The organism is Roseateles sp. GW821-FHT02E12, assembly GCF_059421665.1.
Genome location: NZ_JBWKVK010000001.1, coordinates 166,382 through 224,052, shown reverse-complemented (window position 1 = coordinate 224,052; position 57,671 = coordinate 166,382). Strand labels below are relative to the sequence as shown.

Sequence of the window (57,671 nt, the reverse complement as noted above, 5' to 3'; positions counted from 1 at the left end):
GCAGGCCGTGGGCGCGTCGGCGGCGAGGGCCTGGGGCTGGCCGAGGCGAGTGAGCCACACCTGGATCTGTGCCCGCCGCCATGAGCCCAGCCGCGCGGGTGCGTGGGCCAGCGCGGCTTCGGCCAGCGCGCGCGCCCGCCCCGCCGGGCCCGACAGCGCCGCGATTTCCACCTGCTGCACGTCCACCGACATGAACCAGGGCCACACCGCCAAGCGCCGCCGGCCGCTGGCCAGCTCCTGCCAATAGGCCAGGGCCGCCGGTTCCGCTCGGCGGGCCGCCTGCAGCGCGAGCAGGTGGCCGACCTGTTCGCGTTGCAGCTCGTTCAGGTCGGGGCGGGCCTGGAGCTGGCGCAGCCGCGCCTCGCCGGCCGGCCAGTCGCCGCGGGCTATGTCGCCGCAGGCTTGGCGCACGCGCAGCGGCACGGCAAACAGGTCCAGGTCGCGCGCCTCGCAGAAGGCCAGCCCGGCCGCGCACAGCTGCTCCAGCGCCTCGTAGCGCGACGCGACCAGCGCCGCCGAGGCCAGATTGGTCCAGGTGCGCGCCGCCAGTTCCTCCTGCCCGCCGGCCAGGGCCTGTTCGAGCGCCGCCTGCAGTTCGGCCAGGCCCAGCGCCTCGTCCGGCCCGCCCAGCCGCGCCGAGGCCAGCGTGATCCGCGCGCTCAAGGCCCCCGCCGGGTCGCCGAGGCGGCCGAACAAGGCCAGGGCCTGGGCGGCACCCGCCTGCGCCGCGCCGGTGTCGTCATCCAGCAGCTGCAACTGGGCCCGGTTGGCCAGCGTGTGGGCCAGGGCCGGGCTGTCGGGGGCGTACTCGTTCAGCAATGCGAGCGCGGCCTCGGCATGGGCCAGGCCGGTGCCGGCGCGGCCGCGTGTCCATTCGATGCGCGCCAGCAGGCTGAGGTGCTCGGCGCGTGCCAGCGGCCGCTGGCTGGCCAGGCCCAGTGCCTGGGCCGCGGCCTGCGCGGCTTCCTCGACCTGGCCGGTCAGCAGGCATTCCAGGGCCTGGGCGCGGGCCAGCGCTTCGACCTGTGCGGCCGGCAGCAGCGCGGCACGGCGCAGGGCCAGGCCGAACAGGGCTGCGGCCTGGCGGTGCGCGCCGGTGGCGGCCGCCAGCTCGGCGGCGCGCGGCGCCAGGCGGGCCACGGCATGGTCCAGGCCGGCGTGCTCGGCGTGATGCACCAGTCGCGCCGGTGGCGCGCCGCGCTCGCTCAGGGCATCGAACACGGCGGCATGCAGGGCGGCGGCGCGCGGCCCCAGCGCCTCCAGCACGGTCAGCCGGGTCAGCTCGTGGGCGAAGCGCAGGCAGTCGCTGTCGGCCTGCAGCAGGTCGCTGGTCACGACTTCAGCCAGTGCCTCGGGTTCCAGGCCGCAGACATGGGCCAGCACGGCGGTCTCCATCGGCGACGGCGAGACGCTGGCGACGTTGAGCAGCTCGCGGGCCGGCGGCGACAGGCGCGCCACCCGTGCCAGCAGCGCGTCGCGCACCGAGACCGGCAGGCCCTCGGCCAGTGGCGCGGCCAGCAGTTCAGTCACGAAGAAGGGGTTGCCGCCGCAGGCCTCGTACAGGCCGGCTGCCGGGCGGCCGGCGCGCGCCGCCAGCGTGGCCACCGCCGTACGGCTCAGCGGTGCCAGGCTGAGGCTGCGCGCGCCCTGGCCGGCCAGGCCTGCGAGCGCCGCGCGCAGCGGGTGGGCCGCCCCCAGTTCAGCACCCCGCCAGCTCAGGCACAGCAGCACCCGCGTGCCGGCAATGCGCCGCGCCAGGAAGCGCAGCAGGTCGAGGGTGGCGCCGTCGGCCCAGTGCAGGTCCTCAAACACCCAGACCCGCGGCCGGCGCGTCTGGCGCGCCACGTCCAGCAGGGCGGCGAACAGCGTCGCGGCCGGCGCACCGCGCCGCACCAGCGTCGCGATCTCGCCCGGCAAGCGCGGCAGCATGTCCAGCAGCGGCCCCAGCGGCAGCGGCGTGATCAGCGGCTCGCAGGCGCCCCAGGCCCAGTCGAAGGCGCTGCCGTCGGCACGCTCCGCGGCCCGCAGCAGCCGCGTCTTGCCCATGCCGGCATCGCCGTCGAGCAGCACGCAGCGGCCCTGGCCTTGTGTCGGGTCGGCCAGCGCGAGCAGGTCGGCGCGCAGGCCGGCGAGGGCGGCATCGCGTTCCAGCAGCGGCGCTTCGGGCAGTGGCATGGCGCCAAGCTTGCGCTGATTCGGCGGGTACGCGCTTCCTAAAGATGTAGGGTCAGCCGGGCTTCCAAGCCACCACCTTCGCGGGGCCGCAGTTCCAGCGTCGCGCCCAGCGCCTGGGCGAGGCGCTGGGCAATCGCCAGGCCCAGGCCCGTGCCGCCGCTGGCGCGGTTGCGCGATGCCTCCAGGCGCACAAAGGGCTGCAGCGCTGCCTCCAGCTGATGGGCAGGGATGCCCGGGCCGCGGTCCAGCACGGCGATGCGCAGCACACCGTCGCCGAGCGTGACGGCCACCTGCGCCGCACCCGCGAACTTGACCGCGTTGTCGATCAGGTTGCCGACGACGCGGCGCAGCGCTCGCGGCCGCGTCGTGATGGGTGCCAGGGAGGAGGGTGCTTCGAGGCTGACTTGCTGGCCCGCGTCCTGCGCGTCGCAGACCAGGCCATCCAGCAGCGCGATCAAGTCCACCGGCTGCGGCGTCTCCTCGGCCGCATGCGCGCTGGCCGCGTAATGCAGGCCTTCGGCGACGAGGTCGCGCATCGCGTCGATGTCGGCCAGCAGCTTGTCGCGCGCCTCACCCTCGGGCAGCAGCTCGCTGCGCAGGCGCATGCGCGTCAGCGGCGTCTGCAGGTCATGGGTGACGGCGGCGAGGATCTCCGAGCGTTCGCGCAGGTGCGCCCCGATGCGAGCCTGCATGGTGTTGAAGGCGCGAGCGGCGGATGCGACTTCGCGCGGGCCGCCCTCTGCCAGTGGCGTGGCGGCCGGGTCCTGGCCCAGGCGCTCGGCCGCATCGGCCAGGCGGCGCAGCGGCCGCGTGGCCAAGCGCACCGCGGCCGCGCCGCAAAGCGCCAGCACGGCGATCTGCGCGGCCAGCAGAGCCAGCGTCGTTCCGGACGGCCGGAGTGAGGGTGGCTGGGCGTGCAGGGTCAGCGGCGCGCCGTCGGCCAGCTGCAGCGTGAAGACCAGCTCGCCGTCGGGCCGCGCACCCGAGGCGGTGACGGGGGTGGGGGCCATCGCCCGGGCCAGGGCTGCGGCCGTCTCCGAAGCCTGCAGGTCAGCAGGTGCAGCACCGAGCTCATAGCGGTAGTTGGGTCTCGCCAGCCGCTCCAGCCAGGCGCCGCGTTCGGCCTCGGGCAGGCGCTCCAGCACGGCGACGGCCGTCGCCACGTCGCGGCCCAGGTAGGCGCTCATCATGCGGCCCATGGTCTCGCCGCGCTCGGCCAGCCAGGCCAGGCTGGCCAGGCCGTAGGCCAGCAGCAGGCCGACGAACAGCAAGCCGGCGATGCGGCTGGCCAGGCTCATTCCAAGGCCTCGACCGCCGCGCAGAATACATAGCCCTCGTTGCGCACCGTCTTCAGCAGGCGCGCCTCCTTGGCGTCATCGCGCAAGCGGCGGCGCAGGCGGCTGACGAGCAGGTCGATTGAGCGGTCGAAGGGGTCCGCGTCACGCCCCTGAGTGAGGTTGAGCAGCTGGTCGCGGCTGAGCACGCGCTGAGGGTGGTCCAGCAGCGTGCGCAGCAGGCGGTATTCGCCGCCGGTCAGCGGCACCAGGGTGCCGGCGGCATCCAGCAGATGGCGGGCCGTGGTGTCCAGCACCCAGTCGTTGAAGGCCAGACGTCGGGCCTGGCGTTGCGGGTTGAGCCGCGGCGGCAATTGGCGGGTGCGGCGCAGCACGGCGCGGATGCGGGCCAGCAGCTCGCGGGTCGCAAACGGCTTGGCGAGGTAGTCGTCGGCGCCCATCTCCAGGCCGAGCACACGGTCGGCCTCGTCGCCGCGCGCCGTCAGCATCAGCACCGGCAGGGGCTCGACCTCGCGTGCGCGGAGGTCACGGCACAGCCCCAGCCCGTCCTCGCCGGGCAGCATCAGGTCCAGCACGACGAGGTCGATGGCCTCGGCCGCCAGCACGGCGCGCATCTCGCGGCCCTGGGTCGCCATGCTGATTCGGTAACCGGCGGCGCGCAGATAGTCGGCCAGCAGGGCGAGCAACTGGCGGTCGTCGTCGACAAGCAGCAGATGGTCGGGGCGCGGGTCCATGGCGGCCACGATAGCGGACGGGGCCTGCTGTTTTGTATCGCTCTTTGTCTGCGCGGCCGGCGCGTGTCTGCGGGCGACACATCGACATCGCGGCGATACCCCGGACGTCTGCAATGGCGCCTCCTTCACTCCTGACGAGGTGCCTCATGCGCAGTCTCTTCCTGATCCTCCTACTCGCGGCCGGCGTGGCCCGAGCCGACGCCGACCCGCGCGGCCTGTGGCTGACGGCCAGCGGCAATCTGGAGGTGCGCGTCGCGCCCTGCGGCGCGGCCCTGTGCGGCAAGGTGGCGCGCGTCATCGCCAACCAATCCATGAGCCGGCCCGGCGAGGCGATGGCGGCGGATGCCCAACCGGCCCAGGAAGGCATGGACATCCTCAGCGACTTCCTGCCTGCCGAGCGTGAGACGACGGCCGATGGCCGCAGCGTCGTCACCGCATGGCGCGGTCGTATCTTCAACCGCGAGAGCGGCAAGCACTACGACTGCCTGATGTCCCTCGGCCCGGCCGGTGAGTTGAAGCTGCATGCCTATGTCGGCCTGCCGCTGTTCGGCAAGACCCAGGCCTGGCAGCGCGTGCCGGGGTCTTCGCAATGAGCGCCGTCCTGCCCTTGGCGGCCGCTTTCGGCGCCGGCCTGGCGACCGTGGCCAGCCCCTGTGTGCTGCCGCTGTTGCCGGCCCTGCTCGGCAGCAGTTGGGGTCCCCGAGACCCATGGCGGCCGCTGCTGATCGTCATCGGCTTTATTGCCAGCTTCAGCGCGCTGGCCCTGGCCTTTGGTGCGTCGGCCAGCGTGCTGGGTCTGTCGGCCGGCGCCTTGCGCGACGTTGCGGCCGTGCTGCTGCTGGGTTTTGGCCTGCTGCTGGTGTGGCCGGCGGGCTGGGAGCGGCTGTCGCGCCCTCTCGGGCGCGTGGCCGACTGGGCCCAGCGCTTCGGCCAAGGTGGCGGGCGCCTGGGGGCGCTGGCGCTGGGCGCGAGCCTGGGCGCGCTGTGGACGCCCTGCGCCGGCCCGGCCCTGGCCAGCATCCTGGCCTTGGTGGCGAGCGCGGCGGACTCGCAGCAGGCTGCCGGCCTGCTCATCGCCTATGCCGCTGGCGCCGGCGGGCCGATGCTGGCCGTGGCCTATGGCGGCCAGCGTGTCGCCCAGGGTCTGCGGGCCTGGTCGGGCCGGCTGCGCCAGGGGCTGGGGCTGCTCGTCATGACGATGGCGGCGGCCAGCCTCGCCGATGTCAGTTCGGCCTGGGTTGCCGGGCTGACCGGGGCGGCCGAGCCGGGCCAGGGTCAGGTCGTTGGCAAACCGGCACCCGAGCTTGTCAGCACGGGTGCCTGGATCAACAGCCCGCCGCTGACGCTGCAGTCGCTGCGCGGCAAGCCCGTGCTGGTCGACTTCTGGACCTGGGACTGCGTGAACTGCCTGCGCAGCGTGCCGGTCATCGAGCGCCTGCACCGGCGCTATGCGGCACGCGGCCTCGTCGTCGTCGGCGTGCACACGCCGGAGTTCGCGCATGAGCGGCCGCTGCCGGGCCTGCAGGCCGCCGTGCAGCGCCAGGGCCTGCATTACCCGGTCGTGCAGGACAACGATTACCGCGTCTGGAAGGCCTTTGAAAACCGCTACTGGCCGGCCGCCTGGCTCATCGATGGCGAGGGCCGTGTCGTTTATCGCCACGAAGGGGAAGGGGGCGAGGCGGAACTTGCCGCGGCCATAGAGGGGGTGCTGGGAGGGGCCGCAGCACCCCAGCGGGCCGCGTTTGCTACAGAACCGGCCCGCGAGTAGGCGTGGTGCGACGCTGGGGCTCATGCCCCAGCAAGCGCCGCAACACCCGCGCGGGCCGGTTATGTCGCAAACCCTTCGGGGCGTGGCTTTGCCGGCGCAGGGCGGCGTTGCTAACCTTGCCCAGGCACGAGCCTGGGCGGCGGTCCGCGCCTTGCCCTGCATCCGGCAAAGACCTCGCCGCGGCCCACTGGGGTGTTGCAGCCCCTCCCTGATAATCACCGTCTATGAGATTGCGCTTCACCAAGATGCACGGCGCGGGCAATGACTTCGTCGTCATCGATGCGACGAAGCAGCCCTTCGCGTTGACGCCCGACCAGATGCGCCTGCTCGGCGACCGCCGCTTTGGTGTCGGCTGCGACCAGATCCTCGTCATCGAGCCCAGCCAGGACGCCGGCGCGGACTTCCGTTACCGCATCTTCAACAACACCGGTAATGAGGTGGAGCACTGCGGCAACGGCTCGCGTTGCTTCGTGCGCTTCGTTGTCGATGCCGGGCTGACCGACAAGCGTGACATCCAGGTCGACACGATGAACCGCCGCCTGCGGCTGCAGCTGCAGGACGACGGCCGCGTGACCGTGGACATGGGCGCACCGGTGTTCGAGCATGCGGCCCTGCCCTTCGACGCGACGGGCCTGCAACCACGCCTCGTGAACGGCTTTGAGCTGTGGCCCGTTGAGGGTGTGGAACTCGCCGTGCTGTCCATGGGCAACCCCCACGCGGTGCAGCGCGTCGACGATGTCGAGACGGCGCCGGTGCTGACGCTCGGGCCGCTGATCGAGCGGCACGCGCGTTTCCCCAAGCGCGTCAATGCCGGCTTCATGCAGATTCTGGGCCGCGACCGCATCGCGCTGCGCGTCTACGAGCGCGACGCCGGCGAGACGCTGGCCTGCGGCACCGGCGCCTGTGCGGCCGTCGTCGCGGGCATCCGCGCCGGCTGGCTGGACGAGGCCGTCGAAGTGCAGACCCGCGGCGGCCTGCTGCGTATTGAATGGGCGGGTGGCCAGAACCCGGTGTTGATGACCGGCCCCGCTGTGAAAGTTTTTGACGGAGAGATCACGCTGTGAGTTCCAACCCGGCCGCTGACGCGGTGCAAGGCATCACCGAAACCGACATCGCCAACTACCTGGCGGCCACCCCCGGTTTCTTCGAGCGCCACGCGGCGCTGCTCGCCAGCGTGCAGCTGCAGCACCCGCATGGCGCTCGCGCCGTGTCGCTGCAGGAGCGACAAGCCGAAATGCTTCGCGACAAGATCAAGGGGCTGGAGCTGCGCGTCATCGAGATGATCCGCAACGGCCAGGACAACGTCGCCATCGCCGACCGCCTGCACCGCTGGACGCTGGCCGTCATGCGCGCCGCCGGCACGCCCGCCGAGCTGCCGCACGTGCTGTTGGCCGAGCTGCGTCACCATTTCATGATTCCGCAGGCCGGCCTGCGCCTGTGGGGCGTGGCCGCCGAGCACGAGGCCTCGGAGTTCTCCGCCTCGGTGAGCGCCGACGTGAAGAGCTTCGCCTCCAGCCTGAGCCAGCCCTACTGCGGCGTGAACTCGGGCTTCGAGGCGGCACGCTGGCTGGGCCTCTCCGAGAGCGGCGGCACGGCGACCTCGCTGGCGCTGATCCCGCTGTGCCAGCCCAAGGCCAACGACGGCAAGCCCTTCGGCCTGCTCGTGCTGGGCTCGCCCGACCCGACGCGCTACACCGCCGAGATGGGCACGGACTTCCTGACCCGCGTTGGTGAGATAGCCAGCGCCGGGCTGGCGGGTTTGCTCGCTGCATGATCGAGTTGGTGCAGGACTTTCAGGAGTATTTGCAGCACGCCCGCGTGCAGCAACGCCTGAGTCCGCGCACGCTGCGCATCTACACGGACGGCCTGGAGCGCCTGCAGGCGATGCTGGCTGAAGCCTCTGTGGATGCGCGGTCCTTGAGCATCGCGCAGGCGCGTCGCCTCGCCGCCCTGCTGCACCGGGAGGGCCTGGCGCCCAAGTCCATCGCGTTGATGCTGTCGGTCTGGCGCAGCGCCTACCGCTGGCTGGGCCTGCAGGGCCGTGTCACGCTGAATCCCTTCGACGGCCTGCGCGCGCCGAAAGCGCCCAAGCCGCTGCCCAAGGCGCTGGGCGTGGACGACGCGGTGCAGCTCGCCGCCTATGCGCCCGAGACCGCAGCCGACCCGGTGCTGGAAGCGCGCGACCGCGCCATGGTCGAGCTGCTGTACGGCGCCGGCCTGCGCGCGGCCGAATTGATCGGCCTGGACGTGCAGGCCAGCGGCCAGGCCGAAGGTTGGGTGGATCTGCAGTCTGCCGAGGTGCATGTGCTGGGCAAGGGCGGCAAGCGCCGCAGCACGCCGCTCGGCAAGGCGGCCGCCGAGGCCTTGCAGGCCTGGCTCGCCGTGCGCCCGCAGCGGGCGGCGGCCGGCGAGGCGGCGCTCTTCGTCGGTGCGCGTGGCCACCGCGTTTCGGGCTCCACGCTGCGAGCCATGCTCAGCGCCCGCGCCATCGCGGCCGGCAGCCCGGCCCATGTCCACCCGCACATGCTGCGCCACAGCTTCGCTTCGCACCTGCTGCAGTCCAGCGGCGACCTGCGCGCGGTGCAGGAGCTGCTGGGCCATGCCCACATCACGACGACCCAGGTCTACACCCAGCTGGACCACCAGCACCTGGCGCGCATCTATGACGCGGCCCATCCGCGAGCCAAGAAATGAGATTTCGCCTCGCCGCGCTGACGGCCCTGTTGTCGACGACGGCTTGGGCCACCCCTGACGAGTCGCCCTTCGCGCGTGTCGAGACCGTGCGCCCGGCCGCCGTCGAGGGCAACTGGACCAAGATGAAGATGCCCGACGGCGGCCGCACGGCCTTCGCATCGATCAGCTACATGATGGCGCTGGACGACGACTGGGGCTTCGGCCCCGGCGTCTATGGCGCGGCCAAGGGCAACTACGGCGGCATCTTCACCGTAGGCTTCACGGGCCAGCGGCGCTGGCGGCTCTCCGGCGATACGCATCTGGCCGCCAGCCTCTACGTGGGTGCCGGCGGCGGCCTGTCCAGCCAGCAGCTGCGCTTCGGCGGCGGCCTGATGCTGCGGCCCGAGCTGTCGCTGCGCACCGAGATCGGCGCCTGGTACACCGGCGTCGGCATCTCGCAGATCCGCTTCCCAAGCGGCAACGTGAAGAGCGGCGTGGGCCTGAGCTTTTCCTTCGGCCGCTCGATGGGCTTCCCCAGCTTCTCGCCGGACGATGCCGGCCGCGAGGGGCGTGCGACGCGACGCACGGGCCTGGGCTTCGACGAGATCGCCTTGACGGGCGGCTTCGAGAAGCCCCGGCCCGCCAGCCGTGACCGCAGCGGCAACCCGCTGACGCGCCGCATCGGCAAGGCCGGTGCCGAACTCAGGCAATACATCGTCGACGGCAGCTGGTGGGGCATCGAGGCCGCGGGCGCGGCCCAGGGCGGCGCCGACGGCTACATGGAAGTGCTGGGCAACATCGGCCAGGACTGGTCCATCTTCGGCACGCCGCGGCTGCGCATCGGCGGCCAGCTCGGCGCGGGCCTGGGCGGCGGCGGCAACCTGGACACCGGCAGCGGCCTGCTGCTGCGCGCGGGGCCGACGCTGCGCTGGATCACGCCCTGGGGCCCGAGCCTGCGTCTGGACGCCGGCTTCACCTACGCTTCCAGCGGCGCCTACAGCGCGCCCTACGTTCGTGCCGTGCTGGCGATGCCGCTGGACCGCGTGCCGGTCGCCTTTGGCGAGGACAGCGGCGGCATCGTGCGCGTGCAGCAACTCGGCGCCAGCGTCATGCACCTGCCGCGCGTGCGCTTCAAGGATGGCCGGCGCGAGGCGGTCTCGCACCTGGCCGTCAGCATGTCGCGCGAATTCACGCCGCGCATCTATGGCACTGCGCTGGCCGGCAGCGCAGCGGCGGGCAGCGCGGGGGCCTATTCCTTCGGCCTGTTCGGCCTGGGCGTGCAGAGCGACCCGTTGTGGCGCGGCATGCGTGTGGGCGCCGAGTGGCTGGTTGGCGCGGCCGGCGGTGGTGGCGTGCTGGTTGGCGGCGGCGCCGTGACCCAGGCCGAGCTGTGGGCGCAATGGCCCGTCAGCGAGCGGCTGCGCCTGCGTGCCGGCCTGGGCGAGTTCCGCACCCTGCGCGGCAGCAGCCAGTCCACGCCGCTGACCCACCTGTCCCTCAGCTACGCCTTCGGGACCTTGCAGCGATGAGAAACGACCCCCACGCGTCCACAGTTCGTGTGGCCACTGCCCCCCGAGAGGGCGCTCTTCATCTTGGGGCGGTCCGGCGATGAAGAAGATCACCCTCCGGCAGGGCAAGGAGCGCTCACTCGTCAAGCGCCACCCGTGGGTGTTCGAGAGTTCCGTCGCCCGTGGTGGCGCCGACTCGGGCGAGACGGTGCGCGTGGAGTCGGTCGACGGGCAGTTCCTCGCCTGGGCAGCCTTCAGCCCGCAGTCGCAGATCCGCTTGCGTGCCTGGAGCTTCGACGAGACCGAGCGCATCGACGCGGCCTTCTTCCAGCGGCGCATCGCAAAAGCCATCGCGATGCGCGCGCGGCTCGCGATCGCGTCGGATGCGGTGCGCCTCATCCACGGCGAGGCCGACGGCCTGCCCGGGCTCATCGTCGACCGCTATGTCGACACACTGGTGGCCCAGTTCGGCAGCGTCGGCCCCGAGCGCTGGAAGGGCGTGATCGCCGACGCGCTGCTGGCCGCGACCGGCCTCACGCGGTTGTACGAGCGCTCCGACGCCCAGTCGCGCGAGTGGGAAGGCCTGCCCGCGCAGACCGGCTGGCTGCGTGGTGAAGGCGAGACGGCCATCACCATCCGTGAGCACGACTGGCAGCTCACGCTGGACGTCGCCGAGGGCCACAAGACCGGCTACTACCTCGACCAGCGCGACAGCCGCCGCCGCTTTGCCGACGCGGTGAAGCAGTACGGCGTCAAGAGCGTGCTGAACTGCTTCAGCTACACGGGCGGCTTCTCGGTCGCGGCGTTGGCGGGCGGCGCGAACGAGGTCATCAGTGTGGATTCCTCCGGCCCGGCGCTGGAGCGTGCCAAGGCCCACGTCGCGCTGAACGGCTTCGACGCCAGCCGCCATGAGGCCTGGGATGCCGACGTCAACGCAACGCTGCGACGCTGCCTGGCCGAAGGCCGCCGCTTCGACGCCATCGTGCTCGACCCGCCGAAGTTCGCACCCACGGCCGCCCATGCCGAGCGCGCCGCCCGCGCCTACAAGGACATCAACCGCCTGGCCTTCATGCTGTTGAACGAGGGCGGGCTGCTCTACACCTTCTCCTGCTCGGGCGGCATCGCGCCCGACCTGTTCCACAAGATCGTCGCCGGCGCGGGCCTGGATGCCGGCGTGGACGGCTACATCGTCGAGCGCCTGTCGGCCGCCGCGGATCATCCGCAGACGGTGTGCTTCCCGGAAGGGGACTATCTGAAGGGCCTCGGCATCCTGCGGCGCTGAGCCGCTAGCGCGGGAACCGGCGCTTGCCACTCAGGGGAATCCTGCCCCGCGAAGCTGGGGGCGTCGAGCTCTGGCGCCAGGACAAGTTCATGCCAGCATCGCGCTCTCGCGGCCGAGGGAGGCTGCGTCCTAACGTCATAAAGCCGAGCACCCGATGAAGTCCATCCTCAAATTCAGCGCGCTGACAGCCGCACTCTGCGTGGCCCAGGCCGCGATGGCCGATGCCTCCAATTTCGTCGGAGCCGACATCGGCTCCCTGACGCCGACGACCGGCAACACCAGCGCCCCGTCGAACTGGCGTTTTGCCCCTGGCCAGTTGTTCAACGGCGTCGCAGCCCTTGACGGCGTGGCGTTGCTCGAATTCACCGCCGCCGATGGCGGTACCTATGCCTGCTCGGGTTCGCTGCTGCAAGGCGGCGCCTACGTGCTGACGGCCGGCCATTGCGGCGACGACTTCGTCGGCAACATGACGGTGATGTTCGGCTTCTACAACGGCACGGCGACCGTCACGCGCACGGTGTCGCAAGGCAACGCGACGTTGCACCCGCTGTGGCAAGGCTTCGACAACTCCGCCGACGCTGGCACCGACCTGGCCATCCTGAAGCTCAGCGCGCCGGTCACGACCATCCAGGGCTACAAGCTCAGCTCGACGAACGATATCGGCAAGAACTACCTGATGGCCGGTTATGGCACGTCGGGCACCGCCACGGCCAACGGCTCGCCGAGCTGGAACGACGGCAACTACGGCCACTTCGGCTTCAACACCTTCGACGTCACCAGCAAGGGCTTCAACCAGGCCATGGGTACGGCGGTGTCCGGCTGGGGCTACGACGCCAGCTACTACACCGGCACGACCTATATGTCGGACTTCGACAGCGGCACGGCTGCCAACAACACGCTGGGCCGCATTGCGGGTGTTACGGGCAATGCCTGGACGAGCGGCCTGGGCCAGGGTCTCAATGAGGCCCTGATCGCCGGTGGCGACTCCGGTGGTGGTGACTTCGTGTGGGATGCGGCTTCGGGCCAATGGCTGCTGAGTGGTGTCCATTCGTGGGGCTGGCAAGGCAACGAGACGGACGGCACGGGTGCCTGCGATTTCGTTGGCATTTCCAACTGCGACAACAAGAAGGGCAACTCCAGCAGCTACGGCGACCTGTCCGGTTCCACGGCCGTGTTCGACCAGACGACCTGGATCAACTCCGTGGTCAACCCCGCCGTGCCGGTGCCCGAGCCCGAGACTTACGCCCTGATGCTGGTTGGCCTGGGCCTCGTGGTCGGCGTGGCACGCCGCCGCCGCGCCTGAAACGTTCGCGCGCTGAATGAAAAAGCGGCCCGCGGGCCGCTTTTTATTTGTTCCGCGCAGACCTCAGCTGGGCTTGCGGCGGCGAACCAGGCCGATGGCGGCCAGGCCGCCGAGCAGCAGCGCGTACTGACCGGGCTCGGGCACGGCCGCGGCCAAGTCCCAGCCGATGGCGTCGAAGGCCATCAGGTCGCTCGTGGTGGCGTCGTACGACTGGCCGTTGCCGACGAAGGGGCGCATCAGCGTGACGACGTTGGTGCCGAAATGGCTGGCCTGCTGGCCGTTGCCGTGGTCGACGCCGGTGGAGAAGGGCTGGATGGAGGTCAGCCCGCCATTCACCGAGAAGTATGGCGAGCCGCCCAGCGTCACGTCCAGCTTGCCAGCGGCCGAGTAGCGGAACAGGTCCAGCGGGTAGTACCACCAGTCGCCTTCGAACTCGTTGGCTGCGCCGGACAGGCCGCACTGTGCTGCATGGCTCACGCAGTAGTCGACGTCGTCCACGCCGGACACGAAGCCCAGCGCATGACCGATCTCGTGCTCGGCGACGGTGATGAAGTCGATCTTGTTGGCCGGCACCTGGCCGTTGACCCGCGCGAAGGCAAAGTCACCCGCGTAAGCGTTGGCGAAGGTGATGCTCGCGTCCGGGTTGCCGGCGTTGGTGCCCGGATCTAGGCCCAGGGCCTTGTAGTTCGCGGTGTTGATGCCGAGCACCCGATTGTTCGTCGAGCCGTCGTTGTCCAAGCGAGTGCTCAGGTCGCCTTGCGTGGCATAGAAGCTCAGTGCGGAGCCGGTTTGCAGGTTGGCGACGGCGCTGGTGTCAGTGGCGGTCTTCGCATCGCTGACAAGGCGGCTGCGCAGCGTGCTGTAGTTGATCGTCGTGACGCTGGAACCCGTCGAACCCAGGATGCCCGCGCCGAGGTCGTTGAAGGCGATGTCGACGTAGACGGTGACGTTGTCGGTGAGCTTGCCCGACCAGTAGTTGGCGGCGGTCTGGAAGGCGGACAGCTGCAAAGCACTCATCGGCGTCGAGCTGACGTCGTTGAGCACGATGCTCAAAGCCTGGACGGACGGAGCCGTGCCGGCGAGGCCGAGGGCCAGGGTAAGCGCGGCGGGGCGCAGGGACTTGCGGGAAAACATGAAGGGCTCCGGTCTTGGGGGCAAGGAGCCCGGATTCTGTCGAGGTCAGGCCTGGTTCTTGCCCCCTGGAGTCGAGGGGGGTGGACTTTGAGTTAGGGGGGGGAGCCCGATGCGCGTGTCGAACTTGGCCCGCTTCACGCTGAAGAAAGCCTTGATGTTGCGCACGTTGGCGTCCTGGGTCAGCAGGCGTTGGGTGAGGGCGTGATAGGCCGGCATGTCGGCCACCTGCACAACGAGGACGAAGTCCGGCCCGGGCGAGACGCGCCAGCACTGCTGCACGGCGGTGTCCTGCACGGCACGTGCCTCGAAGGCGTCCAGGTGCTCGGCGCCCTGGCGGTCCAGCGTGATCTCCAACAGGGCGGAGAGCCCGGCGCCGAGCTTGTCGGCTGACAAGATGGCCACGCGGCGCTCGATGACGCCCGCGTCCACCAGGCGCTTCACGCGCCGCAGGCAGGTGGCGGGCGACACGGCGACGCGGGCGGCCAGATCCTGGTTGCTCAGCGAGGCGTCGGTCTGCAAGGCGTCCAGCAGGCGCAGGTCGATAGCGTCAAATTCTTCATTCATGATTGAAATTCGAAAGAAAATTTCAACATGAATGATCGTGGAAATTTTCATTCATCGGCCGGTGAATTTTGCACGCATCTGCCGCGAAGGCTTGCCTAGGATGCGCCCATTCCTCAAACGGAGAGCTCATTCATGTGCGGCATCGTCGGCGCGGTCAGTCAGCGCAACATCGTTCCCATCCTCGTCGAAGGCCTGAAGCGCCTCGAATACCGTGGCTATGACTCCTGCGGCGTCGCCGTGCATCAGGACGGTGCCCTGCGCCGTGCCCGCAGCACCTCCCGCGTGGCCGAGTTGCAGCACCAGGCCGACCAGGATGGCATCTCGGCCGGCACCGGCATCGCCCACACGCGCTGGGCCACGCATGGCGCACCGGCCGTTCACAACGCCCACCCGCATTTCTCGCCGGGCCCGAATGCATCCGCCGACAGCATCGGCCGCATCGCCCTGGTCCACAACGGCATCATCGAGAACCACGATGAACTGCGCGCCGAGCTGAAGGCCCGGGGCTATGTGTTCACCAGCCAGACCGACACCGAGGTCATCGCCCACCTGGTCGACCACCTCTACAGCGGCGACCTGCTCGACGCCGTGCAGCAGGCCTTGCCGCGCCTGAAGGGCGCCTACGCGGTGGCCGTGTTCTGCCGCGACGAACCGCACCGCGTCGTCGCTGCTCGCGAGGGCTCGCCGCTGGTGCTGGGCGTGGGCGAGCAGGAGAACTTCGTCGCCTCCGACGCGATGGCCCTGGCTGGCGTGACCGACCAGATCGTCTACCTGGAAGAGGGCGACGTCGTCGACCTGCAACTGGGCCGCTACTGGCTGAGCCAGCTCGACACCAAGACCGGCCGCTACCAGGCCGTCGAGCGCGAGGTCAAGACCGTGCACGCCCACAGCGGCGCTGCCGAACTGGGCCCCTACCGCCACTACATGCAGAAGGAAATCTTCGAGCAGCCCACGGCCATCGCCAACACGCTCGAAGCCATCACCGCCATCAGCCCCGAGCTGTTCGGTGACGGCGCCTACCGCATCTTCAAGGAGGTGGACAACGTCCTCATCCTGGCCTGCGGCACCAGCTACTACTCGGGTTCCACGGCCAAGTACTGGCTCGAAAGCATCGCCAAGATCCCGACGAGCGTCGAGATCGCCAGCGAGTACCGCTACCGCGACAGCGTGCCCAACCCGCGCACGCTGGTGGTGACGATCAGCCAGAGCGGCGAGACGGCCGACACCATTGCCGCGCTCAAGCATGCCCGCAGCCTGGGCATGAAGCACACGCTGACCATCTGCAACGTGTCCACCAGCGCCATGGTGCGCGAGTGCGAGCTGGCCTACATCACGCGTGCCGGCGTCGAGATCGGCGTGGCCTCCACCAAGGCCTTCACGACCCAACTGGTCGGCCTTTTCCTGCTGACGCTGGCCCTCGCCCAGACCCGCGGCCAGCTCAGCGAAGCCGACGAGGCCGAGCACCTGAAGGCGCTGCGCCATCTGCCCGTGGCCGTGCAAGCCGTGCTGGCGCTGGAGCCCCAGGTCATCGCGTGGAGCGAGGAGTTCGCCCGCAAGGAGAACGCGCTGTTCCTCGGCCGTGGCCTGCACTACCCGATCGCGCTGGAAGGCGCGCTCAAGCTCAAGGAAATCAGCTACATCCATGCCGAGGCCTATCCGGCCGGCGAGCTCAAGCACGGCCCGCTCGCGCTGGTGACGGCCGAGATGCCCGTCGTGACGGTGGCGCCCAACGACGCGCTGCTGGAGAAGCTCAAGAGCAACATGCAGGAAGTCCGCGCACGCGGTGGCCAGCTCTACGTGTTTGCCGACGGCGACACGGCCATCGAGAGCGAAGCCGGCCTGCACGTCATCCGCATGCCGGAACACTACGGCGCGCTGAGCCCCATCCTGCACGTGGTACCGCTGCAGCTGCTGGCGTATCACACGGCCTGCGCGCGGGGCACGGACGTGGACAAACCCCGCAATTTGGCGAAGTCGGTCACCGTCGAATGACGGGGAGCGGCTGCGGCAAATTGATGATTCCGACAAATAAAGTCCGTCGGGCGTTTCCCATATGGTGGGAGTCCGGGCGGCTTGCTTTGTTGAGTAGAGGCAAGTCGAAGCCAAGACCTTCGGCGCTACCAAGTGGTCATCGCCCCGTCGGTCGCTGCCCGCCATGCTGCCTCATGATCTGACAAGCCTGCGCCACGACCTTATTGGTCCGTCATGGTCACAGCTGGGTCTGGAAGCCATCAAGATCAAGACTGGATCTGCGCCTTCGTCTGCGATAGCTTCTTTCCGCTTGTTGGCCTGTCTGCCTAGGCCGTTTGCATGTCCGATGAGGCTGGCGGCCGCTGTGCCGCGCTGCTTGTGAGATCCATAGGGAATGCAGCAGACCAGGACCGGCGGCTGTGCAGGTCCTAGGATCTAGCCGTGAACGAAGAAGAGCGCACGTACCAACGCATCGGCGAATTCGTCGTCTGCTTCCAATGGATAGAGAACAAGCTGCGCGAGATCGGCTGGTTCATCCTGGATCCCGAGCGAGCACAGTGGCCGCCCACCGCCCACCGCGCTACGCAACCTGACGAACGAGAAGCTCGTCGATCGCGTGCACGCCCTCTTCGTGGATGCGCTTCCCAAGTGCAAGCTCCCGGGTGAGCTGGAGACTGACTTCAAGGACTCCTTTGCGTGGGCCGCCACGGCGATGCACAAGCTGCGCCGAAGCCGAAATCGCATCCTTCACTCCGCCTTCGTTGAGCTTAAGGCCGGCGGCGAGGTCCAAGGCATGCTGCGATCGGACCCCAAGCTTGAGGTCGACGAGGACGGCTCAGGTGCTGCGCCGCGAACTGGACGATCCCGCGCATCTCGCCAGCCCGAGAGCGCAGCTGATGCGCGAGGCGTGTTCGACCCCGGAGCGCATGCTGCTGCTGGCATGCACTGGCGCCGCCATAGCGCTGTCGTTGTTCGGCTACAAGGAGCCAGAGGGCGATGGGTATCCGCTGACCGCCGTGCGCTGCATCGTCGGCCTCGGGGTTCTGAACAAGATGTTCGTGAGCAATCGGGAGGACTCGCCGCTTGAGCTATCCCCACCCCAGATAGAGAGAAAGCGGCATGGCGATAGTCACGAGCACCACAAATATACCGAGATCAGAGATCAGGAAGGTCCAAATGCTTCGCATGACCGGATCCTGACCGCCTCCCAATGTTTTGGCAAAGGGCAGCTTTCGCTGCAGTGGCGACCGTCAACCGGGCAGTCGTACTTCGGCTTTGGGCACCAAGCGGCCCGCCACGTCGGGGTGGTGCCTAAGCCGAAGTTCTAAATCAACGTGGGCCTACCTGCCGCAATTCTTAAACGACGAGCTTGGTGTCTTACTCGAGTGCGGCAGCGGTCGCTGCTAATCCCCTGCGCCTACTGCTGACGGCACAGCCCCAGCTGTCGACGCCGGTGTTGCAAGTGGTGCGCCGATGGCGCGATTGGCCACGGTCATGAGGATCGGCAAGCCCAGGCCCGAGGCGTTGTACACCGCCTCGGCCATGAACAGCAGCCCTTGGCTGGCGGTGGCGGTGTAGGTGCGCGCGCCGGTGGCCGAGCTGCCGACGGCCACGCTCATCGCGGCGAACTCGCTCTCGACGTTGATGAACTCGCAAGGCGCCAGAGTGCCGTCCTTCACCAGCTCGCCCAGGCCCTCGACGACGTGGGTCTGCGGCGAGATGGGGTAGGCGCAGATGACCTCGGGCCGGCACAGGGCCACGGCGCGGGCGACTGCCTGCGACCCTTCGATCTGCTCAAGCATCGGCCACCTCCTGCATCTGGCGCTGTACGACCCCGAAGGCTTCGCTGGCAGCGGCCATGTTGGCGGCGGCCACCTTGCCGCTGAACTTGTTCTGGATGGCGTGGCGCACCGCGTCCAGGCTGACGAGGCCCGACAGCGCCGCAAAGCCGCCGAGCAGGACGGCGTTGGGCAGCGGCCGGCCCAGTTGCTTGGGGGCGATCTCGGTCGCCGGCACCGTTATCAGCCGCTCGTGCCTGTAGCGCGTGGCGATGTCGGCCAGCCCCAGCTCGTCGAAGCTGCGCCGGCTGTTGATTAGGACGAAGCCGTCGGGCACCAGCCCTTGGAACACGTCGACCTGGTGCAGCAGCGTCGGGTCCTGCACGATCAGCACGTCGGGCGCCAGGATGGGTTCGCGAAGGCGGATCTCGAAGTCGTCGATGCGGCAGGAGGCCACCACCGGCGCACCGGTGCGCTCGGAGCCGAAGCTTGGGAAGGCCTGAGCGTGCCGGCCCTGCTCGAACGCGGAGATCGACAGCATTTCGGCTGCCGTCACCACGCCCTGGCCGCCGCGGCGGTGAATCCGGACCGCAGCATCGCGAGCCGCCTCCTGCAGGATTGAGTGCTGGCGATTGTTCGAGCCCGGCCATGTCGGGACTTGCGCAGCGTCAAACTTCGGCTGCATTCAGGCCCGCGCCGGGCGCCAGGGAATTCAGCGCTTGAAGACTTCGTTGATCTCGACCGTGAGGCCCTGGGCATCATTGGCCACCGTCGCGGTCTGGCCGACCAAATCCCCTGGCGCCGGCATGGCCTGGCCGGTCTTGCTGATGCGGGCGCCGATCACCACCTGCGGGTGCAGGCTCAGCCGCGTGCTCGGCGCCATCGCGCTGCCGTCGTCGAGGGTGAAGGCCAAGGGCAGGTCCTTCACCTGCAGGCGCAGGATGGCCAGCGGCATGCGCGGGCCCGTGGCGGCGCGGGCGAAGACGAACACGGTGTCGTCCGGCTCAGCGAGCTTTGCGAGACTGGGCGAGAGGCTCAGGCGCCCCTGCACGCGGGCGGCGGGGACGGCGGGGGCGGCGGCGCTGGTGGAAGGCACGGCGGCCGCCGCGACCTCACCGGCCGGCGTCCCCGCCCGCTCGCGGGCTTCACGGATGCTGACTTCGAGCTCTGGCATGAAGGCGCTGTCGGCCGGCGACAGCTGGGCGAGCCGTTCCCAGGCGCGCACGGCGCCGGCAAAGTCCTTGCGCTCGAAGGCCGCCGTGCCTGCCAGCGCCAGAGCCTTGGGCTGGTTGGGGTCCAGCGCCAGCGCCCGCTCGATCACCTTGGTGGGTTCGCCCTGCAGGCTGCGATCGTTGCGCACGGCCAGGGTGTCAGCGTAGTCGGCCAGCAGACGCGCATCGGCGGGCTGCAGCGCCATGGCGCGTTCGAAGGCCGGCACGGCCTCGGCATGGCGGCCAAGACGCGCGTAGGAGCGCGCCAGCATGGCCCAGCCTTCGGGGTTGTCGGGCTTGTCCACCAGCTTCTGTGCCAGCTTCGCGACGGCGGCGCTGAAGTCCTGCTCGTCGCTGCTGTGCGGCTCCGTGGCGGCCTGCGCCGCGGCCGGCGACGGCGCTACGGCGCTGATCGCCCCCGGCGAGCCGGTCCACGCATAGCCGGCCCCGGCCAGCGCCACCACGGCCACGGTCAGCAGCGCGACCAGGCTGGCGGCAGGCCGCTCGGATGCGGGCGTGGCTGCTGCCGCCGGTTCTGCCAACACCGCCTGCACCAGCTGCTGCTCCAGCGGCGCCTTGGCCGCGGCATAGGCGCGCGCATTGAGCTTGCCGCTCTGGTGCTTGCTCTGTAGCAGGGCGAGCTGGCTGCGCAGCCCCTGGATGCTGTTGTTCATCGTGGCTGGCCCTGGGCGGCGGGGTGAGGGGGATCGGTTAGGTCACCATCGGCATCGAACAGCTCTGGCGCCATGTGGCTGCGCCGGCGCAGCACCAGCACCAGCGCACCCACGCCGCCCACAAGCAGCAACGGCGGGCCGAACCACAGCAGCGCAGTTACGCCCTTGACGGGCGGCCGGTAGAGCACGAAGTCGCCGTAGCGGGCGGTCATGTAGTCGACGATCTCGCGCTCGTTCTTGCCCTGGCGCAGCATCTCGCGCACCTGGTCGCGCAGGTCGATGGCCAGCGCCGCGTTGGAGTCCGCAATCGTCTGGTTCTGGCAGACCAGGCAGCGCAGCTCGGCGGCCAGGGCCAGGGTGCGGCGTTCCAGCTCAGGTTCCGCGCTGGTCAGTGGTGCCTCGCGGGCCGGGGCGGTCGTACATGCCAAAGCCATGGCCAGCACGCACAGCAGGCTGGTGACGCTACGCATTCAATGCCTTCAGCAGCGGCTCAATGCGCTCGCGCAGCAAGTCGGCGGTGACCGGCCCGATGTGCTTGAAGCGCACCACGCCCTGCTTGTCGATGATGAAGGTCTCCGGCACGCCATAGACGCCGAAATCGATGCCGACCCGGCCCGCCGTGTCGGACAGCGAGGCCGTGTAGGGGTTGCCCCAGCGGCCCAGCCAGCGCAATGCCTCGGGCCGCGTGTCCTTGTAGTTCAGGCCGTAGATCGGCACCAGGCCGCGCCGCGCGAACTCGACCAGCACGGGATGCTCCTGCCGGCAGGCCAAGCACCACGAGGCCCAGACGTTGAGCATCCAGACCTTGCCGTTCAGGTCGTTCAGCCCGATGTTCTGCGCCGGCTCGTCCAGGCGCGGCAGCGCGAAGGCGGGCGCCGGTTTGCCGATCAGCGGGGACGGGACTTCGTGCGGGTCCAGGCTGAGCCCGACGCCGAGGAAGCCCAGCAGCACGACGAAGATGAGCAGCGGGGAGAGCAAGGTCCAGCGCTTCATGCAGCGGCTCCGTGCACGGCTGCCGGCACCGCCTGCTCCCGGCGCGCCCGCAGGTAGCGCCGGTCGCTGGCAGCCAGCGCGCCGCCCAGGGCCATCAACAGGCAGCCGCCCCAGATCCAGCTGACGAATGGCTTGAAGTAGATGCGCACGACCCATGCCTGGCCGTCCATCGCCTGGCCGAGCGCGACGTACAGATCGCGCGTCAGGCCGGTGTCGATGGCGGCTTCGGTCATCGGGTTCTGCTGCACGCGGTACAGGCGTTTTTCCGGGCGCAGCACGGCCACTTCGCGGCCGTCGCGGCTGATCTCGATCAGGCCCTGCGCCGCCTGGTAGTTCGGCCCGGTCACCTCACGGGCGCCGCGGAAGGTGAACGTGTAGCCGCCCACCCCGGTGGCGTCGGCGATGTCCATCTTCACGTCGCGCTCGACCTCGTAGGTCTTGACCATCGTCACGCCGAAGATGAACGCCGCCACGCCCAGGTGCGCCATCGACATGCCCACCAGAGCGCGCGGCCATTGGCGCAGCCGGCGCAACACCGAGCCTGCCGCGGCACCAGGGCGCAGGCGCTCCCAGGCCTCGGTCAGCACGGCCGCGACGATCCAGTAGGCCATTGCCAGGCCGGCGCTGGACTGCCAGCCGATGCGACCCTGCAGCCAGCCCGTCAGCAGCGCCGCGACCACCGCCGAGCCGGCGGCCCAGCGCAGCCGGTGCGCCAGGTCGGGCACCTCGGCCTGCTTCCAGCGGGCCAGCGGACCGACACCCATCAACACGACCAGCGGCGCCATCAGCGGCGCGAACACGGTTTCAAAGTAGGGCGGGCCGACGGAGATCTTGCCGAGGCCGAGCGCGTCCAACAGCAGCGGGTAGAGCGTGCCTAGCAGCACGGCTGCGCAGGCCACCAGCAGCAGCACGCTGTTGGCCAGCAGCAAGCTCTCGCGCGAGACCGGCGCAAAGCGCGAGCCCAGGCCCACGCGGGCAGCGCACCAGGCGAACAGGCCCAGCGACGCGCCGATCACGACCGCCAGGAAGGCCAGGATGAACAGGCCCCGGCGCGGATCGGTGGCAAAGGCATGCACCGACGACAGCACGCCCGAGCGCACGAGGAAGGTGCCCAACAGCGACAACGAAAACGCCAGGATGGCCAGCAGCAGCGTCCAGTTCTTGAACGCGCCGCGCTTCTCGGTGACGGCTAGTGAATGGATCAGCGCCGTGCCCACCAGCCAGGGCATGAAGGACGCGTTCTCGACCGGGTCCCAGAACCACCACCCCCCCCAGCCCAGCTCGTAGTAGGCCCAGGCGCCGCCCAGTGCAATGCCCAGCGTCAGGAAGCACCAGGCCGCCGTCGTCCACGGCCGCGTCCAGCGCGCCCAGGCCGCGTCGAGCTGGCCGCTGATCAGCGCCGACATCGCGAACGCGAAGGCCACCGAGAAGCCCACGTAGCCCATGTAGAGCATGGGCGGGTGAAAGATCATGCCCGGGTCCTGCAGCAGGGGATTGAGGTCGCGGCCGTCGGCCGCTGCGGGCAGCAGGCGGTCGAAGGGGTTAGACGTCACCAGCGTGAACAGCAGGAAGCCGACCGCGAGCAGGCCCATCACCGCCAGGATGCGCGCGAGCACCGGCATCGGCAGCCCGCGGCTGAACACTGCCACCGCCAGGCTCCAGCCGCACAGCATCAGCAGCCATAGCAGCATCGAGCCCTCATGCCCGCCCCAGACCGCGGCCATGCGGAACTGCAGCGGCAGGGCGCTGTTGGAGTTGGAGGCGACGAACAGCACCGAAAAATCATTTTGCACGAATAGCGCCATCAGGCAGGCGAAGGCGCTGGCGACCAGCATGAAGAGCACGGCTGCCGCGGGCCGCGCGAGGGCCATCCAGTCCCGTCGGCCCCAGGCAGCACCGGCCATCGGCAGCGTGCCCTGCACGAGCGCCGTGCCCAGCGCCAGCCAGAGCATGAAATGCCCGAGCTCTGCGATCATGGCTTGGTGCCTCCGGCCACGGTGCTGGCGAGCTTGGCGTCGCCAGCCTGGGCGCGCTTGAGGGCCTCGGCGGCTTCGGGCGGCATGTAGTTTTCGTCGTGCTTGGCCAGCACCTCGCTGGCCACGAACACGCCGCCCTGCAGCTGGCCCTGCGCCACCACGCCTTTGCCCTCCTTGAACAGGTCGGGCAGGATGCCTTCGAAGCGCACCGGCACGGTCTTGGCCGTGTCGGTGATGACGAAGTGCACCTGGGTGCCGTCAACCTTCACCGAGCCGGACTCGACCATGCCGCCGACGCGGAAGGTGCGCGCGCTCGGCGCCTCGTGGCCGGCGACCTGGCTGGGCGAATAGAAGAACACGAGGTTGCTCTGGAAGGCGTTCAGCACCAGGGCCACGATGACGGCCACTGCCGTGAGCACGCCGCCAATGATGGCCAGGCGCTGTTGACGGGGCTTCATGCCAGGTCCTCCGCGGCGTCGCTCCGGCGCGCCGCATCCTGCATTGCGGCACGGTGGCGCAGCCGCGCCTGCAGCGGCTCCAGCACCATCACCAGCAAAGCCACGGCATAGGAGCCCCAGACGTACAGACCGTAGCCGCCCATGGCGAAGAAGTCTTCAGGGTTGTTCCATGGCATGAGCGGCCCCTCCGGGTTGGTCGTTGCGGGCGGCGAGTTCGCGTACCCAACCGGTGTGGGACTCGCGTTCCAGCACGATCGCCCGCACGCGCGTGAAGACCACCGCGAAGGCATAGGCCCAGCAGGCCAGCGTCATCAGCAGCATCGCGGTGAGCATGGTGCTGGCCATCTTGGGCGCGGCCGTCATGCTGATGCTGGCGCCCTGGTGAAGCGTGTTCCACCACTTCACCGAAAAATAGATGATCGGCACATTGACGCTGCCTACCAGCGCGAGCAGCGCGCCGGCCTGGTCCGCCCGGCGGTTGTCGTCGATGGCACTGATCAGCGCCAAGAAACCGAGGTAGAGGAACAGCAGGATCAGCTCGGTGGTCATGCGGGCGTCCCAGACCCACCAGGCGCCCCAGGTCGGCTTGCCCCAGAAGGCGCCGGTCCACAGTGCAAGGAAGGTAAACATCGCGCCTGTCGGCGCGATTGCCCGCGCCAGCATCGAGGCCATGCGGGCATTGAAGGCCCAGCCGATGCCGGCCCAGAAGGCCATCACGAGGTAAAGCAGCATTGACATCCATGCTGCGGGCACGTGGATGAAGACAATGCGGTAGGCCTCGCCCTGGGTGGCGTCGGTCGGTGCGATGAAGAAGCCCATGTACAGGCCCGCTGTGGCCAGCAGCACGGCGGCAGCCCAGCAGGCGGGCAGCAGCCAGCCAGTCAGCGCGTAGAAGCGCGCGGGGGCGGCAAAGGTGAACAGACGCAGTCCGGGGGCGCTCATGCGCAGGCCCTCATTGCGTGGAGATGCGCAGTGCCGCGACGGTGGCCGGCGGCGCACCGAGCAGCGTGGCGAGCAGCAGCGCGCCCAGCAGCGAGTAATGGCCGCTGGCCGACTGGCCTGCCTCGACCGCGCTGACCGCCCCGGCGCCAAAGATCAGCGCAGGCACCGCCAGCGGCAGCACGATCAGGATCAGCAGCATGCCGGCGCTGCGCAGCCCGAGCGACAAGGCCGCACCGAGCGCGCCCAGCAGGCTCAGGACGGGGGTGCCCAGGAGCAGGCCAAGGACGAGTGCCGCCAGGGCCGGCCCGGACATGCCGAAGGCCAGCCCGGCCAACGGGGCGGCGGCGATCAGCGGCAGGCCGGTCAACAGCCAGTGTGCAGCGCACTTGGCGGCGACGACGGCGATGAGCGGCTGAGGCGCGAGCAGCATCTGTTCGAGCGAGCCATCGGCCAGGTCGCCCGCGAACAGCGACACGACCGAGAGCATGGCCGCCAGCAGTGCGCAGACCCAGACGATGCCGGGCGCGATGTCGCGCAACGCGGCTGGTTCCGGGCCGACGCCGAGCGGGAACAGGCTCAGCGCGACGACGAAGAAGGCCAACGGCAGCAGTGCGTCGATACGTCTGCGCGACGCCAGCCGCAGGTCGCGCAGCAGCACGCTCAGGAACACGTCGGCCAGCGAGGCGACAGGCGGCAGGGCAGGATCGGTCATGCATGGTCGTCGAGGTCGAGGACCGCCGCCGGCCGGGACAGCGCGGGGGGCTGGTGACTCGTCAGCACCACGCAGCCGCCCTGCGCCGCGTAGTCGCCGATCAGCTGGTCGAGGGCGGTCACGCCTTCAGCGTCGAGGGCATCGAAGGGCTCGTCCAGTAGCCACAACCGTGCGGAGCCCGACAACGCCAGCCGCGCCAGTGCCGCACGACGCCGCTGGCCCTGGCTGAGCGAGCGCACCAACGCATGCCGGCGGTTGAACATGCCCATGCGCCGCAGCGCTTCGCCCAGTGGCGCCTCACCGGTCGGCAGCCCGTGCAGGCGGGCGAGGAAGCCTAGGGCTTCGGCCACGCTCAGTTCGTCCTTCAACGCGTTCTGATGGCCGATGAAGGCCAGCTGGCGCCGCCATGTCTGTCCGATCTCGCGCAGCGTCGAGCCGTTCAGTCGAATCTCGCCCGCCGAAGGCGCGGAAAGCCCTGCGATCACCCGAAGAAGGCTGGTCTTGCCACGGCCGTTGCGCCCGCGCAGCCAGGTGACGCTGCCCGGAGCAAGAGTCAAATTAAAGGCGCTGAGCAGCGTGCGCTCGCAGCGCTGCACGGTCAGGCCGGTCACTCGCAGCGTCGACACGCCCGCCGGCTGGACAGCTGTCGGCAGTCGGCGGGAGTTCGGCTCGGACGAATCGCTGGGCATGTGTGGCGAGAAGGCAGAGAGCGGCGGCGTTGCGGGAGGCGCTGGCAATGATGGTAAGCGCCCGATTGACCTCGCTCTGCAATGAACATGCTGATCGGGTCGACAGCCGGCACGCTAGCGGAATCGACTTAGGAGAACGATCAAAGGTTGCGTTTGGACTCATCAGTTTTAGGGATGCGCAGGTCGGCGCACCACCAGCACACTCCGACGCGCTAATGCCCTGTTTGCAGAGAAGCGCGCAGGCGAGCGCTGGAGGCGTCATGGCAAACGAGAGTCAGCGAGACCCCAGGAATGCATGGCGCTGGGCGCCGAGTGCGCAAGGGGCGGATGGCGTATTCCCATTGCTCAAGCGATCCGTAGGAAGGGACGGCGGAAACTACCAGGGTCCACCGCCGCATTGCACCATTTCTGCCGGAAAGGCAGAGTATTCGGCTGTTCGGATGGGGACAAGCCTCTTCATATCCGCAAGGGGGACGTTGTCCAACGGAAATGAGATCGCTGATCTCAGGCCATCTCCGCTACGGATTTACCCACCGCAGTTCGAGTTTGTTGTATACGGCCCGGAGATGTCGCTGCCTTACCTCCGAGAATTCAACTTCGTAGAGATGTTTGGCTACCCGTCAACGCCATCGATGGTCGTGATCAGCGACAGCCGAGGGCCGAACATTTGTCAGATCACCGATGATCCATACCCTTGGGGTGTGACCAATGCCGAGGAAGCCGTGGGGCTCGGGAACACGTTGCAAGAGGCGATTGATAGTGGGGCTGCGCAGCTTCCACCTCCTGGCGCCGGCGCGGTGGCACATCGTGCAATCGACTCTGGAAATTCCTCATTGCATCCGGTGTTGCTGCGTACTATGCAAAAGCCTCGGTATGACGATTGTGTCAGTAGACCGTAGGGCAAAACAATCCGATCTTCGAATATATTTTACCGCACTTGTTAGACATATGCGTCGTCTGGAAAATCAACGTTAGCGACTCTAAGGAGATTACTATGACTGGATCCTGTGGCTCTTGGTCCGCATGGCACGACCGCATACCAGGCTCGCCGGCGACCCTGCACGTCAAGGGAAACTGCACTTTTCCTACGTCCGGCTACACGACAGAGTTGCGCCCGCTGAATCCACAGGGGGTCAATCCATCAATTTACTTGCTTGAACTGATTGTGACGCCGCCGACGGGGCCAGTTCTTCAGGTCGTGAGCCAGAGCGAAGTTCATTATCGGGAAGAGACTGACTGGCACTACGACTCAGTGCAGATCATGCCTTCTGGCCAGGTCGTACCAGTGCAACAGGTCAGTTAATTTCACCAACGCGTCCTGCAGCGGGACCAATGCGTCCGTCGAAGTGGAAGCAGTTCGCTCACTAATCGTGCTCGTCGGGCTGCCTTCGATGCGGTTCTGAACTGATGTACGACACATACAGCCATGTCTTGCCAATTCGTTTTTGGAGTCAATACGTGAGCATTCTCTGGCTTCGTTCCCCCTCGCGCCGCTTGATGATGAAGACTTTTGCATCAATTGGCCTGATCGGACTCGCTGTCTTTGGCAGCCCTGTAAGCGTATTTGCAGCTGGCTCGGGTGCCAATCTTCAAGTCTGCAGAGTTGATGGCCTTCGAGAGATCAATCGGGATGGGGACCAGGTCGCCCTGGCGGTTGGCACGACGTCTTGGAACGCAGGCACGGTTCCCTTGGACTGGAAGCCTGCACCTGACGCCCGCCACCCGTTTATCGCACAGGCCCTCTATCGGTTCTCAAACGGTCGTCTGGAACAGATTGGGATCGCCGGAGTCAAGCACGGATTCTATGTAGCTGCAGCACCCGGCTGTGGCGGACAGCAGTGTCAGGGGCCTAGTGGTCAAGTTTTGCATCCGAACTGCTCGGATACGTACGGCGTATCAAACAACTCCAACCAAAATCGGATGGGTCCGCGCTACGAGGTCAATCCATGGACCGGCACTTGGGACCCATCTACCGCTCATACCACCGTTTCACATACGCATTCGCCCTTGGATCATCTGTTGCGCGTCAGAAACGCGGACCTGCGCAACTCAGTTGGTTCGGACGTTCGCTTCTACATCGAGGCCTACTATGTTCATTATCAGAACGCCGATCCCAACACGGCCGTGGCTTGGCAGCGGGTTGAAGCCATTGACCAAGGCGGAGTGGAGTGGTCATTCAATCATGTGCAAGGTCTGGGCTCATCGGGTCCAGGGTTCGTTCTACGCAGTGCGTGGCCTGGCGCACACGTCTCTGAACTTGCTCAGACTTTGCCCGTAGATCGCGGCGTCTCGGCCGATGGCAGAGCCTTGGTGGCGGCGCGTGTTTCTTCCACTCCAGACGGCAAGTGGCGCTACGAGTATGCGCTACTTAACGTCGACATGGATCGTCAGATCGGCTCTTTTGCCATCTCCGTTCCAACGAGTGCGCAAGTAAGCGACGTGTTCTTTTCCGCTCCCATACAACCCAACGAAACACGCAATTCCCCTGGAGGCGCCTCGACAGACGACTCGCCCTGGGCGTCCCAGCGTTCAGGGGAGCTTCTGACCTGGCGCACGGGAAAGAATCCCCTTCGCTGGGGAGTTATGTACAACTTCGGCTTCACTAGTGATCGTGCTCCGGTTGATGGTGGTGTCGCGGTCGGCCTCTTTAAGTCAGGGACGCCTGCCTCGGTGCAAGGTCAGACCAAGGTTCCGAGCCGTCTCGAAGCAACGGCCGTCGTGCCGCGGACACCCAGTACTCCCTTCGTCAGCAAGCGAGAAATGATGGCCGCAGGGCCCTCCATCGCCTTGAGTGCATCTGGGCCTTTTCCGTTGGCCGTACCTCAGGCCCCACAGCCGTTGGCAAACTTATCAATAAACGACCATGGTGACGAGTGCGTGGCAGCTATTGGGCCCATTCCGCCATTCAGTTGCCTTGATGGCGCAATCATACCGATCACAGTGGATGGTCGAGAGTTAAATGCCGGCGAGTACACCGCCGGAATGGCATGTGATCGCCCAGTCCAGCTTGGTTTGGGCGACGATGGCCAGTGTGTCCCATTTGCACGATTGGGAGCGCTTCCTGGAGTGAACGCCGCTGGCGCTGCGGATGCCGATGTGAAGTGGACTTTTATCTGCCGGCGCTACAAATTGCGCAGCAATCCTATCTACCCCAAGTTCGAGGATGTGGCCATTATCGGGCACAGGGCATCAACTGGAGCGACATGCTTCTTCCAGACGCTTTCGGGCTCACTTGGGCTGCCCGACGGCATCGATGCGACGCGGGTTCCTCCGCCGGCTGAACGGCAAGCCCAGACCCCCCCTGGCAAGATTCCAGCAAAGGACTTTTGGCTATCGCCATCGATAACTTCGAGTATTGGATGCTATCAGTGCCACGATAGCGACCCTTGGATTCACACGCCTTATGTGGATCAGGTCAAGGGCCGGCCGGGCGATCCGTCAAAACCGGTCGTACCTGACGCAGCCCGTGCCAGCGACCCGATGCGATACAAGTTCGTGGGGTCGCAGCACTTTTCCAACTGGCCCTCGCCGCAGCACTTCGAACCCTTAAACAATGAATGTGTATCTTGCCATCGAATAGGAGTTGAACGAAGAAGTCTTTCTTTCATTGACTACTCAATCGGCTTGATGACCACACATGTGACGCCATCATTCATCGGCTATCCGGCTTCGCATTGGATGCCGCCGTCTAGCGAAATCGGACCGATGCCCCTAGCGCAATGGAACGCTACGTTCCAGGCAAGTGCCGATCAGATCCGATCGTGCAAATTGAATCCGGCACAGCCAGCGTGCCGTAAGCGGCTTACCAACCCACCTTGATCCTGGCAGCGCCGCATACTTATTGGCATCAGCAAGCTCGGTGAAGTCGCATATTTCAAGCTTGAGTCTGAACTATGCTTAGTCGTGTCTTCACGGGTATTCTGCTGTGCGGCATGCCTTGGCATTCAGCTATTGCGCAAGTTGTTTCGTCGGGGCCGGTCCCAGGTCTTTTGAGTGCTGCAGTTCGTCAGGTGGACCCGCGTGTGGCGGCAGAGAGCGCGAAGCAATCTATCCTGCTAGAGCTGAGAAGTGCCGGTGGCGGCGCGGCAAACCGGGCGCTGGTTCTGCAGTCTTTGCCTGCATCCAAAGTCCTGGAGCGGCTGGCGGTGTTTCCCGCGGTCGGCCCGTCCACAATCGCGGCGCCAAAGCCTGGAGCACCTACACCAAGCCCGTCCGTCAACAACTCTGAAGGTGGCGGCGCCACCACTGAACACGCCGGAGTGGCGCTATTGCTTGCGCGTAAGGCGGGACAAGACAAGTTTGTGGCTCAATGCAGCGGCACGCTGATCCGACAGAACGTCGTGCTAACGGCTGCGCACTGTGTGTGCTTTGCGTTTGAGAAGGCCGACAACTACCCGACTGGCAGCGAGTGCGCGAAGGGAACTGAGACACGGGCGCCGGCCTCGTTGACTGACAAGGACAACTGGCGCGTCTTTTTTCAACACGTTGGCATGAAAAAAGTGAGTCGCGTGGTGGTCAACGAGGACTACCGGTTCGACGGCACCGCCGTCCGCGATGATCTGGCGCTTCTGGTGCTGGAAGAACCGGTTGTTGAGATCATCCCGCCTGCACTTCCTCCAGGGGCTTCACAGGCCCTGCCCTGGTCAGTAGGACGCATCATCGGCTACGGGTTCAGTTCGGCTGACGAGTCGGAGACAGCGGTCCTGAGGATGCTTGTTCAGCCGGGCATCAAATCTCACGGACGGGTTAACTACACTAGCTGCCAAGACCAAACATATCTGGATCCGGCCGGCAGTCTTTGTTCGCTATTCTCCGACACAGCAAACGGATCTCCCGCAACGGTCTGCGGAGGCGATTCCGGTGGCCCGCTCTGGCATTCCGATACGGACGGCTCGACAATCGGCGTCACGTCCGGTAGGAGCCATTCAGACTGCCAGGTAAAGGAGACCGTCGGGTTTCAGATGGCGACCTCTTATCAAGTTCACCGAGAGTGGATCGAGAAGCATCTCTCCTCAGCCCCTAGCTCGGCCAGCGTGAAGGGCAAGTGGCCCGCATTTGGAGGCAACTTGCGAGACGTGCTGGACCGTCGCAACTCAGTACCGTTCGACGAGAGTGGCATTTACGAATCAGAAGCCTGGATCCGTTCGAAAGTGGCCACACCGATTCTGGCCACGATCAACTCTTCAGGCGCGGTCGCTGAGTTGAGCGTGCGTGATCGCAAGGGAAAAGTCCTGTGTCGCGGCGCGGCAGGGGCCACGCGCAAGCTTCCCAACGTCGACTTTTGCTGGGCCAAAGTGCCGGCCGGTGCTGAGTTCCGCATCGTCGCAAGGGGGACGAAGGACCAGTTTCTCCAGTACGTCGTTTCGATGCATGCATCGTTGCCGAAATGAAGTTGCAGGACCGCCGGAACTTGCGTCCGATCCACCACCAGGAGTCGAGCGTCCATGAAGACCAAGTCTCACGTAGCTGTCCTCGCCGCGGCCTGTTTTCTCACTGCCTGCGCCCAGCTCAACTCCGCTTCCAGCTTCACGCGCGCAGATGCGCTCGGGGAGCTGGCCGATCAAGGCCGCCTTGGGCCCGGCAATCGGTGAGGCGGTGAAGAAGAAGTTCGGTGACTAGGACTGACGCGCGAACCTGAATTCGCTCAAGTTCAACACCAAGGATGCGGTCATGACTGTGACAAGAAGGGTTGTACTTCAGTCTTCCACATGCGGCATTGCTGCCGCGCTAGCCAGTTCCAGCGTGTGGCCGCAGGCGGAGACACCCAAGCGAATCTCCATAGCTGCTTTCTCCGCTAACCCGGTGAAGGTCGAGCAGTTGCGGACCTTGTTTCGCAAGATGCGCGAGAAGCGCGCGTCTGATCCCGCCAGTTATTTTTTTCAGGGCGCTGTTCATTGGCTGCCCGATCTCAGCAGCGGCTCCGTCGCTCTCAGGCCTGATCTGAAGGTACTTGCGCAGATGTACAACAGCGATCCGGCGGCCAGTCAGATGCTTGGGTACTGGGAACAGTGCACGCACCTGGGCGTCAAGAGCGCAGCGGACTTCCTGCTTTGGCATAGGGCGTTTCTTTACTACTTCGAACAGCATGCGAAGGCGACTTTGGGTGATCCAAAGTTCACTCTTCCCTATTGGGACTACAACGACCAGGAGCAAAGCCGCCAATTGCCTTCGATCTTTGTCAGCGCCAAAGTCAACGGCGCGGACAACCACCTCTATCCGCTTGGTGGCCTCAAACGAAGGCTCGATTCTTCGACAAAGACTCTTTCGAAAGACGACGTCAGTACAACCAACGTGATGCTAAACGACTACTACTTTAGTGAGCCCGGAATCGAAGGCATGGGCGATGACATCGGGGAGGGAACGGCGATTGATGACCTGCCACATGGGAGAGTCCACGGAAGCATCGGCGGCTGGATGGGAGACGTCACCACTGCGGCTTTTGACCCTGTATTCTGGATACACCACTGCAACGTCGATCGCCTATTCAATCAGTGGATGGCTAGAAAGCGCCTCTGGTCGAGGTCGATGACACCCCGAGCGATCGAGGCTTGGCTAGACGGTCGACCTTACACATTCTTTGGCGCAAGCGGTAGTCTTGAAACGAAGCCTCGTGGCTTCTTCCTAGACCAGCGAAATCTTGGCTACGCGTACGATTCGGACCCACCTGTGATCTATCCACCCGAACCCCCTGGGCCACATCCAAGCGCGGCAGTCGCTGGCGCCGTTGATGCGATGGGACTCGACAAGAGCATCAAAGGATTCGTCCTGAAGCCCGCCGGTGGTTTGTCCGAGGCATTCAGCATCTCGGCATCGAGCGGAGGCGCTGCGAGGGTACCCTTGGCCTTGCCCTCTCCGTCAACGGGCGCTGTCCCCGGTCCGGTACCGCTTGCTGTTCAGAACCAGGCCAGCAGCAAGTTCAATCGGACCTACGTCTTGCTCAGCGACATTAGGAAGGCGGGCGAACTTGGGGGTAACTACGGTGTATTCGTCGGTCCCCTGGCTGAGAGCGCAAAGGACGCTTCTAGTCCGTCGTACGTGGGCCGATTCAGTTCTTTCGAGGCACCAGCGGTTGGGCAGGCGCGCCCGGGCTATCGGCGACGCTTCGACATAACGGGCATTGTGTCCAGACTCGCGGGCGGGTCAAAAGACCTCATAGTTCGGGTAGTGCCGATGCAGAACACCGACAGTATCGGCACGGACGCGCCAGGAAGACTTGTGATGAAGATTGACGTTCAGTCCGGAATAGCATCCCAGGCGCCGGTAAGGTAACGCTCCTCGCAATGGCCGGGCCTATCCGAATTTCTGTGTGTGAGGCTCTTTCGGGTGGGATCCGGAGATCTGCGCCGACTAAAAGGGGCCTGTCGAATGGCCCCAGGCCAGGCGTGTGACGCCAGCGACGGCTGCCCCGCCGAAACCGGTCGTTGACGCCGCCACGGGCATTCCGCGGCAATGACCGCGATGCGCGTAACACCGTGAGCCCGGCAGCCGGAGCTAACAAACCGAGATCGCTGCGGTGCCGCCCTTCGGCGTCGCCGCCGACCTTCCGCTTTGGGCACATTGCTGCCGTACGGATGCCGGCCGCTACCGTCGGCCCTTCGCTGCCAAGCAGTCGGCCATACGGCTAGCACAAGGTCACGTCTTCTTAGCCCTGTTGTCGTCGTATCCGCGCCCGGCCCGGCCTCGACGGACTTTATTTGTAGGTGCTCTCGAAGGAGCGCAGATTTCAGGTTTTCCGACGGACTTTCCAGCTCGTCTTTGACGTAGAAGAATCAAGGACTTAGCGGCATCAGTCTCGACGGACTTTATTTGTTGGAGTCATTGAGCCGCAGCGCGGCGTTGATGGCGTAGCCGTCAAGCGAGGTTTGGGGCGAAGCCCACAAGCCGAGAAACTTGGCCAAGTCAGTCACCGTGGAGTGAAATAATGGTTGCGCTATCATTTTGCGATCCGCCACTGACGAGATCGCAAGCTGATGAGCGCAATCCTGAACATCCGCCGCCGGCCCGTCCTGTGGCTGGCGGCTACCGCCCTGGCGCTTGCGGGCTGCGGCTCAGCCCCGCGGAGTGCGCCGGGCGACGCATGGACTGCGGCTTGGGGCAGCGCCATGCTCGCTCAGCCCTTGCCACAGGCCAGCGCCAACCCGGTGCCGCAACCCTGGCGGCAGCCGATGCGCGATGTCAGCCTGCGCCAGATCGTGCGTGTCGGCGTCAAGGGCCAGGCGCTGCGCGTGCGGGTGAGCAATCTCTTTGGCGACGAGCCGCTGCTCATCAGCGCGGCCAGCGTGGCCTTGGTGCAGACACTTGACCCTCAACCAGCGCTGAACGCGGCCACGCTGAGGCCTCTGCGCTTTGCCGATCGGCGCGACATTGCGGTGCCGGCACACGCCGAGGTCTGGAGCGATCCCGTCGAGCTGGCACTGCCGGCGTTGCCGGTGGTCGATGTCGCCGTGCAACTGCATGTGCAGGCCGGGCCTAGCCAGGCCAGCGTGCACCCCGGTTCGCGCATCCGCAGTTGGGCGGTGGCTGGCAACCGGGTCGGCGTGGCGGACTGGCCCGAGGCCGTGGCGCAGGAAGGTTGGTGGCATCTGAGCGCCATCGACGTGCGTGCTGCTCTGCCGCTGTCGGTGCTGGTCGCCACGGGCGACTCCATCACCGATGGCTATGGCGTGCCCTCGGGCAGCTACCAGCGCTGGACGGATGCGCTGTCGCTCCGCCTCGCAGTCGAGAAGCGGGAGGCGTCCGTCGTCAACACCGGAATCGGGGGCGGCCGCCTGCTGCGCGATGGCCTCGGCCCCAACCTCGTGTCGCGCTTCGACCGCGACGTGCTGGATCGCAGCGGCGCGACCCATGCCGTCGTGCTGATCGGCGTCAACGACCTGGGCGCGAGCCACCGCGGCCGACCGACGACACCGGAGTCGCGCGCCAGCCTGCTGGCCGAGTTGAAGACGGGCTTCACGGACCTCGCCCGGCGCGCTCGGGCACGCGGCGTCTGCCTGATCGTCTCGACGGTCATGCCCTATTCCGGCAGCGGCTACTACGCGCCGCAGGCCGAGAACGAAGCCGACCGGCAGACGCTGAATGCCTGGCTGCGCGAGCCGGGCCGCTTTGATGCGCTGGTGGATTTCGACGCACTGATGCGTGATCCGGCACGGCCGGCCTACCTGCGCGCCGAGGTCGACAACGACGGCCTGCACCCGTCGCTGGCCGGCTATCGCGTGATGGCCGAGGCCTTCCCGGTCGAGGTACTCGACCGGAAGTGCGTCAGCGCCCCTTGAGCTGCCGCCAGGCCGCGAAGTCCGCGGCCACGTCGGCATCGGTCGGCGGGTACAGGCCCAGCACGCTGCGGCCGCCCAGCACCTTCTCCTGCACATAGTCCTCGAAGACGGTCATCTCGACGGCTTCGCTGGCAATCGCGTCGGCCAGGTGTGCCGGGATGACGATGACGCCCTCGGCGTCACCCACCACCACGTCGCCGGGGAAGACCGGCGCGTCACCGCAGCCGATAGGCTCGTTGATGGCGATGGCCTGGTGCAGCGTCAGATTGGTGGGGGCGCTGGGGCGCGAGTGATAGGCGGGGAAGGGGTACTTGGCGATGTCGGGGCTGTCGCGAAAACCGCCATCGGTGACGACGCCGGCCACGCCGCGCACCATCAGCCTCGCAACGAGGATGCCGCCGGCCGAGGCCGCGCGCGCGTCCTTGCGGCTGTCGATGACGAGCACCGCGCCTTCGGGGCATTCCTCAACGGCCTTGCGCTGCGGATGCGCGCGGTCCTGGAAGACGGCGATGCCGTTGATGTCCTCGCGCGCCGGGATGTAGCGCAGCGTGTAGGCCGGGCCCACCATGTTCGGCAGGCCGGGGTTCAGCGGCCTGACGTCCTGGATGAACTGACCGCGCAGGCCACGCTTGAACAGCGCGGTGCACAGCGTGGCGGTGCTGACGCCCATCAGCTTCTTGCGGGTGTCTGGATTCATGATGGCGTTCTCGCTCAATAGATGACGGGCTCCGGCACCGGCGCCCCGAAGCTGGTTTCAAGGAAGTCGAAGTCGCAGCCCTCGTGGGCCTGCAGGATGTGGCGGCCGAACATCCAGCCGTAGCCGCGCTCGTAGCGGGCGGGCGGCGGCGTCCAGGCTGCGCGGCGGGCGGCCAGTTCGTCGTCGCTGACTTCGAGGTGGATGCTGCGGGCCGGCACATCCACCGTGATGCGGTCGCCCGTCTTCACCAGCGCCAGCGGCCCGCCGACAAAGGCCTCGGGGCTGCAGTGCAGCAGGCAGCCGCCGTAGCTGGTGCCGCTCATGCGCGCGTCCGAGAGGCGCAGCATGTCGGTCACGCCCGCCTTCAGTAGCTTGGTCGGGATGGGCAGCATGCCCCACTCCGGCATGCCGGCACCCTTGGGGCCGGCGTTGCGCAGCACGAGGATGTCGTCGCCGGTCACGTCCAGCGCCGGGTCGTCCACCGCAGCTTTTAGGCTCGGGTAGTCGTCGAACACCAGCGCGCGGCCGGTGTGCTGCAACAGGTGCGGCGCCACGGCGCTGGGCTTGATGACGACGCCGTCCGGCGCGAGGTTGCCGCGCAGCACCGCCAGCGCGCCTTCGGCGTAGATGGGGTTGTCCAGCGGGCGGATGACGTCGTTGTTGAAGACCTCGGCGCCTTCGATGTTCTCGGCCACGGTGTGGCCGTTGACGGTCAGGGCGCCCAGGTCCAGCTTGTCCCGCATCACATTCATCAGGGCCGGCAGGCCGCCGGCGTAGAAGAAGTCTTCCATCAGATAGGCGTCGCCGCTGGGCCGGATGTTGGCGATGACGCCGACGTGCCGGCTGGCCGCGTCGAAGTCGTCCAGCGTGACGGGCAACCCCGCGCGGCGGCTGATGGCGACGAGGTGGATGATGGCGTTGGTGCTGCAGCCCATGGCCATCGCGACGGCGATGCCGTTGGCAAAGCTGCCCGCGCTGAGCATCTTGGCCGGCGTCAGGTCCTCCCACACCATCTGCACGATGCGCCGGCCGCATTCGGCCGACATGCGGATGTGATTCGCGTCTGGCGCGGGGATGCTGCTGGCGCCCGGCAACGTGAAGCCGATCGCTTCGGCAATGCCCATCATCGTGGCCGCCGTGCCCATGGTCATGCAGGTGCCGTGGCTGCGGGCGATGCCGGCTTCCATCTCTGCCCAGGCTTGGTCAGAAAGGCGGCCGGCGCGGCGTTCGTCCCAGTACTTGAAGGCGTCGCTGCCTGACCCCAGCACCTGGCCGCGCCAGTTGCCGCGCAGCATGGGGCCGGCGGGCAGATAAATGCAGGGCAGGCCCATGCTGAGGGCGCCCATCAAGAGCCCGGGCGTCGTCTTGTCGCAGCCGCCCATCAGCACGGCGCCGTCCACCGGGTGGCTGCGCAGCAGCTCCTCGGTCTCCATCGCGAGGAAGTTGCGGTACAGCATGGAGGTCGGCTTGACCATGCTTTCGCTGAGCGAAATGGCCGGCAGCTCCATCGGCCAGCCGCCCGCCTGCAGGATGCCGCGCTTGACGTCTTCCACCCGCTGCTTGAAGTGGGTGTGGCACTGGTTGGCATCGCTCCAGGTGTTGACGATGGCGATCACCGGCTTGCCGATGAAGTCCTCGGCGCCGTAGCCCATCTGCAGCACCCGGCTGCGGTGGCCGAAGCTGCGGAAGTCGTCCTTGGCGAACCAGCGCGCGCTGCGCAGGTCTTCGACTTTCTTCATGCCTGGCCTTTCCCGGCAATCAGCCAACCCGGCGCGTCCTGCAGCGCCACCGGGCGCAGAAAGCGACTCAGCGCAGCGTAGCCCACGCTGGTGCTGAAGGCCTGCGTGGACGACGGCCAGGGGCCGCCGTGCTGCTGCGCGGCCGTCACGGCCACGCCCGTGGGCACGCCGCTGAACAGCACGCGGCCGGCGATGCGCTCAGCCGCGGCGACGAGTCGGTGGTTGTCCGCCGTGTCCTCGTCCACGCCCCACAGCGTGACGGTCAGGCTGCCTTGCACGGCGGCGAGCACGCCCAGCGTTTCGTCCATGTCCTTCACGGTGACGACCAGGCAGCTCGGGCCGAACACCTCCTCGCGCAGCACCTCGTCGGCGATGAAGCTGGCGGCATCGGTGGCGAACAGATGAGCGCCGGGCGCGTCGCCACCGGCCGGTGCGGCCACCAGCGTCTTCACGGCGGCATGGCCGTGCAGGCGCGCCACGCCCGCGTTGAAGCCGGCGCGGATGCCGGCATGCAGCATGGCGTGCGGCGTGGCTGCGGCCAGGCCCTCGGCGAGCTGGCGCACGAAGGCCTGGCCAAGGTCGTCATCGCGCACGATGACCACGCCGGGGCTGGTGCAGAACTGGCCGCAGCCCAGCGTGATGCTGCCGGCCAGCGCCGTCGCCAGCGCGGGGCCGTGGGCTTGCACCGCAGAGGGCAGGGCGACGACGGGATTGATGGAGCCCAGCTCGCCGTAGAACGGAATGGGCCGCGGCCGCGCATTCGCCTCGCGCCACAGCGCCTGGCCGCCGCGCAGGCTGCCGGTGAAGGCGACGGCCTCGATGGCCGGGTCGCGCACCAGCGCCACGCCCACGTCGATGCCTGCGCCCTGCACGAACTGCAGCACACCCTCGGGCAGCATGAGTTCTGCGAGGCAGCCGGCGGCCAGTTCGAATACCGCGCGCGACAGTTCCGGATGGCCGGGGTGGGCCTTGACGACGACCGGGCAGCCGGCGGCCAGCGCCGAGGCCGTGTCGCCACCGAGCACGCTGAAGGCGAAGGGGAAGTTGCTGGCCGAGAACATCGCCACCGGCCCGATGGGCACGGCGATGCGCGTCAGCCGAGGGCGGCCCAGCGGCGGTGCGCCGGGAATGGCGGGGTCGTCCAGCAGCGGCTGGGCCGCGCCGTTCTCGACCTGGGCCGCAAAGCCGCGCAGTTGGAAGACGGTGCGGTCCAGTTCGCCGTTCAGGCGCGCGGCGCCCAGGCGGGTCTCGCGGTCGGCCAGCGGCACCAGGGTTTCGCGCGCACCAAGCAGCGCGTCGGCCAGCGCGCGCAGCAGCGCCACGCGGTGTTGGACGGGGAGGTGGGCGTAGACCGGCGCCGCCGCGGCGGCTGCGGAGCAGGCTGCCCCGACCTGGGCCGCCGTGCTGTCGGTGAGCATCATGAGCGTCATCGTCGGTCGCGAATTCATGGCAATGGGAGCGCTATCATAAGTGCATGACGGACCCGGCCGCTCAGCGTTTTCACCAGAAACCCATGCATGGCACGTCCGCTTGGCGCCTGAATCTCGGCCGCCGCTTCGGTACCGCCTTGCTGACCTTGCTCGGGCTGCTCAGCCTGCCGGCCACGGCCCAGCGCCTCACACCGGACCGCCTGCTTGAGCAGCTGGCGCCGCGCGAGCGCATCGCGCTGGACACCGGCTGGCGCTTTCGCCGCGGCGACCCGGATGCCGCCTCGGCGGCGCTGGCATACGACCGCCGCCCCGCCGTCGCCCAGTCTGCCGACGGCAAGGTGGCCGACGCGCAGCCCGAGGTCGCGGTGCGCGTCGATGGCAACGGCGATGCGGTGCTGAAGCGCTGGATCCTGCCCAGCGCCAACGCCTTCATCGCCAACCCGGCCCGCCGCCATGCCCGCCCGGCCGGCGATCCCGGTGGCGACCTGCCCGTCATGCAGCCCGGCTTCGACGACAGCGGCTGGCGCGCGGTGACGCTGCCGCACGACTGGGCCATCGAGGGGCCGTTCCTCGAAACGGGGCCTTACGGCGGCATGGGCCGGCTGCAGACTTGGGGGCCAGCCTGGTATCGACGCACGCTCGACATCCCGGCCAGCGACCGTGGCCGTTCGGTCTTCCTCGACGTGGACGGCGCGATAGCCTATGCCAGCGTCTGGCTCAACGGGCGGCTGGTGGGCGGCTGGCCCTATTGCTACAGCGGATGGCGGTTGAACCTGACGCCGCATCTGCGGCCTGGCGGCATCAACCAGCTCGCCATCCGGCTGGACAACCCGCCGGAGTCGGCGCGCTGGTATCCCGGCGCGGGCCTGTACCGCCGCGTGTGGCTCACCAAGACCGACGCGGTGCACGTGGGCCACTGGGGCAGCGTGGTGCGCACGCCCGAGGTGTCGGCCGCGCGGGCGACAGTCCAGCTTGCGCTGACCGTCGACAACGATGGCAGCCAGCCGATGCGTGTCGACGTCGCGACCGAGTTCTTCCCCCTCGGCGCTGATGGTCACCCCGAGGGCCGCGCCGTGGCCCGTATCGCGCGCAAAGGCCTGGCGGTGCCGGCTGGCGGCCAGGCCAGCAGCGTGGGCTCGGCGGTCATCCTCAAGCCGCGCCTCTGGGGCCCGCCGCCTCAGCGGCCCCATCGCTATCTCGCACGCACGACGCTGTCACGCGGCGGCCGCGTGCTGGACCGCTACGAGACCCGCTTCGGCATCCGCTCACTGCACTTTGACGCGAACACCGGCCTGCACGTCAACGGCCAGCCCGTGCGGCTGCAGGGCGTCAACCAGCACCACGACCTCGGCGCGCTGGGCGCCGCCTTCAACGAGCGCGCCGCCGAGCGCCAGTTGGAGATCCTGCAGGCCATGGGCGTCAACGCCATCCGCCTGGCCCACAACCCGCCGGCGCCTGAGCTGCTGGAGCTGGCCGACCGCATGGGCCTGCTCGTCATCGACGAGATCTTCGACGCCTGGGAGCGCAAGAAGACGCCGCTGGACTTTCACCTGATCTTTCCGGACTGGCACGAGCCCGACCTGCGCGCCATGCTCCGGCGCGACCGCAACCACCCATCCGTCGTGATGTGGAGCATCGGCAACGAGGTGGGCGAGCAGTACACGGCCGAGGCCGGCGCCGCCGTCGCGCGCCGCCTGCACGCCATCGCCCGTGAGGAAGACCCGACCCGCCCGACGACGACGGCGATGAACTACGCCAAGGCCGACATGCCGCTGCCGGTGGAGGTGGACGTTATCGGCCTGAACTACCAGGGCGAGGGCATTCGCCAGGACGCCGAGTTCGAAGGCACCGACCGCATCCGCACGCCGCCGCAGTACCCGGCCTTCCACGCCCGCTTTCCCGGCAAGATGGTGTTCAGCAGCGAGACAGCCTCGGCCTTCAGCAGCCGCGGCGTCTACCTGTTCCCCGTCACGCCGGCCCAGAGCTCGATCACACGCGACGGCCGCGGCGGCGACTCGGCAGCACGCCAGGTCAGCGGCTACGAGCTGCATGCGGTGGACTTCGGCGCCTCGGCAGACAAAGTCTTCGCGGCACTGGACCGCCACCCCTTCGTTGCCGGCGAGTTCGTCTGGACGGGCTTCGACTACCTCGGCGAGCCCACGCCGTACTACGACGCGCGCTCGTCGTACTCCGGCATCGTCGATCTGGCCGGCTTCCCCAAGGACCGCTACTGGCTCTACCAGTCGCGTTGGCGGCCCGAGCTGCCGATGGCCCACCTGCTGCCGCACTGGACCTGGCCCGAACGCGTCGGCCAGGTCACGCCGGTACACGTGTTCACGAGTGGCGACGAGGCCGAGCTGTTCGTCAACGGCCGCTCGCAGGGCCGGCGCAAGAAGGCGCCGTTCGAGTACCGGCTGCGCTGGGACGAAGTGGTCTATGAGCCAGGCGAGCTCAAGGTCGTGACCTGGCGCGCCGGCCGGCCCTGGGCCAGCGAGACGGTGCGCACGGCCGGCGAGCCTGCGCGGCTGCACCTGGGCGCCGACCGCACCGAGTTGCGCGCCGACGGCCAGGACCTGTCCTTCATCACCGTGCGCATCGTCGACGCCGCCGGCCAGACCGTGCCCCGCGCCGCCCACCGCCTGCGCTTCAGCCTGCAGGGTCCGGGCGAGATCGTCGCCACTGACAACGGCGATGCGACGAGCTTCGAACCCTTCCCGTCCACCACGCGCCATGCCTTCAGCGGCCAGGCCCTGGTCATCGTGAAGGCGACGGGCACGCTGACGGTGCGCGCGCAAGCCGAAGGGCTGGCCGGCGGGGAACTGGTGCTGCGGGTGCGCTGAGGCGGCGAGGCCTGCACCGGCGCAGACAAGGCATCAGCGTCATCGCGCCGGGTGCTTCTGCCAGGAGGGGCCTGACAAACGATTCGGTTGAGCGGCTGATGCAGGCTGATTCCCCACGGCCGCGGCAGGTCCGATGGTTGGCAGCTACCGACCCTGAGGCGACATTCGCAGCTCTGAATTGATCGCTCCAAAGCAGTCGCTCGCGCCCCTACTTGTCAATCAGCGATGGCAACTGGATGGTCGAAGGACCGCGAGCCCACCCGGCGCTCGCAGCATCAAACGCCGGTCAATACACGCCCATGTAGTCACGCTTGCCGATGGCGATCCCGTTGTGGCGCAGGATGGCATAAGCAGTGGTGACATGAAAGAAGAACTGCGGCAAGCCGTAGTTGGCCAGATAGGTTTGACCGATCAGCCGCTTCTCCTTGGGTGTACCGGGACGCAAGATGATCTCTTTGCTTTCGCTGCCTTCGAACTGCGATGTGCTCAGGCCATCCAGAAAACTCACCGTCTGAGCCAACAGGACGTCAAGATCAGCAAAGCTCTTCTCTTGTCCCTCCTGGGTGGGGGCCTCGACACCCGCCAGGCGTGCCGATACGCCACGCGCAAAGTCGGCTGCGATCTGCACCTGCTTGGCCAACGCAAACATGTCCGGATACAGGCGTGCCTGCAGCAAGGCGTCGGGCTCAATCGAGTGGGCCGAGGCGTGCGTACTCGCCTGCGCCAGTTCGGCTTTAAGCGCCGTCAGCATTTGCTTGAAGACGGGAACGGCGAAGGTATACATCGGACTGGTCATGGTCGTTCCTTGGTAGAAGTGAAGCTGGACGGCGACGGCATTCGAGGGGCGCCCCACCGGGTCGGAAGCCCAGTTGCTGCGCCAGCGGCAAAGGGCGGGCGACGCAATTCAGTGTAAGGACGCGCCAAGAGGATCGTCAGTGCGAACGCGCGATCGGCGGCGGCTGACCGAGATCCACCGCGGACATCGGACTTCTGGCGGTCCGTCTCGTCCGGCAAATCTACGGGATCGAGATCCGGTTCGCGCGAACCCGCTGGCGACCCTAAGCGGCCTTTGCTCGCTCGGCCGGCCCTCTGCGGAACCAGAACCACCAAGTACCGAAAAGCACGCCTGCATAGATGGCCAAGGTCGCTACGAGCCCGTTTGCTTCCTCTTCAGTCCGCACATCGCCGTCTTCTTGAATAACGGTGATCGTCTTCAATGTAGGCATCACCGCGTAAGTCTGTTCGCGCCTCTCGTGGGTCACAGTGCCAGGGGATTTGCTGTAAGACCAGCCAACCAGAAGAGTCCCGCGCGTTGCGCTCGAGCCAAGGGCTTCTTGAGCCACTGGCCATGGTGACAACATGCCCACGGCCATCACGCACGGGAACGCCACAACAAGCAGTGGACATGCGTACTTCAGGATCGTGGACAGGAACTTGATCATGCGGGTGAGTTCAATGCGCTCAATCAGAGAGCGCCTCGCACGGGGTACCTTCTGATTCTGGGGCTGCTCGCCGGAAAGCTACCAGTGCTGAGTTTCAGCTTATGGCCGGGAGCAGCCCTTCGATACCGATGGGTTGATAGGCAGCAACACGCCGCGAGTAGCTGTCACTTCGCCAAAGCCAGCCGGCCCGCTTCCACCACCTGCTGGGGGTGGAGATAGGCGATCCCGCCGGTGACGATTGCCGGACGCATGCAAGGCTTAGATCGGCATCGCACCGTGGCGGGCCCTAGGCGCCGACCTTGGGCTTGGGCTTGAAGATGTGCACCGTTTCGCCGCGGGCGAGCATGTCCACCAGTTGCGCGATGCGCTTGGCACGCGTCTCGGGCTTGACGGCGGTCTGGACGCGCCAGAGCACGGCGTAGCGGTTGCTCGCGTTGACGGTGGCGAAGAAGGCCTTGGCCGGCGGGTTGGCGTCCAGCGCCGCGGCAAGGTCGTCGGGCACGGTGGACGTCTTCGCGCCGTCGTAGGCCTGGGCCCAGCGGCCGTCGGCCTTGGCGGCCTCGACCTGCGCGTGGCCCGGCGGCTGCATGCGGCCGGCCTCGATCAGCCTGGCCACTTTGTCGACGTTGATCTTGGACCAGATGCTGCGCGCGCGCCGCGGCGTGAAGCGCTGCAGGAAGTGTTGGTCGTCCAGGCTCTTCTTCTGGCCGTCGATCCAGCCCCAGCACAGGGCGATCTCCACCGCCTCGGGGTAGGTGACGCTGGGCTCGACGGCGCCGCGCTTGGCGATCTGCAGCCACAGGCCGTCGGACTTCGCGTGGTTCTTCTTCAGCCAAGCCTCGAAGGCTTTGGCATTCTTGAACAGCGTCGGGGCGGCCTCGGCCGGCGCGGCGGACTTGATGGCGGGCATGCACCCAGTGTGCCGCAGGCCCTGGCTGGCCTCCATGGCCTCGTCTGTCGTTGTTGCCAGGCCTCTTGGAGTCGACAACGTCGACGGGACCTGGCGCCACTTCAGGCTGGGAGCAGACGTTTATTGCCAGGTCAAGCGGCGCGGGGCGAAATACCAGGACACCTTTGAAGCGGTCTTTCTGTCACGAACGAAGGGCAGGCGATCCACTTGTTCCATAGCGCGTATGACTAGCGGCCTCTCGTTGTGGGGGCTCACGCAGCACTATTGAAATCAAAGGTCAGGAACTTGCGCCGCGCCGGGTCGTAGCGAGCCCAGTAGTAGCAATTTCCACCGTCATACGTGTACGCCCAATAGTCGCGAAGCTGCGATGGCGATTTTCGGGTCTCGCACATTCCATAAAGCTGGACCTGCCGTTGGTTGGTCTTTGAATCAACCGTACCTTGGTACTGCACGGTGTCGCCCGCGATGGATCTTTGCTCCTTGGTCACAGACCGCGAAACAGCATCCCGCGCGGCTGAACCAATGTCACGGCGCATGTCTTCGACAACACTCGCTGGCACGCGCCATTGCCCGTCAGCAACTTCATACCAGCGCCCAGCTGTTTGCGCACGTGCGGTCGTGGCGACGACCCCCACAAAAAGCGCGCCGACGACGAGGGAATGTGGCGGCATCTGGATCAAAGCTCGGTTGCAGGGATGTCGGTTATGGCACCGATGCAAGCATATCGGTCCCGCAACTGCCGACGGCCGCTTCCGCTGCAAAGCAGCATCCCAGCAAAGCCTGCCGAAGTCTCCGACCCGGCTCTCAGTCGACCTGGAACCCCACCCGCATCCACCGGGACAGCGGCTGCCCCGGGCGCACGATGCAGCCCTGCTCACGCCAGACCGGGTGGTTGGGTGCATCGGGAAAGAACTGCGGCTCCAGCGCGATGCCGGCGTGGCGCTCGAAGGGCAGGCCATCGCGGCCGCGCGAGTTCTGCACGAAGTTGCCGCTGCAGACCTGTAGGCCGGGGTAGTCGGTGAACAGGCGCATCGCCAGGCGCTCGTCGGTCGATACCAGTTCGGCTGCGGCCAGTTCGCCGCGGGCGGCTGCGTCGTCGAGCGCGAAGCAGTGGTCGTAGCCGCTGCCCCGCTGCTGCTGCTCGCCCTGGCCCAGGCCGTCGCCAATGCGGCGAAGCTGGCGCAGGTCGAATGGCGTGCCGTCCACCGGCGCCATTTCGCCGGTCGGGATCATGTCGGGGCGCACCGGCAGCATGTGATCTGCCATCACGCGCAGGCGATGGCCCAGCACCGGCGCCGTGCCGCCGTCGAGGTTGAAGTAGGGGTGGCTGGTGAGGCTGACGGGGCAGGGCGCCGAGGTGCGCGCGCCGAAGTGCAGCGTGACCGCCGCGCGGGATGGGTCCACGCGGTACTCCACCTCGGCGTCCACATCGCCGGGGTAGCCCTGGTCGCCGTCCGGCGAGTGCAGCGTCAGGCGCAGGTGCAGCGGGCCAACGTCGGCGACCGCCCAGCTGCGGCGGTCGAAGCCCTCTGGCCCGCCGTGCAGCTGGTTGGCGCCCTCGTTCGCAACGAGGCGGTGTTCGCGCCCATCCAGCGTGAAGGCCGAGCCACCGATGCGGTTGGCATAGCGGCCGACGACGGCGCCGAAGAAGCCGGGCTCGCGGGCATGGTCGGCCAGCGTTGCATGGCCGAGCACCACCTCGCGGCGGCTGCCATCGGGCATGGGCACGAGGCAGGACAGCCAGCGTGCGCCGTAGTTGCTGACCTGGATCTGCAAGCCGCCCGGCGTGCCCAGCGTGTGGACCACCGCAGTCATCGCGGCGCGTAGTCGAAGCTTGCGAAGTCCGCCGTGCGTGCAGAACCGCTGGTGTCGAAGGCCAGCATGCCAATGAAGGCGCCGGTAAAGGAACCATGCTCACCGCGGCCGCCTTCGTCGGAGATGACGCTGGCGTCCAGCACCGGCCCGACGGGCTGCCAGCCTTGGCCCCAGTCGGCGAGGAATTGCAGCGTGACGCCGTCAACGTCGGCCGCGAGCCGCACCGGCCCATCGGCCGGCAACACCACCGGCTCGGCCAGCGGGAACTGCAGCCGGTTGTCCGGCCAGTCGCCGGGGCAGGACAGGATGCTGAGCACGCGGCCCAGGCCGTCCTGCCAGGTCACGACCAGGGCGTGGAACTTGTGGCGGTTGTAGTAGTGCGTGAGGCCGGCGGCCTGCTGGTAGGTGTCGGGCGCGAAGTGCGTGATTGCCGTCTCGGCGCGAAAGCTTGCATCCTCCTGGCGGCGCGCCACCAGGCTCTGCTCGAACCAGCTGCCGACCGACTCGCGGCCCGTCAGCCGCAGCGCGGTGCCGGTCAGCGTGAACAGGCGCTCGGGTTCGGGCGTGCGCAGCCACTGGAACTCGGGCGGCAGGGCCGGGCAGTCGACAAAGCTGCGCCGCACGGCCTCGCGCGGCTTGGGCTCGGCGCCAGCAAACGGCGCGGGCACGTCCACTGCCGGCGCCATGCCGCCGTGCTCGAGGTAGAGCCAGTCGTCATCGCCCCACACGCAGCGCTGGATTGCTGTCTCGCGGCCGCGCGGCGAGCGCTGCGTGCCCGGCAGCGGGCGGCCGCAGAGGTGGGCGAGATAGGTGCTGCCGTCCTTCAACTCGACGACCTGGCCATGGCCGGCGCGCTGCAGCGGCGCGTCGGGCGCGTCCTTGCTGCTGACGACGTGTTGCTGCGGATGCGTCTCGTAGGGGCCGTGCAGCTCGCGCGACCGCGCCATCGTCACCGCGTGGCTGTAGCCCGTGCCGCCTTCGGCCGTGACGAGGTAGTACCAGCCCTTGCGCTTGAACAGGTGCGGCCCTTCGACGAGGCCCAGCGACGTGCCGCGGTAGATGTTGGTGACGGGGCCGACGAGCTTGGCGCTCTTGGCGTCCCATTCCTGCAGCAGGATCCCGTCGAAGGCCGGCGCCTTGGGTTGGCCGCCGATGGAGCCGGTGCGGTGGTTCCACAGCATGTTGACGAACCACTTGCGGCCATCGTCGTCATGGAAAAGCGAGGGATCGAAGCCCGACGAGTTCACGTAGACCGGGTCGCTCCACGGCCCCTCGATGCTGGGCGCCGTGACGATGTAGTTGTGCGCATCCTTGAAGTTGCCTTCGAAGCGCTTGACGTCGGTGTAGACCAGCCAGAACTGCCCGTCGGCGTACGACAGGCAGGGCGCCCAGACGCCGCAGGAGTCGGGGTTGCCGCGCAGGTCGAGCTGGCTCTTGCGGGTCAGCGGCCGAGACACCAGCGTCCAGTTCACCAGGTCGCGCGAGTGGTGGATCTGCACGCCCGGGTACCACTCGAAGGTGGAGGTCGCGATGTAGAAGTCGTCGCCGACGCGGCAGAACGAAGGGTCCGGGTTGAAGCCGGGCAGCACGGGGTTGCGGATCATGACTTCGGGGTTGGCGTGCGCGGGTGATTGCGCTGGCGTCGTCGAAAAGGTTACGCTACCATAAATCGATTGTGATGCGGTTTTCTGGAGCTTGTCTCGGTGACATGAGCGCGGCAAAAGTGGCTGCAGTACCAGGGAAAATCCTGACAAGCAGTGGCTGCCGTCCAAAGGCGACAAAACTGATTGCGTAAACATCAATGGCGAAAGAGTGCCCGTCGCAGGGTGCCGGCGCCTGGAGACAAGCGGTGAAGCGTTTCATGAAGTCGATGGCCGGGCTGCTGGCCGCGGCCTGCGTCTGCGGGCCGGCCCTGGCCTGCGACACGCCGGTGTCCGTCTGCGGGCGAGACCCCGGCCGCGGCCTGGCCTTGGTGAAGGCGGGGCAGCCGGCCGCGGTCTACGTGGATGCCGGCGCAGACTCGGCCCTGCTGCACGCGAGCCGCAACTTCGCCGCCGACCTGGAACGCGTGTCCGGCCGCCCGGCCGCGCTGCTGAACCGCATCGGCGATGCGCGGGGCGAGGTCGTCGTCATTGGCGAGCTGGGTCGCAGCCCCGTGCTGGACGATCTGCTCAAGCGGCACAAGCTGCCGCTGGGCGAACTCAAGGGCCAGTGGGAGGCCTACCGCCAGGTGGTCGTCGACCAGCCCTGGCCGGGCGTCCCGCGCGCCCTCGTCATCGTCGGCTCGGACCGCCGCGGCGCCGTCTTCGGCACCTACGACCTCTCGGCCCGCATCGGCGTCAGCCCCTGGGCCTGGTGGGCGGATGTGCCGGTCGAGAAGAAGCGCGACGTCTACCTCGCGGCCGGCGCGCGCAGTGATCAGCCGACGGTCAAGTACCGCGGCATCTTCATCAACGACGAGGCGCCGGCGCTCAGCACCTGGGCGCAGGCCAAGTTCGGCGGCACCAACGCGGCCTTCTACGAGCACGTCTTCGAACTGATCTTGCGCCTGCGCGGCAACTACCTGTGGCCGGCGATGTGGCAGCCGCGCGCCTTCGGCGCCGACGACCCGCGCAACATGGCCTTGGCGGACGAGATGGGCGTCGTCATGGGCACCTCCCACCACGAGCCCATGATGCGTGCCCACGACGAATGGACGCGCTTCAAGGGCGGCCGCTGGGACTACGCCAAGAACCCCGACAAGCTGCGCGAGTTCTGGCGCGGTGGCGCCCAGCGCATGATGGGCCGGCCCGATGGCAAGGCCTTCGACAGCCTCGTCACCATCGGCATGCGCGGTGACGGCGACGAGGCCATGAGCGAGGGCACGGCCATCGGCCTGCTCGAAGGCATCGTCAAGGACCAGCGCCAGATCCTGGCCGATGTGACGCGCCAGCCGGCCGACAAGACGCCGCAGATGTGGGCCCTCTACAAGGAGGTGCAGGACTACTACGACAAGGGCATGAAGGTGCCCGACGACGTGCTGCTGCTGTTCTGCGACGACAACTGGGGCCAGATCCGCCGCCTGCCGACGCAGGACTTGCAGCGCAAAGGCGGCTACGGCGTTTACTACCACTTCGACTACGTCGGCGGGCCGCGCAACTACAAGTGGCTCAACACCAACCAGATCGAGAAGACCTGGCAGCAGATGAGCCTCGCGCACGAGCGCGGCGCCGATGCGCTGTGGATCGTCAACGTCGGCGACATCAAGCCGATGGAGTTCCCGATCCACTTCTTCCTCGACATGGCCTGGTCGCCCAAGGCCATGACGTCGGCGGCGCTGGCTGCCTACCCGAAAGAATGGGCGGCGCAGACCTTCGGCCCGGCTCAGGCTGCCGACATCGGCGAGGCCGTCACGCGCTACAGCCAGTACGCCGCGCGGCGCAAGCCCGAGCTGATCGACCCCGACAGCTTCCGCCTCGGCAATGCCTCGCCCGACGCGTTGGACGGTGGCGACTTCGGCCGCCGAGTCGCTGATTGGGAGGCATTGGAGGCGCGAGTGGCGAAGATCAAGGCCGGCCTGCGGCCCGATCAGCTCGACGCCTACTTCCAGCTCGTCGAGCACCCGGTGCTGGCGATGGCCAACCTGTACCGCCTGCACTACGCCGCAGCCTGGAACCGCAAGCTGGCCGCGGCCGGCGATGCGCGCGCCAACGTTTTCGCCGACCGCGCCGAGGCGGCCTTCCAGCGCGACCAGGCCATTGCCGACCAGTACCACGCCATTGCCGGCGGCAAGTGGGCCGGCATGATGCTGCAGACCCATATCGGCTACACGAGCTGGCAGCAGCCGGACAAGAACATCATGCCGGCCGTGAAGCGCGTGCCCGGCAGTGCCGATGCCGCCGACGTGCAGCGCCAGTTGGAGCGCGCCTCTCCCGCGGCTTCGACGGCCATCACGATCGAAGCGACTCGCTTCAGCCGCGCCCTCAACGGCCAGGGCCTCGCGTGGACGGCCATTCCCAACCTCGGCCACGGCCTGGGCGCGGTGACGACGCTGCCGCAGGGCCGAGCGCCGACGACGCTGGCCGACGGCGTGCGGCTGGAGTACGACGTCGACACGCGCCACAGCGGCGACATGCTGCTGGAGCTGCACATGGTGCCCACGCTGGACACGCGCAACGCCGGTGGCATCCGGCTGGCCGTCGCCATCGACGACCTGCCGGCGCAGCCGCTCACGCTCAACCTGTTGCCCACCGCGGGCCCCGAGCTGAGCCGCCCGGAGAAGGACTGGGCCCAGGCCGTCAAGGACAACGGTTTCGTGCTCAACGCGCGCTTCGCCAGCCTGCTGCCCGGCCGCCATGTCATCCGCGTCTGGCGGCTGGACGACAACGCCGTGCTGCAAAAGCTGGTGCTCGCGCCGCTGCAGTCCATCACGGCTCCTCCCCGCGGTGCGGCGCAGACCGGCAAGTACCGCAACCTGCTGCGCGAGATCCGCCCGGAGATCAGCGAGGCCGATATCGACCGCAGATTGGCCGGCTACTGGACCTCTCTTTTCGAGGGCGGCGCCGAGCACCGCGTCGTCTATCCGGCCGCGGCCACGCCCGACGGCCCGGCCGCCTACGTGCTGGACGTGGGCAACGCCGACGTGCGCAGCGAAGGCATGTCCTACGGGATGATGATTGCCGTGCAGATGGGCCGCAAGGCCGAGTTCGACGCGCTGTGGAACTGGGCCGCCACGCACATGCGTTACGCCGCAGGGCCGCGCAAGGGCTACTTCCGCTGGCAATGCCTGCCCGCCGGCTGCGCCAAGGACGCCGTGCCCGCGTCCGACGGCGAGGAGTACTTCGCCACCGCGCTGCTGATGGCCGCCAGCCGCTGGGGCAACGGCCAAGGGCTCTATGACTACAACGCCCAGGCCCAGGTGCTGCTCAGCACTATGCTGCACAAGGAGACGATGAACGGCGGCATCGTCGACGGGGTTCGCTCGATGTTCTCGCCCGACCGCGGCCAGGTCGTCTTCGTGCCCATCGGCGAGGCCGCCGACTACAGCGACCCGTCCTACCACCTGCCCGCGTTCTACGAACTCTGGGCCCGCCGCGCCGCCAAGCCCGAGGACCGCAAGCGCTGGGCCGAGATCGCCGAGATCAGCCGTTCCTATTTCTCGGTTTCGGCGCATCCCAAGACCGGCCTCACGCCCGACTACGCCGAGTTCGACGGCCGCCCGCGCGTGCACGAGGGCCACGAGGACTTCCGCTACGACGCCTTCCGCACCGCCGTGAACTGGAGCGTGGACCAGGCCTGGTGGGACAAGAATCCCGACGCCGCCGGCCTGAGCCGCAAGCTGCTCGGCTTCTTCGCGGCCCAGGGCAAGGATGGCAAGCCTTACCCCCATCTCTACACGCTGGACGGTAAGCCGCTCAACGACGAGCCCTCCAAGGGCCTCACCGCCAGCAATGCCGTTGCGGCGCTGCTGGTCGACAAGCCGCTGGCGGGTCGTTTCGTCAGCGACCTGTGGGCGCTGCAGCCGCCGAGCGGCCAGTGGCGCTACTACGACGGCCTGCTGCAATTCATGGCCATGCTGCACGTCACGGGGCGCTTCAAGGCCTGGTGAGTGCGGCCCCTTGCCTATGATGCCCACCGCGCGCGCGGTGGTGCGCCAGACTCAAGGGATGCCATGAAGAACAAGACGCAAAGCAGGGCGCTGTCCGCCGCCCTGCTGCTGGCTCTGGCCGTTAGCCAAGCCCTCGCCCAGACGCCCCCCTCTGCGCCGGCCTCCGGCGCCTCGGCGCCCGCTGGCGCGGGCCGGCCCACCCCCGCCGTGCCCGACGTGAGCGAGCCCAAGCCCTTCGACAAGGTCATCACGGCCGAGGCCAAGACGCAGGAGGGCTTGTTCCGCGTCCATAACCTCAAGAACAAGCTGTATTTCGAGATCCCCAAGGCCTTGCTGGAGCAGCCGCTGCTGATGGTGGCCAACGCCACCGCCGTACCGGCGGGCCAGGAGCATGTGGGGCGCACGCTCAACCAGGACGTGCTGCGCTTCGTGCTCAAGCAAAACCGCGTCATGCTGCAGCTGGTGTCGCACGACGCGGTGAGCGCCCCGGGCAGCCCGATCGAGGACGCCGTGCGCCTGTCGCAGCGCGACGCCATCCTGGCGGTGTTTCCGGTGGAGGCCTTCGGCAAGGAAGGCGCGCCGGTGATCGAGGTCACGCGCCTGTTCAATTCCGAGGTGGGCGATTTCAGCGCCCGCGCGATGGTGCGGGGTGGCGTGGACAGCAGCCGCAGCTATGTCGAGCAGACCAAGGCCTTCCCCGGCAGCGTGCGGGTGGACGCGGTGCACACCTACACCGTCACGCCGACGCCCATGCCCACGATTCCGGGCCTGCCCGTGCTGCCGCAGATGCAGCCCGCGCGCAGCGTGTCGCTCAACCTGGCCTACAGCATCGTGCAGCTGCCCCAGCAGCCCATGATGCCGCGCCTGCTGGACGACCGCGTGGGCTTCTTCAGCGTCAGCCGTACCGATTTCGGCGCCGGCCTGCAGGAGGGCCGGCGTGAGCGCCTGATCACCCGCTGGCGGCTGGAGAAGAAGGACCCCGCCGCCGCGGTGAGCGAGCCGGTCAAGCCCATCGTCTGGTACATCGACAAGGCCACGCCCACCGCGCTGGTGCCCTATGTGAAGAAGGGCGTGGAGGCCTGGAACGAGGCCTTCGAGGCCGCGGGCTTCAAGAACGCGGTGCAGGCGCGGCCCTTCCCCACGGCCGAGGAAGACCCCGAGTTCGACCCGGAGGACGTGCGCTACAGCGTCATCCGCTGGGTGCCGTCGCCCATCGCCAACGCCTACGGCCCGCACCTGGCGGACCCGCGCAGCGGCGAGATCCTGAACGCCAACATCGTGATGTTCCACAACATCGTCCAGCTGCAGCGCGACTGGTACGTCACGCAGGTGGGCCCGCTGGACCCGCGCGCCCGCAAGCTGCCGCTGCCCGACGACCTCATGGGCGACCTGGTGGCCTTCGTCGTCACGCACGAGGTGGGCCATTCGCTGGGCTTCCCGCACAACATGAAGTCCAGCTCCCTCTACCCGGTGGACAAGCTGCGCGACCCCCAGTGGCTCAAGACCATGGGCCACGTGCCCACGCTGATGGACTACAGCCGCTTCAACTACCTCGTCCAGCCGGAGGACAAGGTCGACCCCGCGCTGCTGATTCCCAAGATCGGCCCCTACGACCTCTTCGCCACCCGCTGGGGCTACACCCCCATCCCCAGCGCCAAGACGCCCGAAGACGAGCGCCAGCAGCTCAACCTGTGGGCGCGTGAGCAGGACAGCAAGCCCTGGTTGCGCTTCAGCGCGCCCAAGGCCGAGGGCGGCGACTTCGGCGAGAACGCCGAGGCCGTGGGCGATGCGGACGCCGTGGCCGCCACCACCCTGGGCCTGCGCAACCTGCAGCGCGTGGTCAAGATGCTGCCCTCCGTTGTGCCGCAGGACGGCAAGGCCGACAAGACCCTGGAGGACCTCTACCGCGCCACCTGGACGCAGTGGCTGCGCGAGCTCGGCCACGTGGCCGCCATCGTGGGCGGCTACAGCGTGCAGAACAAGCACAACGACCAGCCCGGCGCCATCTCCACGCCCGTGCCTCGCGCCCAGCAAGTGCGCGCGGTGAAGTTCCTGACCGACCAACTGCAGGCCTCGCCGCAATGGCTGCTGGACCCGGCCGTGACGCAGCGCCTGCGCGCCTCCGAGCCCTCCGGCATGCTCAGCACCTACCAGCGCAGCCTGCTGCGCATGCTGCTGGACCCCGCCCGCACGCAGCGCCTGGTGGCCCAGGAGGCCGAGCACGGCGCCCAGGCCTACCGTGTGGACGATCTGCTGGCCGACCTGCGCCGCACCGTGTTCACCGAGCTCGCCAGCGGGGCTGCCATCGCGGCCTCGCGCCGCGGCCTGCAGCGCCACTATGTCGACACCCTGGCCGCTCGCCTCAACTTCACCGGCTTCAGCATCGCCAGCCTGATGGGCCTGGACGACGGCCAGGCCGTGGTGCGGGCCGAGCTGCGCGACCTGAAGAGCGTGATCGGTGCCAAGTCCGCCAGCGGCGACCGCACCCAGCGCGCCCACCTGCAAGGCCTGGTGGACACCATCGACAAGGCCCTCGATCCCAGGTTCGCCCCCGCCGCCAACCCGCTGGCAAGCCTGCTGCGCGTCATCGGCTACCAGGGCGCGGATGCCTGGGAGCCCGCGGATCACTCGCAGTGCTGGCCCTGGCCTGCGTTGCTGCTTGGGCAGGGCGGCGACTGAGGCGGGCCGGCGCCCCAGAACACTTACAAAATAAGGTTAGTGGATTCCAAGTGGATGGTTGCATGATGGCGCCATGCCCTCCGCACCCCTGCTCTCGCCCAAGGCGGCCAAGCCCGTCGACGAAAAGCTGACCCTCAACATCGGCTGTGTCGACCTTGGCCAGATCGACCTGCTGGTGCAGGAAGGCTTTTATGCCAACCGCAGCGACCTGATCCGCACGGCCATCCGCAACCAGCTCGCGACGCATGCGGACGTGGTGCGCCAGGTGGTCACGCGCAAGAGCATCGTGCTGGGCATCCAGCAGTTCAGCGCGGCCGACCTGGCCGAGGTTCAGGCGGCGGGGCAGAAGCTGCAGATCCGCGTGCTGGGCCTGGCCGTCATCGCGCCCGACGTCACGCCCGAGCTGGCGCTCGCCACCATCGAGTCGCTGACCGTGCTCGGCGCCCTCCATGCACCTCCCGCTGTGAAGACGGCGCTCGTCGGACGGCTGCTGTAGCACCGCGCCGACCCATGAAAGCGCCCATGCATCCGCAGTTCGGCCAATTGATGAGAGACGCCACCGCGCTCACGCGCGCCGGTGACCTCCGGGCCGCGATGGCGGCCATTGCCACCGCGCTGGGCCGCGGCACCGCGCAGGCCCCGCCCTCGCCGGCAGTTGACGACACCGTCATCGACATCGAAGCACGCGTCATTGAAGACCCGGCGCCGGTGGCCGCGCCCGAGGCCAGTACGGACTCTCAGTTCGTCTCCGGCCACTACACCCACCGTGCCGGCGCGCGCGACTACCGCCTGTTCATTCCCGCAGCGCGGGCCGACAAGCCACGCGCGCTGGTCGTCATGCTGCACGGCTGCACGCAGAACCCTGACGACTTCGCCAAGGGCACGCGCATGAACGCGCTCGGCGCCGGCTACAACGCGCTCGTGCTCTATCCGGCGCAGACGCGCCAGGCCAATGCGCAAGGCTGCTGGAACTGGTTCAAGCACAACCATCAGGGCCCCAACCGTGGCGAACCCGCCCTGCTGGCTGCGATGACGAGGCACATTGCCGAAACCCATGGCGTTGACCCGGCGCACATCTACGTCGCCGGCCTGTCGGCGGGCGGCGCGATGGCGGCGATCCTGGCCGAGACGCATCCCGACCTTTTCGCCGCGGCCGGCGTGCACTCCGGGCTGCCGGCCGGTGCGGCCCGTGACCTGCCGGGCGCCCTGGCGGCGATGCAGGGTCATGCCGGCCCAGCCTGGGCCGGCAAGGCGAAGTCCAGCGTCCGCATGATCGTCTTCCATGGCGATGCCGACGCTACGGTTCACCCGGGCAACGCCGACCGGGTGGCTGCGGCCCATGGCGGCGCGGCCGTCAGCGTCGACGAACAGCCCGGCCTCCAGCACGGCGCGCGCTCGTGCACGCGACGGCTGCACAAGGACGCGCAAGGCCGGGTCGTCACCGAGCAATGGCTGGTGCATGGCGCCGGCCACGCTTGGTCAGGTGGCGACCCCTCGGGCTCGTATGCCGACGGCCGCGGTCCCGATGCCAGCGCGGAAATGATGCGGTTCTTCTTCGAGCGCTGACTGGAGCGGTCCTCGCGGCGCCAATTCCGGCACCGGCTTGTCATTGATTCAAGGGACATCCCGTTGCGTTGAGGCCTTTGTAGCCCTAGGGGGCTGTTACTTGTGCCGGCCGGCACGCCGCGCCAGGACGCCTAAACTGAATTACTACCGCTAACCCCCACGACCATGGACAGCCAAGAGAGCCGCCGGTTTACGGCTCCTCTTCACCACCGTGTCGCGGAGGATGCCGACTCCCGACAGATTGCCACTGCGATCAGCGCGCTGTGGGCGGATATCGAGACCGCCCTGCAGCCCATCGTGGGGCGCCGTGGCGTCGCGGCCTTGTTCAAGCGCACGCTGCACCTGGCTGCCGCGAGCCACGCGTGGCTCGCGCCGCTCAAGGCGGGCGGCGATGACGCCGTCGATCTGGGCCAGCTGACCGCCCTGTTTGCCGCACAGCCGCCGGCGCAGGCGAGTGAGGCGGGCAGTGCCCTGTTCGAGATCTTTTGCGAGCTGCTCGCGACCCTGATCGGCGCTCCACTGAGTGAACGACTGCTCCAGACCGCCTGGTCGACTTCTTCAAGCGCTCCCCCGGCGCAGGACCCCACCCCATGACTTCCAAAGTGACGATCAACAGCCTGTCGACCGGCGTGCCCGGCCTGGACGACTTGCTGGGTGGCGGGTTGCCCGAGTTCTCGTTCAACCTGATCGCCGGCCAGCCCGGTTGCGGCAAGACCACGCTGGCGCACCAGATCATGTTCGCGCTGGCGACCGAGGCCAGGCCGGCGCTGTACTTCACCGTGCTGGGCGAGCCGCCGCTGAAGATGCTGCGCTACCAGCAGCAGTTCAGCTTCTTCGACCATGACGCCATCAACCGCAGCGTGCGCTTCGTCAACCTCTGCGACGAGGCGATGGCCGGTGACCTGGAGCATGTGTTGGCGCGCATCACGGAAGAAGTCGCCAAGCATGAGCCGGCGCTGGTGTTCGTCGACTCCTTCCGCTCGGTGGTGCTGGCCACGCACGGCGGCGGCAACGAGCACAACCATCTGCAGCGCTTCATGCAGCAGCTCGGCATGTTGATGACGAGCTGGCAGGCCACCACCTTCCTGATCGGCGAGTACTTCACCGACACCGACGCCAACCCGGTGTTCACCGTGGCAGACGGGCTGATCTGGATGCGCCAGAACGTGCAGCGCAATGCCATGGTGCGCAAGATGGAGATCATGAAGATGCGCGGCCAGCCCTCGCTGCCCGGTCTGCACGCCTTCCGCATCACCAACGACGGGCTGCAGATCTTCGTGCCGGCGCCCAGTGCAGCAGGCGCTGCGGCACCCCATGCCGTCGAAGACCGCGCCTCGATGGGCGTGCCCGGGCTGGACGAGATGATGAGCGGCGGCTTGCCGCGCGGCTACTCGCTGCTGCTGGCCGGGCCGTCCGGGTCGGGCAAGAGCATCATGGCCGCGGCCTTCCTGAACGCCGGGGTGCGCAACGGCGAGACCGGCGTCATCGCCGCCTTCGAGCGGCGCCCCAACCGGGCGCCCAACGCGGAGCTGGCGCGGAACATCGCGCAGGACCGCATCGGCCTGGTGGAGAGCCACGCGACCGACATCTCGATCGAAGAGGTGATGCATCTGCTGGCCCGGGAGATCGGCCGGCTGAAGGCCACCCGTGTCGTCATCGACTCGCTGTCCGGCTTCGAGCTGGCCCTCGGGCCGTCGTTCAAGGAGGATTTCCGTGAATCGCTGCTGCGCCTGGTGGCGTCGCTGACCGGGCTTGGGGTGACAGTGCTGATGACATCCGAGCTCGAGGACCGCTACACCGACCTGCGCTTCAGCCCCTACGGCACGGCCTTCATGACCGACGCGATCATCGTGC

The 57,671-nt window shown here is 67.8% G+C and carries 46 protein-coding genes and 1 pseudogene (2 of these 47 running past the window's edge); 21 read left to right on the top strand and 26 right to left on the bottom strand.

Annotated features, from left to right (window positions below; all coding sequences use genetic code 11):
* The 3 genes in view from AC07V5_RS01005 to AC07V5_RS00995 are tightly spaced (at most 38 nt apart) and all read right to left on the bottom strand, a layout consistent with a single transcriptional unit that may run on beyond the window.
* A protein-coding gene (locus tag AC07V5_RS01005; RefSeq protein WP_495113609.1) for an ATP-binding protein crosses the window boundary here: on the bottom strand, nt 1-2,175 show its 5' portion. The gene continues 420 nt to the left of window position 1, outside the view; 2,175 of the gene's 2,595 nt are visible here — the first part of the coding sequence; the start codon lies at nt 2,173-2,175; its stop codon lies beyond the left edge, outside the window.
* Nucleotides 2,176-2,213: 38 nt separating this feature from the next.
* Entirely contained in the window at nt 2,214-3,473 is a 1,260-nt protein-coding gene (locus AC07V5_RS01000; protein WP_495113608.1) for an ATP-binding protein, read from the bottom strand.
* Nucleotides 3,470-4,204 carry a response regulator gene (locus AC07V5_RS00995; protein ID WP_495113607.1) on the bottom strand — a complete coding sequence of 245 codons (735 nt, stop codon included), beginning with the start codon at nt 4,202-4,204 and terminating at the stop codon, nt 3,470-3,472. The genes AC07V5_RS01000 and AC07V5_RS00995 overlap by 4 nt, the downstream gene beginning before the upstream one ends.
* A 146-nt stretch (nt 4,205-4,350) precedes the next feature.
* Between AC07V5_RS00995 and AC07V5_RS00990 the strand changes: the two genes are divergently transcribed.
* The 8 genes from AC07V5_RS00990 (at nt 4,351) to AC07V5_RS00955 (ending at nt 12,738) form a co-directional block, all read left to right on the top strand.
* Nucleotides 4,351-4,797 (top strand): DUF2147 domain-containing protein, encoded by a 447-nt coding sequence (locus AC07V5_RS00990; protein ID WP_495113606.1) that lies wholly within the window; start codon nt 4,351-4,353, stop codon nt 4,795-4,797.
* Nucleotides 4,794-5,972, top strand: a complete 1,179-nt coding sequence (locus AC07V5_RS00985; RefSeq protein ID WP_495113605.1) for a cytochrome c biogenesis protein/redoxin — start codon at nt 4,794-4,796, stop codon at nt 5,970-5,972. Before AC07V5_RS00990 ends, AC07V5_RS00985 begins: the two co-directional genes overlap by 4 nt.
* A 224-nt stretch (nt 5,973-6,196) precedes the next feature.
* On the top strand, nt 6,197-7,036 hold the full coding sequence (dapF, locus tag AC07V5_RS00980; RefSeq protein ID WP_495113604.1) for a diaminopimelate epimerase: 840 nt from the start codon (nt 6,197-6,199) through the stop codon (nt 7,034-7,036).
* Complete coding sequence (locus AC07V5_RS00975; RefSeq protein WP_495113603.1) at nt 7,033-7,746, top strand: DUF484 family protein; 714 nt, start codon at nt 7,033-7,035, stop codon at nt 7,744-7,746. The genes dapF and AC07V5_RS00975 overlap by 4 nt, the downstream gene beginning before the upstream one ends.
* Nucleotides 7,743-8,666, top strand: coding sequence for a tyrosine-type recombinase/integrase (locus AC07V5_RS00970; protein ID WP_495113602.1), 924 nt, complete (start codon nt 7,743-7,745; stop codon nt 8,664-8,666). Before AC07V5_RS00975 ends, AC07V5_RS00970 begins: the two co-directional genes overlap by 4 nt.
* Complete coding sequence (locus AC07V5_RS00965; RefSeq protein WP_495113601.1) at nt 8,663-10,174, top strand: hypothetical protein; 1,512 nt, start codon at nt 8,663-8,665, stop codon at nt 10,172-10,174. The genes AC07V5_RS00970 and AC07V5_RS00965 overlap by 4 nt, the downstream gene beginning before the upstream one ends.
* A 79-nt stretch (nt 10,175-10,253) precedes the next feature.
* Nucleotides 10,254-11,435: a class I SAM-dependent rRNA methyltransferase gene (locus AC07V5_RS00960; RefSeq protein ID WP_495113600.1), complete on the top strand. Its 1,182-nt coding sequence runs from the start codon at nt 10,254-10,256 to the stop codon at nt 11,433-11,435.
* A 154-nt stretch (nt 11,436-11,589) separates the two neighbouring features.
* Nucleotides 11,590-12,738, top strand: a complete 1,149-nt coding sequence (locus AC07V5_RS00955) for a trypsin-like serine protease (protein WP_495113599.1) — start codon at nt 11,590-11,592, stop codon at nt 12,736-12,738.
* Between the two features lie 63 nt (nt 12,739-12,801).
* On the opposite strand, the gene AC07V5_RS00950 is transcribed toward AC07V5_RS00955, so the two are convergent.
* Complete coding sequence (locus AC07V5_RS00950; protein WP_495113598.1) at nt 12,802-13,872, bottom strand: NF038122 family metalloprotease; 1,071 nt, start codon at nt 13,870-13,872, stop codon at nt 12,802-12,804.
* A gap of 45 nt (nt 13,873-13,917) precedes the next feature.
* Nucleotides 13,918-14,436: an Lrp/AsnC family transcriptional regulator gene (locus AC07V5_RS00945; RefSeq protein ID WP_495113597.1), complete on the bottom strand. Its 519-nt coding sequence runs from the start codon at nt 14,434-14,436 to the stop codon at nt 13,918-13,920.
* 132 nt (nt 14,437-14,568) lie between these two features.
* Between AC07V5_RS00945 and glmS the strand changes: the two genes are divergently transcribed.
* Nucleotides 14,569-16,428, top strand: coding sequence for a glutamine--fructose-6-phosphate transaminase (isomerizing) (glmS, locus tag AC07V5_RS00940; protein WP_495113596.1), 1,860 nt, complete (start codon nt 14,569-14,571; stop codon nt 16,426-16,428).
* Nucleotides 16,429-16,987: 559 nt separating this feature from the next.
* On the opposite strand, the gene AC07V5_RS00935 is transcribed toward glmS, so the two are convergent.
* A complete protein-coding gene (locus AC07V5_RS00935; RefSeq protein ID WP_495113595.1) occupies nt 16,988-17,197 on the bottom strand; it encodes a hypothetical protein in 210 nt (69 codons plus the stop codon).
* Between the two features lie 49 nt (nt 17,198-17,246).
* On the opposite strand from AC07V5_RS00935, the gene AC07V5_RS00930 reads away from it, so the two are divergent.
* Nucleotides 17,247-17,735: a hypothetical protein gene (locus AC07V5_RS00930; protein ID WP_495113594.1), complete on the top strand. Its 489-nt coding sequence runs from the start codon at nt 17,247-17,249 to the stop codon at nt 17,733-17,735.
* A 132-nt stretch (nt 17,736-17,867) separates the two neighbouring features.
* Here the strand turns inward: AC07V5_RS00930 and porA are convergent.
* From porA to ccmA, 11 genes and pseudogenes are all read right to left on the bottom strand, one after another.
* A pseudogene (gene porA, locus AC07V5_RS00925) lies at nt 17,868-18,209 on the bottom strand (pyruvate ferredoxin oxidoreductase); the annotation flags it as partial.
* A complete protein-coding gene (locus tag AC07V5_RS00920; RefSeq protein ID WP_495115646.1) occupies nt 18,202-18,801 on the bottom strand; it encodes a 2-oxoacid:acceptor oxidoreductase family protein in 600 nt (199 codons plus the stop codon). The gene AC07V5_RS00920 and the pseudogene porA, both read right to left, overlap by 8 nt.
* A gap of 96 nt (nt 18,802-18,897) precedes the next feature.
* Complete coding sequence (ccmI, locus tag AC07V5_RS00915; RefSeq protein ID WP_495113593.1) at nt 18,898-20,070, bottom strand: c-type cytochrome biogenesis protein CcmI; 1,173 nt, start codon at nt 20,068-20,070, stop codon at nt 18,898-18,900.
* Nucleotides 20,067-20,540, bottom strand: coding sequence for a cytochrome c-type biogenesis protein (locus tag AC07V5_RS00910; protein ID WP_495113592.1), 474 nt, complete (start codon nt 20,538-20,540; stop codon nt 20,067-20,069). The genes ccmI and AC07V5_RS00910 overlap by 4 nt, the downstream gene beginning before the upstream one ends.
* Nucleotides 20,533-21,063, bottom strand: coding sequence for a DsbE family thiol:disulfide interchange protein (locus AC07V5_RS00905; RefSeq protein WP_495113591.1), 531 nt, complete (start codon nt 21,061-21,063; stop codon nt 20,533-20,535). The genes AC07V5_RS00910 and AC07V5_RS00905 overlap by 8 nt, the downstream gene beginning before the upstream one ends.
* Entirely contained in the window at nt 21,060-23,039 is a 1,980-nt protein-coding gene (locus AC07V5_RS00900) for a heme lyase CcmF/NrfE family subunit (protein WP_495113590.1), read from the bottom strand. Before AC07V5_RS00900 ends, AC07V5_RS00905 begins: the two co-directional genes overlap by 4 nt.
* Nucleotides 23,036-23,497 carry a cytochrome c maturation protein CcmE gene (ccmE, locus tag AC07V5_RS00895; RefSeq protein WP_495113589.1) on the bottom strand — a complete coding sequence of 154 codons (462 nt, stop codon included), beginning with the start codon at nt 23,495-23,497 and terminating at the stop codon, nt 23,036-23,038. The genes AC07V5_RS00900 and ccmE overlap by 4 nt, the downstream gene beginning before the upstream one ends.
* Complete coding sequence (ccmD, locus tag AC07V5_RS00890; RefSeq protein WP_495113588.1) at nt 23,494-23,673, bottom strand: heme exporter protein CcmD; 180 nt, start codon at nt 23,671-23,673, stop codon at nt 23,494-23,496. The genes ccmE and ccmD overlap by 4 nt, the downstream gene beginning before the upstream one ends.
* Nucleotides 23,654-24,439: a heme ABC transporter permease CcmC gene (gene ccmC, locus AC07V5_RS00885; RefSeq protein ID WP_495113587.1), complete on the bottom strand. Its 786-nt coding sequence runs from the start codon at nt 24,437-24,439 to the stop codon at nt 23,654-23,656. The genes ccmD and ccmC overlap by 20 nt, the downstream gene beginning before the upstream one ends.
* Before the next feature lie 10 nt (nt 24,440-24,449).
* Nucleotides 24,450-25,151 (bottom strand): heme exporter protein CcmB, encoded by a 702-nt coding sequence (gene ccmB / locus AC07V5_RS00880; protein ID WP_495113586.1) that lies wholly within the window; start codon nt 25,149-25,151, stop codon nt 24,450-24,452.
* Complete coding sequence (ccmA, locus tag AC07V5_RS00875; RefSeq protein ID WP_495113585.1) at nt 25,148-25,762, bottom strand: cytochrome c biogenesis heme-transporting ATPase CcmA; 615 nt, start codon at nt 25,760-25,762, stop codon at nt 25,148-25,150. Before ccmA ends, ccmB begins: the two co-directional genes overlap by 4 nt.
* 1,536 nt (nt 25,763-27,298) lie before the next feature.
* On the opposite strand from ccmA, the gene AC07V5_RS00870 reads away from it, so the two are divergent.
* The 4 genes from AC07V5_RS00870 (at nt 27,299) to AC07V5_RS00855 (ending at nt 35,112) form a co-directional block, all read left to right on the top strand.
* Nucleotides 27,299-29,659 carry a hypothetical protein gene (locus AC07V5_RS00870; RefSeq protein ID WP_495113584.1) on the top strand — a complete coding sequence of 787 codons (2,361 nt, stop codon included), beginning with the start codon at nt 27,299-27,301 and terminating at the stop codon, nt 29,657-29,659.
* 74 nt (nt 29,660-29,733) lie between these two features.
* The gene (locus AC07V5_RS00865) at nt 29,734-31,230 is read left to right on the top strand and encodes a S1 family peptidase (protein ID WP_495113583.1); all 1,497 of its coding nucleotides are present in this window, start codon (nt 29,734-29,736) and stop codon (nt 31,228-31,230) included.
* A 280-nt stretch (nt 31,231-31,510) separates the two neighbouring features.
* Nucleotides 31,511-33,109 (top strand): tyrosinase family protein, encoded by a 1,599-nt coding sequence (locus AC07V5_RS00860; RefSeq protein ID WP_495113582.1) that lies wholly within the window; start codon nt 31,511-31,513, stop codon nt 33,107-33,109.
* 701 nt (nt 33,110-33,810) lie between these two features.
* Complete coding sequence (locus AC07V5_RS00855) at nt 33,811-35,112, top strand: GDSL-type esterase/lipase family protein (protein ID WP_495113581.1); 1,302 nt, start codon at nt 33,811-33,813, stop codon at nt 35,110-35,112.
* Here the strand turns inward: AC07V5_RS00855 and AC07V5_RS00850 are convergent.
* From AC07V5_RS00850 to AC07V5_RS00840, 3 genes are read right to left on the bottom strand one after another with little or no spacing between them, the layout of a single operon-like run.
* Complete coding sequence (locus AC07V5_RS00850) at nt 35,099-35,809, bottom strand: ribonuclease activity regulator RraA (protein WP_495113580.1); 711 nt, start codon at nt 35,807-35,809, stop codon at nt 35,099-35,101. The genes AC07V5_RS00855 and AC07V5_RS00850 overlap by 14 nt on opposite strands.
* Before the next feature lie 14 nt (nt 35,810-35,823).
* On the bottom strand, nt 35,824-37,548 hold the full coding sequence (gene araD / locus AC07V5_RS00845) for an L-arabinonate dehydratase (RefSeq protein ID WP_495113579.1): 1,725 nt from the start codon (nt 37,546-37,548) through the stop codon (nt 35,824-35,826).
* Complete coding sequence (locus AC07V5_RS00840) at nt 37,545-38,969, bottom strand: aldehyde dehydrogenase (NADP(+)) (RefSeq protein ID WP_495113578.1); 1,425 nt, start codon at nt 38,967-38,969, stop codon at nt 37,545-37,547. The genes araD and AC07V5_RS00840 overlap by 4 nt, the downstream gene beginning before the upstream one ends.
* 92 nt (nt 38,970-39,061) lie before the next feature.
* On the opposite strand from AC07V5_RS00840, the gene galB reads away from it, so the two are divergent.
* On the top strand, nt 39,062-41,818 hold the full coding sequence (galB, locus tag AC07V5_RS00835) for a beta-galactosidase GalB (protein WP_495113577.1): 2,757 nt from the start codon (nt 39,062-39,064) through the stop codon (nt 41,816-41,818).
* 286 nt (nt 41,819-42,104) lie between these two features.
* On the opposite strand, the gene AC07V5_RS00830 is transcribed toward galB, so the two are convergent.
* The 6 genes from AC07V5_RS00830 to AC07V5_RS00805 all read right to left on the bottom strand — a co-directional run bounded on the left by AC07V5_RS00830 (nt 42,105) and on the right by AC07V5_RS00805 (nt 47,589).
* Nucleotides 42,105-42,614, bottom strand: a complete 510-nt coding sequence (locus tag AC07V5_RS00830; protein ID WP_495113576.1) for a DUF1993 domain-containing protein — start codon at nt 42,612-42,614, stop codon at nt 42,105-42,107.
* A gap of 262 nt (nt 42,615-42,876) precedes the next feature.
* The gene (locus tag AC07V5_RS00825; protein WP_495113575.1) at nt 42,877-43,260 is read right to left on the bottom strand and encodes a hypothetical protein; all 384 of its coding nucleotides are present in this window, start codon (nt 43,258-43,260) and stop codon (nt 42,877-42,879) included.
* Nucleotides 43,261-43,546: 286 nt separating this feature from the next.
* Entirely contained in the window at nt 43,547-44,170 is a 624-nt protein-coding gene (locus AC07V5_RS00820; protein ID WP_495113574.1) for a YdeI/OmpD-associated family protein, read from the bottom strand.
* A 251-nt stretch (nt 44,171-44,421) separates the two neighbouring features.
* A complete protein-coding gene (locus AC07V5_RS00815) occupies nt 44,422-44,850 on the bottom strand; it encodes a hypothetical protein (protein ID WP_495113573.1) in 429 nt (142 codons plus the stop codon).
* A gap of 124 nt (nt 44,851-44,974) precedes the next feature.
* Nucleotides 44,975-45,985 carry an aldose epimerase family protein gene (locus AC07V5_RS00810; protein WP_495113572.1) on the bottom strand — a complete coding sequence of 337 codons (1,011 nt, stop codon included), beginning with the start codon at nt 45,983-45,985 and terminating at the stop codon, nt 44,975-44,977.
* Entirely contained in the window at nt 45,982-47,589 is a 1,608-nt protein-coding gene (locus AC07V5_RS00805) for a glycoside hydrolase family 43 protein (protein WP_495113571.1), read from the bottom strand. Before AC07V5_RS00805 ends, AC07V5_RS00810 begins: the two co-directional genes overlap by 4 nt.
* Nucleotides 47,590-47,834: 245 nt before the next feature.
* On the opposite strand from AC07V5_RS00805, the gene AC07V5_RS00800 reads away from it, so the two are divergent.
* The 6 genes from AC07V5_RS00800 to AC07V5_RS00775 all read left to right on the top strand — a co-directional run.
* On the top strand, nt 47,835-51,572 hold the full coding sequence (locus AC07V5_RS00800; protein ID WP_495113570.1) for a glycosyl hydrolase family 8: 3,738 nt from the start codon (nt 47,835-47,837) through the stop codon (nt 51,570-51,572).
* Between the two features lie 63 nt (nt 51,573-51,635).
* Nucleotides 51,636-54,251: a zinc-dependent metalloprotease gene (locus AC07V5_RS00795; protein ID WP_495113569.1), complete on the top strand. Its 2,616-nt coding sequence runs from the start codon at nt 51,636-51,638 to the stop codon at nt 54,249-54,251.
* 73 nt (nt 54,252-54,324) lie between these two features.
* Nucleotides 54,325-54,747, top strand: coding sequence for a CopG family transcriptional regulator (locus tag AC07V5_RS00790; protein WP_495113568.1), 423 nt, complete (start codon nt 54,325-54,327; stop codon nt 54,745-54,747).
* Nucleotides 54,748-54,761: 14 nt separating this feature from the next.
* On the top strand, nt 54,762-55,817 hold the full coding sequence (locus AC07V5_RS00785) for an extracellular catalytic domain type 1 short-chain-length polyhydroxyalkanoate depolymerase (RefSeq protein ID WP_495113567.1): 1,056 nt from the start codon (nt 54,762-54,764) through the stop codon (nt 55,815-55,817).
* A gap of 165 nt (nt 55,818-55,982) precedes the next feature.
* Complete coding sequence (locus AC07V5_RS00780; RefSeq protein WP_495113566.1) at nt 55,983-56,411, top strand: hypothetical protein; 429 nt, start codon at nt 55,983-55,985, stop codon at nt 56,409-56,411.
* Nucleotides 56,408-57,671: the 5' portion of an ATPase domain-containing protein gene (locus AC07V5_RS00775; RefSeq protein ID WP_495113565.1), read on the top strand. It continues 203 nt past the right edge of the window; only the first 1,264 of its 1,467 coding nucleotides appear in the window; the start codon lies at nt 56,408-56,410; its stop codon lies off the right edge, out of view. Before AC07V5_RS00780 ends, AC07V5_RS00775 begins: the two co-directional genes overlap by 4 nt.

Bases quoted from the DNA above. Each gene is read 5' to 3' on its own strand.
- ccmB (WP_495113586.1), bottom strand. From the start codon at position 25,151: ATGACCGATCCTGCCCTGCCGCCTGTCGCCTCGCTGGCCGACGTGTTC.
- AC07V5_RS00840 (WP_495113578.1), bottom strand. From the start codon at position 38,969: ATGATGCTCACCGACAGCACGGCGGCCCAGGTCGGGGCAGCCTGCTCC.
- araD (WP_495113579.1), bottom strand. From the start codon at position 37,548: ATGAAGAAAGTCGAAGACCTGCGCAGCGCGCGCTGGTTCGCCAAGGAC.
- AC07V5_RS00905 (WP_495113591.1), bottom strand. From the start codon at position 21,063: ATGAAGCGCTGGACCTTGCTCTCCCCGCTGCTCATCTTCGTCGTGCTG.
- AC07V5_RS00780 (WP_495113566.1), top strand. From the start codon at position 55,983: ATGGACAGCCAAGAGAGCCGCCGGTTTACGGCTCCTCTTCACCACCGT.
- AC07V5_RS00805 (WP_495113571.1), bottom strand. From the start codon at position 47,589: ATGATCCGCAACCCCGTGCTGCCCGGCTTCAACCCGGACCCTTCGTTC.
- AC07V5_RS00985 (WP_495113605.1), top strand. From the start codon at position 4,794: ATGAGCGCCGTCCTGCCCTTGGCGGCCGCTTTCGGCGCCGGCCTGGCG.
- AC07V5_RS00820 (WP_495113574.1), bottom strand. From the start codon at position 44,170: ATGCCCGCCATCAAGTCCGCCGCGCCGGCCGAGGCCGCCCCGACGCTG.
- AC07V5_RS01000 (WP_495113608.1), bottom strand. From the start codon at position 3,473: ATGAGCCTGGCCAGCCGCATCGCCGGCTTGCTGTTCGTCGGCCTGCTG.
- AC07V5_RS00995 (WP_495113607.1), bottom strand. From the start codon at position 4,204: ATGGACCCGCGCCCCGACCATCTGCTGCTTGTCGACGACGACCGCCAG.
- AC07V5_RS00990 (WP_495113606.1), top strand. From the start codon at position 4,351: ATGCGCAGTCTCTTCCTGATCCTCCTACTCGCGGCCGGCGTGGCCCGA.
- AC07V5_RS00960 (WP_495113600.1), top strand. From the start codon at position 10,254: ATGAAGAAGATCACCCTCCGGCAGGGCAAGGAGCGCTCACTCGTCAAG.
- AC07V5_RS00795 (WP_495113569.1), top strand. From the start codon at position 51,636: ATGAAGAACAAGACGCAAAGCAGGGCGCTGTCCGCCGCCCTGCTGCTG.
- AC07V5_RS00785 (WP_495113567.1), top strand. From the start codon at position 54,762: ATGAAAGCGCCCATGCATCCGCAGTTCGGCCAATTGATGAGAGACGCC.
- AC07V5_RS00865 (WP_495113583.1), top strand. From the start codon at position 29,734: ATGCTTAGTCGTGTCTTCACGGGTATTCTGCTGTGCGGCATGCCTTGG.
- AC07V5_RS00945 (WP_495113597.1), bottom strand. From the start codon at position 14,436: ATGAATGAAGAATTTGACGCTATCGACCTGCGCCTGCTGGACGCCTTG.
- AC07V5_RS00790 (WP_495113568.1), top strand. From the start codon at position 54,325: ATGCCCTCCGCACCCCTGCTCTCGCCCAAGGCGGCCAAGCCCGTCGAC.
- AC07V5_RS00900 (WP_495113590.1), bottom strand. From the start codon at position 23,039: ATGATCGCAGAGCTCGGGCATTTCATGCTCTGGCTGGCGCTGGGCACG.
- AC07V5_RS00860 (WP_495113582.1), top strand. From the start codon at position 31,511: ATGACTGTGACAAGAAGGGTTGTACTTCAGTCTTCCACATGCGGCATT.
- galB (WP_495113577.1), top strand. From the start codon at position 39,062: ATGCATGGCACGTCCGCTTGGCGCCTGAATCTCGGCCGCCGCTTCGGT.
- glmS (WP_495113596.1), top strand. From the start codon at position 14,569: ATGTGCGGCATCGTCGGCGCGGTCAGTCAGCGCAACATCGTTCCCATC.
- AC07V5_RS00910 (WP_495113592.1), bottom strand. From the start codon at position 20,540: ATGCGTAGCGTCACCAGCCTGCTGTGCGTGCTGGCCATGGCTTTGGCA.
- AC07V5_RS00825 (WP_495113575.1), bottom strand. From the start codon at position 43,260: ATGATCAAGTTCCTGTCCACGATCCTGAAGTACGCATGTCCACTGCTT.
- AC07V5_RS00955 (WP_495113599.1), top strand. From the start codon at position 11,590: ATGAAGTCCATCCTCAAATTCAGCGCGCTGACAGCCGCACTCTGCGTG.
- ccmI (WP_495113593.1), bottom strand. From the start codon at position 20,070: ATGAACAACAGCATCCAGGGGCTGCGCAGCCAGCTCGCCCTGCTACAG.
- AC07V5_RS00855 (WP_495113581.1), top strand. From the start codon at position 33,811: ATGAGCGCAATCCTGAACATCCGCCGCCGGCCCGTCCTGTGGCTGGCG.
- AC07V5_RS00830 (WP_495113576.1), bottom strand. From the start codon at position 42,614: ATGACCAGTCCGATGTATACCTTCGCCGTTCCCGTCTTCAAGCAAATG.
- AC07V5_RS00810 (WP_495113572.1), bottom strand. From the start codon at position 45,985: ATGACTGCGGTGGTCCACACGCTGGGCACGCCGGGCGGCTTGCAGATC.
- AC07V5_RS00965 (WP_495113601.1), top strand. From the start codon at position 8,663: ATGAGATTTCGCCTCGCCGCGCTGACGGCCCTGTTGTCGACGACGGCT.
- ccmE (WP_495113589.1), bottom strand. From the start codon at position 23,497: ATGAAGCCCCGTCAACAGCGCCTGGCCATCATTGGCGGCGTGCTCACG.
- ccmC (WP_495113587.1), bottom strand. From the start codon at position 24,439: ATGAGCGCCCCCGGACTGCGTCTGTTCACCTTTGCCGCCCCCGCGCGC.
- AC07V5_RS00950 (WP_495113598.1), bottom strand. From the start codon at position 13,872: ATGTTTTCCCGCAAGTCCCTGCGCCCCGCCGCGCTTACCCTGGCCCTC.
- dapF (WP_495113604.1), top strand. From the start codon at position 6,197: ATGAGATTGCGCTTCACCAAGATGCACGGCGCGGGCAATGACTTCGTC.
- ccmD (WP_495113588.1), bottom strand. From the start codon at position 23,673: ATGCCATGGAACAACCCTGAAGACTTCTTCGCCATGGGCGGCTACGGT.
- AC07V5_RS00970 (WP_495113602.1), top strand. From the start codon at position 7,743: ATGATCGAGTTGGTGCAGGACTTTCAGGAGTATTTGCAGCACGCCCGC.
- AC07V5_RS00850 (WP_495113580.1), bottom strand. From the start codon at position 35,809: ATGAATCCAGACACCCGCAAGAAGCTGATGGGCGTCAGCACCGCCACG.